41 protein-coding genes and 1 pseudogene (2 of these 42 only partly in view) are annotated in these 57671 nt (G+C 72.8%); 14 read left to right on the top strand and 28 right to left on the bottom strand.

Annotated features, from left to right (window positions below):
• On the bottom strand, positions 1 to 2385 hold the 5' portion of the coding sequence (locus MUY22_RS28435) for a glycoside hydrolase family 2 TIM barrel-domain containing protein (protein ID WP_247049539.1). 429 nt of this gene lie to the left of the window's left edge; only the first 2385 of its 2814 coding nucleotides appear in the window; the start codon lies at positions 2383 to 2385; its stop codon lies beyond the left edge, outside the window.
• Between the two features lie 172 nt (positions 2386 to 2557).
• Between MUY22_RS28435 and MUY22_RS28430 the strand changes: the two genes are divergently transcribed.
• From MUY22_RS28430 to MUY22_RS28420, 3 genes are all read left to right on the top strand, one after another.
• Positions 2558 to 4636 (top strand): PQQ-dependent sugar dehydrogenase, encoded by a 2079-nt coding sequence (locus tag MUY22_RS28430; RefSeq protein ID WP_247049537.1) that lies wholly within the window; start codon positions 2558 to 2560, stop codon positions 4634 to 4636.
• 73 nt (positions 4637 to 4709) lie between these two features.
• Positions 4710 to 5924, top strand: coding sequence for a cytochrome P450 (locus tag MUY22_RS28425; protein WP_247049536.1), 1215 nt, complete (start codon positions 4710 to 4712; stop codon positions 5922 to 5924).
• Between the two features lie 25 nt (positions 5925 to 5949).
• Positions 5950 to 6189, top strand: coding sequence for a hypothetical protein (locus MUY22_RS28420; protein ID WP_247049534.1), 240 nt, complete (start codon positions 5950 to 5952; stop codon positions 6187 to 6189).
• 71 nt (positions 6190 to 6260) lie between these two features.
• Here the strand turns inward: MUY22_RS28420 and MUY22_RS28415 are convergent, their stop codons facing one another.
• The 5 genes from MUY22_RS28415 to MUY22_RS28395 all read right to left on the bottom strand — a co-directional run bounded on the left by MUY22_RS28415 (position 6261) and on the right by MUY22_RS28395 (position 10312).
• Positions 6261 to 7520, bottom strand: coding sequence for a cytochrome P450 (locus MUY22_RS28415; RefSeq protein WP_247049532.1), 1260 nt, complete (start codon positions 7518 to 7520; stop codon positions 6261 to 6263).
• Positions 7517 to 8125 carry an ATP/GTP-binding protein gene (locus tag MUY22_RS28410; RefSeq protein ID WP_247049530.1) on the bottom strand — a complete coding sequence of 203 codons (609 nt, stop codon included), beginning with the start codon at positions 8123 to 8125 and terminating at the stop codon, positions 7517 to 7519. Before MUY22_RS28410 ends, MUY22_RS28415 begins: the two co-directional genes overlap by 4 nt.
• A complete protein-coding gene (locus MUY22_RS28405; protein WP_247049528.1) occupies positions 8106 to 8465 on the bottom strand; it encodes a DUF742 domain-containing protein in 360 nt (119 codons plus the stop codon). Before MUY22_RS28405 ends, MUY22_RS28410 begins: the two co-directional genes overlap by 20 nt.
• Entirely contained in the window at positions 8462 to 8881 is a 420-nt protein-coding gene (locus tag MUY22_RS28400) for a roadblock/LC7 domain-containing protein (protein ID WP_247049526.1), read from the bottom strand. The genes MUY22_RS28405 and MUY22_RS28400 overlap by 4 nt, the downstream gene beginning before the upstream one ends.
• A 75-nt stretch (positions 8882 to 8956) precedes the next feature.
• Positions 8957 to 10312 (bottom strand): sensor histidine kinase, encoded by a 1356-nt coding sequence (locus tag MUY22_RS28395; RefSeq protein WP_371827494.1) that lies wholly within the window; start codon positions 10310 to 10312, stop codon positions 8957 to 8959.
• A gap of 383 nt (positions 10313 to 10695) precedes the next feature.
• On the opposite strand from MUY22_RS28395, the gene MUY22_RS28390 reads away from it, so the two are divergent.
• Positions 10696 to 11832, top strand: coding sequence for an NAD(P)/FAD-dependent oxidoreductase (locus MUY22_RS28390; protein ID WP_247049524.1), 1137 nt, complete (start codon positions 10696 to 10698; stop codon positions 11830 to 11832).
• 258 nt (positions 11833 to 12090) lie between these two features.
• Complete coding sequence (locus MUY22_RS28385) at positions 12091 to 15177, top strand: BTAD domain-containing putative transcriptional regulator (protein WP_247049522.1); 3087 nt, start codon at positions 12091 to 12093, stop codon at positions 15175 to 15177.
• Positions 15178 to 15186: 9 nt separating this feature from the next.
• On the opposite strand, the gene MUY22_RS28380 is transcribed toward MUY22_RS28385, so the two are convergent.
• The 13 genes from MUY22_RS28380 to MUY22_RS28320 form a co-directional block, all read right to left on the bottom strand.
• On the bottom strand, positions 15187 to 16233 hold the full coding sequence (locus MUY22_RS28380) for a radical SAM protein (protein WP_247049521.1): 1047 nt from the start codon (positions 16231 to 16233) through the stop codon (positions 15187 to 15189).
• Positions 16234 to 16298: 65 nt separating this feature from the next.
• Positions 16299 to 16832 (bottom strand): flavin reductase family protein, encoded by a 534-nt coding sequence (locus MUY22_RS28375; protein ID WP_247049520.1) that lies wholly within the window; start codon positions 16830 to 16832, stop codon positions 16299 to 16301.
• A 51-nt stretch (positions 16833 to 16883) separates the two neighbouring features.
• Positions 16884 to 18239, bottom strand: a complete 1356-nt coding sequence (locus tag MUY22_RS28370; RefSeq protein WP_247049518.1) for an FAD-binding oxidoreductase — start codon at positions 18237 to 18239, stop codon at positions 16884 to 16886.
• Positions 18236 to 18592 (bottom strand): hypothetical protein, encoded by a 357-nt coding sequence (locus MUY22_RS28365; RefSeq protein WP_247049516.1) that lies wholly within the window; start codon positions 18590 to 18592, stop codon positions 18236 to 18238. Before MUY22_RS28365 ends, MUY22_RS28370 begins: the two co-directional genes overlap by 4 nt.
• Positions 18589 to 19890 carry an ATP-grasp domain-containing protein gene (locus MUY22_RS28360; protein WP_247049514.1) on the bottom strand — a complete coding sequence of 434 codons (1302 nt, stop codon included), beginning with the start codon at positions 19888 to 19890 and terminating at the stop codon, positions 18589 to 18591. The genes MUY22_RS28365 and MUY22_RS28360 overlap by 4 nt, the downstream gene beginning before the upstream one ends.
• A 57-nt stretch (positions 19891 to 19947) precedes the next feature.
• Positions 19948 to 21279 (bottom strand): FAD-binding oxidoreductase, encoded by a 1332-nt coding sequence (locus MUY22_RS28355; protein ID WP_247049512.1) that lies wholly within the window; start codon positions 21277 to 21279, stop codon positions 19948 to 19950.
• The gene (locus tag MUY22_RS28350; protein WP_247049510.1) at positions 21276 to 22823 is read right to left on the bottom strand and encodes a class I tRNA ligase family protein; all 1548 of its coding nucleotides are present in this window, start codon (positions 22821 to 22823) and stop codon (positions 21276 to 21278) included. Before MUY22_RS28350 ends, MUY22_RS28355 begins: the two co-directional genes overlap by 4 nt.
• Positions 22820 to 23191, bottom strand: a complete 372-nt coding sequence (locus MUY22_RS28345) for a cupin domain-containing protein (RefSeq protein ID WP_371827493.1) — start codon at positions 23189 to 23191, stop codon at positions 22820 to 22822. Before MUY22_RS28345 ends, MUY22_RS28350 begins: the two co-directional genes overlap by 4 nt.
• Positions 23188 to 24534: a SidA/IucD/PvdA family monooxygenase gene (locus MUY22_RS28340; protein WP_247049508.1), complete on the bottom strand. Its 1347-nt coding sequence runs from the start codon at positions 24532 to 24534 to the stop codon at positions 23188 to 23190. The genes MUY22_RS28345 and MUY22_RS28340 overlap by 4 nt, the downstream gene beginning before the upstream one ends.
• A gap of 60 nt (positions 24535 to 24594) precedes the next feature.
• Entirely contained in the window at positions 24595 to 26265 is a 1671-nt protein-coding gene (locus MUY22_RS28335) for an ABC transporter substrate-binding protein (protein WP_247049506.1), read from the bottom strand.
• A 47-nt stretch (positions 26266 to 26312) separates the two neighbouring features.
• A complete protein-coding gene (locus MUY22_RS28330; RefSeq protein ID WP_247049504.1) occupies positions 26313 to 27524 on the bottom strand; it encodes an acyl-CoA dehydrogenase family protein in 1212 nt (403 codons plus the stop codon).
• Between the two features lie 163 nt (positions 27525 to 27687).
• The gene (locus MUY22_RS28325; RefSeq protein WP_247049502.1) at positions 27688 to 28518 is read right to left on the bottom strand and encodes an isocitrate lyase/phosphoenolpyruvate mutase family protein; all 831 of its coding nucleotides are present in this window, start codon (positions 28516 to 28518) and stop codon (positions 27688 to 27690) included.
• Between the two features lie 36 nt (positions 28519 to 28554).
• Complete coding sequence (locus tag MUY22_RS28320; protein ID WP_247049500.1) at positions 28555 to 29937, bottom strand: AlkA N-terminal domain-containing protein; 1383 nt, start codon at positions 29935 to 29937, stop codon at positions 28555 to 28557.
• A gap of 192 nt (positions 29938 to 30129) precedes the next feature.
• Between MUY22_RS28320 and MUY22_RS28315 the strand changes: the two genes are divergently transcribed.
• From MUY22_RS28315 to MUY22_RS28285, 7 genes are all read left to right on the top strand, one after another.
• Positions 30130 to 30414 carry a putative quinol monooxygenase gene (locus MUY22_RS28315; RefSeq protein ID WP_247049498.1) on the top strand — a complete coding sequence of 95 codons (285 nt, stop codon included), beginning with the start codon at positions 30130 to 30132 and terminating at the stop codon, positions 30412 to 30414.
• Between the two features lie 242 nt (positions 30415 to 30656).
• Positions 30657 to 31886 carry an MFS transporter gene (locus MUY22_RS28310; protein WP_247049497.1) on the top strand — a complete coding sequence of 410 codons (1230 nt, stop codon included), beginning with the start codon at positions 30657 to 30659 and terminating at the stop codon, positions 31884 to 31886.
• A 204-nt stretch (positions 31887 to 32090) separates the two neighbouring features.
• Positions 32091 to 33419 (top strand): helix-turn-helix domain-containing protein, encoded by a 1329-nt coding sequence (locus tag MUY22_RS28305; RefSeq protein ID WP_247049495.1) that lies wholly within the window; start codon positions 32091 to 32093, stop codon positions 33417 to 33419.
• 495 nt (positions 33420 to 33914) lie between these two features.
• Positions 33915 to 34397, top strand: coding sequence for a hypothetical protein (locus tag MUY22_RS28300; RefSeq protein ID WP_247049493.1), 483 nt, complete (start codon positions 33915 to 33917; stop codon positions 34395 to 34397).
• Positions 34398 to 34593: 196 nt separating this feature from the next.
• Positions 34594 to 34734, top strand: coding sequence for a hypothetical protein (locus MUY22_RS28295; protein WP_247049491.1), 141 nt, complete (start codon positions 34594 to 34596; stop codon positions 34732 to 34734).
• A gap of 161 nt (positions 34735 to 34895) precedes the next feature.
• Positions 34896 to 35747 carry a dimethylarginine dimethylaminohydrolase family protein gene (locus tag MUY22_RS28290; protein WP_247049488.1) on the top strand — a complete coding sequence of 284 codons (852 nt, stop codon included), beginning with the start codon at positions 34896 to 34898 and terminating at the stop codon, positions 35745 to 35747.
• A gap of 245 nt (positions 35748 to 35992) precedes the next feature.
• Positions 35993 to 37366, top strand: coding sequence for an endo-1,4-beta-xylanase (locus MUY22_RS28285; protein ID WP_247049486.1), 1374 nt, complete (start codon positions 35993 to 35995; stop codon positions 37364 to 37366).
• Between the two features lie 67 nt (positions 37367 to 37433).
• On the opposite strand, the gene MUY22_RS28280 is transcribed toward MUY22_RS28285, so the two are convergent.
• From MUY22_RS28280 to MUY22_RS28260, 5 genes are all read right to left on the bottom strand, one after another.
• Complete coding sequence (locus tag MUY22_RS28280; protein WP_247049485.1) at positions 37434 to 38282, bottom strand: hypothetical protein; 849 nt, start codon at positions 38280 to 38282, stop codon at positions 37434 to 37436.
• Between the two features lie 66 nt (positions 38283 to 38348).
• On the bottom strand, positions 38349 to 38903 hold the full coding sequence (locus MUY22_RS28275; protein WP_247049483.1) for a GNAT family N-acetyltransferase: 555 nt from the start codon (positions 38901 to 38903) through the stop codon (positions 38349 to 38351).
• A gap of 43 nt (positions 38904 to 38946) precedes the next feature.
• The gene (locus MUY22_RS28270; RefSeq protein ID WP_247049481.1) at positions 38947 to 39663 is read right to left on the bottom strand and encodes a hypothetical protein; all 717 of its coding nucleotides are present in this window, start codon (positions 39661 to 39663) and stop codon (positions 38947 to 38949) included.
• On the bottom strand, positions 39656 to 42676 hold the full coding sequence (locus MUY22_RS28265; protein ID WP_247049479.1) for a DEAD/DEAH box helicase: 3021 nt from the start codon (positions 42674 to 42676) through the stop codon (positions 39656 to 39658). The genes MUY22_RS28270 and MUY22_RS28265 overlap by 8 nt, the downstream gene beginning before the upstream one ends.
• Before the next feature lie 99 nt (positions 42677 to 42775).
• On the bottom strand, positions 42776 to 43258 hold the full coding sequence (locus tag MUY22_RS28260; protein ID WP_247049477.1) for a MarR family winged helix-turn-helix transcriptional regulator: 483 nt from the start codon (positions 43256 to 43258) through the stop codon (positions 42776 to 42778).
• A gap of 145 nt (positions 43259 to 43403) precedes the next feature.
• Here MUY22_RS28260 and MUY22_RS28255 point away from each other — a divergent pair, with 145 nt between their 5' ends.
• Entirely contained in the window at positions 43404 to 43781 is a 378-nt protein-coding gene (locus MUY22_RS28255; protein WP_247049475.1) for a DoxX family protein, read from the top strand.
• Positions 43782 to 43920: 139 nt separating this feature from the next.
• Positions 43921 to 44829 (top strand): shikimate dehydrogenase, encoded by a 909-nt coding sequence (locus MUY22_RS28250; RefSeq protein WP_247049473.1) that lies wholly within the window; start codon positions 43921 to 43923, stop codon positions 44827 to 44829.
• Between the two features lie 9 nt (positions 44830 to 44838).
• Here the strand turns inward: MUY22_RS28250 and ccrA are convergent, their stop codons facing one another.
• From ccrA to MUY22_RS28230, 4 genes and pseudogenes are all read right to left on the bottom strand, one after another.
• Entirely contained in the window at positions 44839 to 46182 is a 1344-nt protein-coding gene (gene ccrA / locus MUY22_RS28245) for a crotonyl-CoA carboxylase/reductase (protein WP_247049471.1), read from the bottom strand.
• A 39-nt stretch (positions 46183 to 46221) separates the two neighbouring features.
• Complete coding sequence (locus MUY22_RS28240; RefSeq protein ID WP_247049469.1) at positions 46222 to 46749, bottom strand: hypothetical protein; 528 nt, start codon at positions 46747 to 46749, stop codon at positions 46222 to 46224.
• Positions 46746 to 47528, bottom strand: coding sequence for an arylamine N-acetyltransferase (locus MUY22_RS28235; protein ID WP_247049467.1), 783 nt, complete (start codon positions 47526 to 47528; stop codon positions 46746 to 46748). Before MUY22_RS28235 ends, MUY22_RS28240 begins: the two co-directional genes overlap by 4 nt.
• A gap of 19 nt (positions 47529 to 47547) precedes the next feature.
• Positions 47548 to 57671 (bottom strand): annotated as a pseudogene (locus tag MUY22_RS28230) (type I polyketide synthase); its annotated part runs 349 nt beyond the window's last position; the annotation flags it as partial.

The raw sequence follows: 57671 nt of genomic DNA, 5'->3' as shown, positions 1-57671 counted from the left end.
TCCCTCGGGGTAGTCGAAGTTCACGCCGAGGTGGTCGTGGTCGCCGGTGGCGCGGTAGCGGTACTCCAGCCGCAGCCAGCCGTTGGCGTCCAGCCGCCAGCGCACCGACGTCAGGTCGCCGGTGTAGTCGGCTTGGACGACCCACCCGGTGCCGTCGCGGAAGTGGCTGAACGCGGTCAGCGCGGCCGTCCCGCCGGCCGGGGCGGGACCGTTGCCGAGCGACACCGGTGCGCTGCCGCGGCGCACGCCGGTGAGCCGGCCGCTGGATTTGCCGACGGTGACCCGGGTGGCGCCGGCGACGAGCGTGACGTCGGTGGCGGTCTCGGCCGCGGTGACACTGCCGGTGGTCGCCGGCTTGACCAGGCGCGCGGCGAAGTCCGGCGCCTTGCGGATCCGCCACGTCCAGCCGGCGACGTCGCGGCCGGTCGCGTCGGTCACGCTCAGCCGCAGCGCGTCGGCGCCGGTCCAGTCGGCGGGCAGGCCGAGCGTCACCGCGCCGGTGGCGCCCGGGGCGACGTCCGGTGCGCCGGCCTGGCCCTGGGCGAGCACCTGATGACCGGGGCCCGCGCCGGGCGCGGGGAACGCGAGCAGCTGCCAGCCGAACCGGCACGTCCGGAGGTTCGTGAAGTCGTACCGGTTGACGAGCTTCACGGTCTTGTCGAACGACGCCGGGAACACCGTGTCGTAGTAGCCGGGACTGGCCAGCTGGACCGGCGACCAGATGTCCTTGATCGTGAAGAAGCTGCCTTCCTTCTCGCGGTACGGGCCGAGGATGCCGTCGGGGGCCCGGCTGCCGTTGGTGTCGAGGGCGCCGCCGCGGTCGTCGCGCGCGACGCTTTCGTCGACGAGCGCCCAGATGAACCCGCCCGCCGAGCGCTGGGCGCCGCCCATGAGCTTCCAGTAGTCGTTCAGCCCGGCGCCGGCGCCGCCGTCGTAGAGCCCGTGCAGGAACTCGGTCGGCATGAAGACCGTGGTGCCGGCGGCCTTGGTCGCGGTGCTGCTGTAGGTCTGGTAGTGGCTGGTGTCGACGCCGCTGAAGGTCGTCCACGGGTGCAGCACCGCCCGCCGCTGCGGGTCGTACTGGCCGAAGTCGTCGTCCAGCGCGGTGTTCCAGCCACCCTCGTTCCCGTTGTCCCAGAACAGGATCGACGGGTGGTTGACGTCGCGCCGCACCAGGGCCGCGACCAGCGGCGCGCCGACGCCCTCGTCGTAGTGGTGCTGCCAGCCGGTCAGCTCGTCCAGGACGTAGAGGCCGAGCTCGTCGCAGAGGTCGAGGAAGTACGCGTCCGGCGGGTAGTGCGACATCCGGACGGCGTTCATGTTCATGTCCTTCATCAGCCCGATGTCCAGCCGGGCGAGCCGGGGACTCGACGCACGGCCGGACGTCGGCCAGAAGGTGTGCCGGTTCGCTCCTTTGAGGACGATCCGCTTCCCGTTGACGTAGACGCCGTCGCCGGCGCGGACCTCGATCGTGCGGAACCCGAAGCGCTCGACGGTGCTGTGCCACGGCACCCCGGCGGAACTCGCGAGCGTCAGCTCGACCTGGTGCAGGTTCGGTGTCTCGGCCGTCCACAGTGCCGGCTGGGCCGCGGCGGTGGTCAGCGACGCGCCGGTCGCGCCGCTCGCCACGGCGACCGAAAAGGCGCCGCCGACGGCCGTGCCGTCGAGCCGGCGCAGCTGGGCCGACACCCGGCCCGCCGCGCTCACCCCGGCGAGCGTGACCTGGGCGGTGAAAGTCCCGTCGGCGCGGGCGTCGATCGCGACGCGATCGATCCGCGCGGCCGGGTAGGCCTGCAGCGACACCGGCCGGAAGAGCCCGCCGAAGTTCCAGAAGTCACCGCGGCGCTCGGCGTCGTTCACCGAGTTGTCGGCCGACTCCTTGCTGACGGTCACCTCGAGCAGGTTCGGCTCGCCGAGCCGCAGCAGGGCCGTCACGTCGTAGCGGAAGCGGTAGAAGCCGCCCTGGTGCACCGGTCCCGCCGAGACGCCGTTGACCCGCACGTCGGCGTCGGTCATGGCGGCCTCGAACACCAGGAAGATCCGGCGCCCGGCCCAGGACGCCGGCGGCGTGAACGAGTGCCGGTAGTGGCCCTTCTCCGCCGGGACGAGGTCTCCGCCGTAGTGGTAGCTGCCGAAGCCGTGGCACTCCCAGTTGGACGGCGTCGGGATCGTGGCCTGCTCCCCCGCGCGCCGGCCGGCCGTGACCTGGAAGTCCCAGTCGACGGTGTGGTCGGCGTCGCTGCCGGTCAGCAGCATCGTCTCGGTCACCGGGCCCGCGAGCGCCGCGCCGGTTCCGGTCGCCGACGCGGCTCCGGACGTCGGCAGTCCCGCGGCGGCCACACCGGCCGCGCTGATCGCCAGCGCGCGGCGACGGCTGAGTTCCACCAGGCCTCCCGAAGTCCGATCTGATATATGACACACCGTACAACGGTAACCACCGACCAAGCGGACAAGCCGCCGGACAAGTCTTGACGTCCGGTCGCGGGCGCACGACAGTGGTGCGGCACTCCGCACCCTCCCCGCGGTCTCCGGCCGATCCCCCGTGAAAGGTAGGAGAATGTTCTCCTCGAACGTCCGCAGGCGACTGCGCCTCGGTGTCCTGACCGCGGTGATCGCCGCCGCCGCGGTGGTCGCGCCCACCGCCACCACCGCGACCGCGGCCACCGGCTCGACCGTGGTCGGCGTGGCCTCCGGGCGCTGCCTGGACGTCGTCGGCAACAGCACCGCGGCGAAGACGCGCGTCAACATCTACGACTGCAACGGGCAGGCCAACCAGGGCTGGACGTTCACCTCGGCGGGCGAGCTGCGGGTCTACGACGGCACGATGTGCCTCGACGTCGCCGGCGCGAGCACCACCTCCCCGGCCGACGCGCAGATCTACACCTGCAACGGCGGCGCCAACCAGAAGTGGCGGATCGGCACCGACGGCACGATCACCGGCGTGCAGTCGGGCCTCTGCCTGGACGTCACCGCGGCGGGCACCGCGAACAGCACCCTGGTCGGGCTGTGGACCTGCAACAACGGCGGCAACCAGAAGTGGCGGACGTCGCTGGCCGCCGACACCCAGCCGCCGAGCGTGCCGGGCAGCCCGCGGGTGAGCGACCTGGTCTGCGACGCCGTGACGTTCTCGTGGAACGCGGCCACCGACAACGTGGGCGTCGCGTTCTACGACGTCTACCACGACGGCCAGCTGATGAAGTCGGTGAGCGGGAGCACCCTCTCGACCAGCCTCACCGTCGTCGGCGGCGTGACCTGGGGCCTGTACGTGAACGCCCGCGACGCCGCGGGCAACGTCTCGCAGGCCAGCACCACCGTGCCGATCACCCCGCCGCAGTGCCAGCCGGACACCCAGGCGCCGAGCGCGCCCACGAAGCTGACCGGTTCCGCGTCCGGCACGACGGTGACCCTGAACTGGACCGCGGCCACGGACAACATCGGCGTCCGGGCCTACGACGTCTACCGCGGCGGCGCCAAGGTCGGCACCGTCACCGGGACGGCCACCGCGCCGCCCGCGACCACCTTCGTCGACAGCGGGCTGGCGGCGAACACGAGCTACTCGTACTACGTCGTCGCGCGGGACGCCCAGGCGAACGTGTCGGCGCCCAGCGCGTCCACGACCGTCACCACCGGCGCGGCTTGCGGCGCGTCCGTGTGCACCGTGACGCAGATCGCCACCGACACCGACATCCCGTGGGGCCTGGTGACGCTGCCGGACGGCACGATCCTCTACACCCGGCGCGACGCGCACGACATCGTCCACCTGAACCCCGCCACCGGGGCCAAGACCACCGTGGGCACCGTCCCCGGCGTCGACAACACCGACGGCGAAGGCGGCCTGCTCGGCCTGGCCGTCGCGACCACGTTCGCCAGTGACCACTGGCTCTACATCATGCACACGTCGCCGTCCGACAACCGGATCGTGCGGATCAAGCTGGAGAACGACAAGCTCACCACCAGTTCGGAGCAGGTCCTGCTCAGCGGGTTGCTGCGCAACAAGTTCCACAACGGCGGCCGGCTGCGCTTCGGCCCCGACGGCAAGCTCTACGCCAGCACCGGCGACGCCCAGAACGGCGACAACGCGCAGAACAAGACCAGCCTCAACGGCAAGGTCCTGCGCTTCAACCCGGACGGCAGCGTGCCCTCGGACAACCCGTTCGGCAACCAGGTGTGGAGCTACGGCCACCGCAACCCGCAGGGGCTCGCGTTCGACTCCCAGGGCCGGTTGTGGGAGCAGGAGTTCGGCAACGCGATCATGGACGAGACCAACCTGATCACCAAGGGCGGCAACTACGGCTGGCCGGCGTGCGAGGGCACCTCCGGGACGTGCGGCACCGCGGGCTTCATCGCGCCGAAGCGCACGTACCCGACGGCGGACGGCTCCTGCTCCGGCATCGCCATCGTCCGCGACGTGCTCTACGTCGCCTGCGAACGCGGGACCCGGATGTACCGCGAGGTGATCAGCGGCAGCGACCTGACGAACGTCCAGGCATACTTCAACGGCACGTACGGGCGGTTGCGCACGGTGGAACCCGCACCCGGCGGCGGCCTGTGGCTGACGACGACGAACAACGGCGACAAGGACAGTATTCCCGACAACAGCGACGAGAAGATCTTCCACGTCGTTTTGGGTGAATAGCCCCGCCCGAACTCTTTCGCAATGGCAACTATCCCCGATAACCTGCTGACCGACCGTCGAGAAAAGGAGCCTCGTGACTTCAGCAGGGCACGCGCCGGACCTTCTGTCTCCGGAGTTCGCCGCCGATCCGTACGCCGCCTACGACGTCATGCTCGAGCATTCGCCGGTGATCTGGCACGAGGGAATGCAGAGTTACGTCATTTCGCGCTTCGAGGACGTGTCGCGCGCCTTCAAGGAAGGCGTGTTCACCACCGAGAACTACGGCTGGCAGCTGGAACCCGTGCACGGCCGGACCATCCTGCAGATGAGCGGCCGGGAGCACTCGATCCGGCGCGCCCTGGTGGCGCCGGCGTTCCGCGGCAACGAGCTGGAGCAGAAGTTCCGCCCGGTGATCGAACGCAACTCGACGCAGCTCATCGACGTCTTCCGCGGCCGCGGCTCGGCCGACATCGTGACGGACTACGCGCGGCACTTCCCGATCAACGTGATCGTCGACATGCTGGGTCTGGACCAGAGCGACCACGCCCGGTTCCAGCGGTGGTACAGCGCGATCATCGCCTTCCTCGGCAACCTCAGCCAGGACGAGGCCGTCACCGCGGCCGGCCTCGAGACCCACGACGAGCTCGCCGCGTACATGATCCCGATCATCCGCGACCGCCGCGAAAACCCCGGTGACGACCTGCTTTCCGCGCTCTGCGCCACGGAAGTCGACGGCACCACGATGAGCGACGAGGACATCAAGGCGTTCTGCAGCCTGCTGCTGGCCGCCGGCGGCGAGACCACGGACAAGGCGATCGCCAGCCTGTTCCGGAACCTCCTGGAGCACCCGGAGCAGCTCGACGCCGTGCGCGCGGACCGCGACCTGATCCCGAAGGCGTTCGCCGAAACCCTGCGCCACACCCCGCCGGTGCACATGATCATGCGCCAGCCCGCGGAAGACGTCGAGATCGGCGGCGAGAAGATCCCGGCCGGCAGCACGGTGACCTGCCTGATCGGCGCCGCCAACCGCGACCCGCGCCGCTTCGCGAACCCGGGCGCGTTCGACATCTTCCGCACGGACCTGCCGACCGAGACAGCGTTTTCCGCGGCGGCGAGCCACCTGTCGTTCGCACTGGGCCGGCACTTCTGCGTCGGTGCGCTGCTGGCGAAGACGGAGATCGAGGTGGGCGTCAACCAGCTGCTGGACGCGATGCCGGACGTCCGGCTCGCCGAGGGCGCGGAACCGGCCGAGCGAGGCGTCTTCACCCGGGGACCGGCGTCGGTGCCGGTGACGTTCACCCCGGCGTAGATCGCGGGCCGGTTAGCCTGCGGTGGTGACCGTTCCCGACCGCGAGCAGGTGACGCGCACCTGGACCGAGCTGATCTCCGGGGCCGTCACCAGGGCCGCCGCGCACGCCTGGGCCGTGCGGTGGGTGGAGGACGAGCCGGAGCGCGTCACCGATCCGATGACCGGGAGCGCGCTCCTGCACCTGCACGGCTTCGACCAGGCCTGCACCGCCCCGGCGGCGGCCAGTCGAGCCAGCCCGCCGCCCGCCGACCCCCGTTGTCCGTGAAGGCCTCCTTACCGGCCATAAGAGCCGGTAAGGAGGCCTTCACGGACTTGCGAGCAGGAGCGACGGCAGGGTCACCACGTCGCCGGGCCGGCGACGTGGACCGGGGTGAAGACCACCGGCAAGCTCTCCAGGCCGCGCATCCACACCGACGGCCGCCACACCAGTTGCTCGGCCGGGACGGCCAGTTCCAGGTCCGGGAGGCGGTCCAGCAGTACCTCGACCGTCGTGCGGGCGATGACCTCGGCCACTTCCGGTGCGGGGTAAGGACATCCGTGCTCGCCGTGGCCGAAGGACATGTGCGCGTGGTTGCCCAGTGCGCCCGATGCCGCGTCCGGGCGGGCGTGCGGGTCGGCGTTGCCCGCCGCCAGGCCGAGGACCACCAGGTCGCCCTGGCGGACGCGGACGCCGCTCAGCACCGTGTCGCGCGTGGCGAAGCGGCCGATGAAGTTCTGCGTGGGCGTGTCGTGCCACAGGACCTCGTTGAGGGCCTGGCCGACACTCCCCCGGCCGCCCGACAGCGTCATCGCGAAGCGGCTGTCGGTCAGCATCAGCCGGATGGTGTTGCCGATCCAGTTGGCCGTCGGCTGCTGGGCCGCCGCGGTCACCACCAGCAGGTCCTGGACGACCTCGTCGTCGGTCAGGTTCGCCGGGTCCTGCATCATGGCCGTGGGCACGTCCGCGCCCGGCTGCTGGTGCTTCACCGCCACCAGGCGCGCCATCGCCTCCTGGACCCGGCCGTACGCGGGCAGCGCCTCGGGGCCGACGTCCAGCGACAGGGCGACGTCCCGCACCAGCGCGGGCGCCTCCGAGTCGGGCATGCCGTACATCTTCGCGATCGCGAGCAGCGGCGCCTGCTGGGCGAACCGGGCGATCAGGTCGGCTTCGCCGGAACCCGCGAACTCGTCGATCAGCCGGTCCGCGATGCGCTCGCAGTGGGCGCTGAGGTCGAACTGGTCGACCGCCGACAACGCGTCGCCGATCGCGCCCGCCCGCCGACGGTGCTCCGCGGCCTCGGTGAACATCACCGACGGGTTGTGCATCACGTACGGCAGCAGCGGCCAGTCGTCGGGGACGTTGCCCCACTGGTTCCAGCGGCGGCTGTCGCGGGCGAACAGCTGCGAGTCCTGGCACACTTGGTGGATCTCGCGGTAGCCGGTCAGCAGCCAGGCCGGGATGTCGCCGTCGAGCAGGACCGGGACGACACCGCCGTACTGGCGCCGGATCCGGGCGTAGAGCGCGGCGGGATCCTTCTGGAACTCGGGCCCGTACAACCGGACGCGGTCCGCCGCGGGGATCGTGTCCGCCGGGGTGCTGGTCTGGAAACCGGTCACGATGCGCCCTCCCGGACTGTGGACAGGGTGTAGAGGTGGTCGACGAGCGAGATCAGCACCTGCTTGGCCGAGTCCCGGTCGCGGGCGTCGCAGTCGACGAGCGGCACCTCGTCGGGCAGGTCGAGCGCGGCGCGGACGTCGTCGAGGGTGTGCTTCGGCGGCCCGAAGTTGTTGCGCGCCACGATGAACGGCGTCCCGTGGTGCTCCAGCCGGTCGATCGCGTACCAGGACTCGGCCAGCCGGCGGGCGTCCACCAGGACGACGGCGCCGAGGGTGCCGGCGAAGAGGCTGTCCCAGAGGAACCAGAACCGTTCCTGCCCCGGCGCGCCGAACAGGTAGAGCACCAGCTGCTCGTCGAGGCTGATCCGGCCGAAGTCGAACGCCACCGTGGTCGTCGTCTTGGCCTGCACCCCGCGGGTGTGGTCGACGCCGATCCCGGCCTGCGTCATCGTCTCTTCGGTGCTCAGCGGCCGGATCTCGCTGACCGACCGGACCATGGTCGTCTTCCCGACGCCGAAGCCGCCGACGATGACGATCTTCAGGCCGTCGGTCGCGGTGTCGGCCAGGGGCAGCCGTTCGTCTTGTTCAGAGATTGCGGAGTCCAACGAGCACCTTCTTGAGGAATTCCGAGTCGGAGGTCCGTCCCGCGGCCTGGGCCGACGACGGATGTCGGGCGGACACCTTGCCCGTGGCCAGCAGGTCCGCGAGCAGAATCTTGATCACACTCACCGGTAGCGCCAGATCGGACGACAGCTCGACGACGGACGTCGGCTTCGCCGCGATCTCGAGGATCCTGACGTGCTCGGACTGCATGCCCGCCGACGGCTGCGACTCCCGGACGATCAACGTGACGAGATCGAGGTCGATGTCGTCCGCGCTGCTGCGCCCGCCCGTGACCGTGTAGAGCCGGTCCGGGTCCTCCCCGTCGAGCGCCGAACGCGTCACGAAGCCGGGTGGTCAGCCGCCGTGAAGCGCGGCGGGGCGGTGAAGACCGAGCCGATCTGTTCCACCAGCTCGTCCATGTTGTGGCCGATCAGGCCCACGTCGGCGTCCTCGGTGGCGATCACGGCCAGGTGCGAGCCGACACCCGCCTCCACGATGAAGAGGATCCCGCCGTGGAACTCGGTCATCGAGTTCCGCACGCCACCGGTGCCGTCGCCGAACTCGACCGACGCGCCGTGCGCCAGCGCCTGGACGCCGGCGGCGATCGCGGCCAGCTGGTCGGCGCGGTCGACGGTGAGGCCCTGGGTGTGGCAGAGCTTCAGGCCGTCACGGGACAACACGAGCGCGTGACACGCGCCGGCCGTGTTGCCGACGAGGTTCTCGAGGAGCCATTCGAGGCTCTTGTCCGAATCAGTCATCGAATCCGGGGACCGGGCTGGCGGGTCCCCACGCTCCAATCTGGCGGGGTGCGGGTGTTCGGGGAGAGCGACGGGTCACGCGTCTTCGCCGGTGTCCGCCGGGGCGGCGTGGCGCGACGGCGCGGCACTGCCGCTGCGCCGCTGCTGGAAGGCCCCGAACCGGGAACCGGTGTCCCGCTCGGCCCGGGCGGTGCTCGGCGTGGGCGACGGCGGCCGGCGCGACGCGGCGGTCAGCGTCTGCCCGCGCGAGCGCCGCGGCAGCTCGGACGGCTCGGCCAGGTCGCCGGTGATCTCGTGGCTCGTGTCGTCGGCGGGCCCGGGCCACGCGACGGCGGCGGAATCGTCGGCCTCCGGCACCGTTTCCGGCCGGGGCTGCGTGATCAGCTGCGTCGGAATGCGCATGACAACACCGATCCCCCCACGCGAAGACGGCCGGAAGAAGACGTGCAGCTGGTGCTTGCGGGCCAGGCAGCCCACGACCGCCAGGCCGAGGCGCGTGCCCGACATCGAGGTCAGGTCGAGCGGCTGGTCGAGCGACACCGCGCGCTCGGCGCGGACGAGGGCCTGCGCCTTCATCCCGAGGCCGCCGTCCTCGATGGTGATGACCGCGCCGTTGTGCAGATCTTCCACATAAACGTGCACTTCTTCGGACGGCGCCGAGAACTTCGTCGCGTTGTCCATGAGTTCGGCGAGCGCGTGCATGACGTCTTCCGCGGCGTAACCGACGACGGCCACCCCGCTCGCGGAATGCACCCGGACCCGCTGATAAGCGCCGATGCGGCCGAGTGCGCCGCGCAGGATGCTCTCCATCCGGATCGGTTTCGTCCAGCGGCGGCCCGAGCGCGCGCCGGTGAGCACGGCGATGCTGTCGGCCAGCCGGCCCGCCTGCGCCGTGCTGTGGTCCACTTTCAGGAGGTCGCCGAGCATCGCGTCGGACGACCGGTTCTCCATCTCCCGCAGGTCCCCGAGGGTGCTGGTCGCCAGCGCCTGCAGCCGGCCCGCGGCGTTCGCGCAGGCGGCGGTCGCGGCCGCGCGCCGGCGTTCCCCGACGGCGATCTCGTCGACCACCAGCCGCAGGACGCGCTGGTGGAGTTCGTCGGCCGGGCGCGGGACCTCGGCGAGCACGCTGTCCGCGGGCGCGCCGCCACGCAGCCGCCGGACCGCGTCGGGCACCGTCTGCTCCAGCAGCCGGGCCAGTTCACCGTCGCTGTACCGGACGAACTCGCGGGCCTGCTGGGCCTCGTCGAGCGCGGTCCGCGTCTGCCCCGCCGCGTGCGCGACCTGATCGGTGCGGCGCAGCGCGAAGAACACCGCGACGCACGCGACGATCCCGGTCAGCCCGCCCGCGATGGCGATGACAATCCCCTGACCACCGGAAACCGACAGGGATATCCACGTCCAGATCGCCGCCACGACGACCGCGGTGACCACTACCCCGATTACGGCCCGGCCGACTGACTCGCGTTCTTCCCGATGCTGTGCGGGCGGTCGTTCCGACATCGCTCCACTTCCTCGAGTCCGATTGGTGCCCGAACAGTACTCGGTTTGCCGACCGAGATCACGGGTCGGTTTCGGTGCGCCTACAACGGCGGCGACACTAACGCCGCCGTCGCGGGCCGGGCAGCGCGGGTCCCGATTTTTCCGGGCGATCCCCGGCCCTTACTCGAATTCCGCCGGATCCGCAAGGCTCGTGGCAGCCAATGCGTATCGGCGACTTCTCCGGGAAAGGCGTGTCGGCGTCGTGTCGGGGCCGTGTCGGTGGGACCGCGCACGCTCGGTGGCAATTCGCACCACCGTCACCGAAGGAGCACCCCATGCGCACTCCCGTCACGATCGTCGGCGCCGGACTCGGCGGCCTCATCCTGGCCCGGGTCCTGTCCCGGCACGGGATCCCGGCCACGGTCCACGAAGCGGAAGCGTCACCGACGGCCCGCGCCCAAGGCGGGATGCTCGACATCCACGACCACAACGGACAGCGCGCTCTCCGGGCGGCCGGCCTGATCGACGAATTCCGCGCCATCGTCCTGCCGGGCCGCGAAGCGATGCGGGTCGTCGAGACGGACGGGACCGTGCTGTACGACAAGGCCGACGACGGCACCGGCGGCAGTCCCGAAGCGCAGCGCGCCGCGTTGCGGCAGCTGCTGCTCGATTCGCTCCCGGCGGGCACCGTCCGGTGGGGCCACCGGGTCGACGGCGTGCGCGCCCTCGGCGAAGGCCGTCACGAACTCACCTTCGCCGACGGCACCACCGACGTGACGGACCTGCTCGTCGGCGCGGACGGCGCGTGGTCGCGGGTCCGGCCGCTGCTCACCGACGTCACGCCCGAATACGCCGGGAACGCGTCGATCGAGACTTTCCTGTTCGACGCCGACAACCGGCACCCGGGGGTCTCGAAAGCCGTCGGCGACGGGGCGTTGATGGTGTTCGACAAGAGCGCGAGCGGGAAGGTTTTCCTCGTGCACCGGGAAAGCGACGGGAACCTGCACGCTTACCTGTGGCTCGCCAGGTCGCTGGACTGGTTCGGCGAAATAGACTTCGCCGATCCCGCGGCGGCGACCGCGCGCATCGCGCGGGAAGTCGACGGCTGGGCCCCGAAACTGGCCGCGGTGATCACCGAAAGCGACACCGCCCCGGTCTACCGCCGCCACTACACGCTGCCGGTCGAGCACCGCTGGGACCGGGTACCGGGCGTGACACTGCTCGGCGACGCCGCCCACCTGCAGCCCCCGAACGGCGAAGGCGCCAACCTGGCCCTCCAGGACGGCGCCGAACTGGGCGCGGCCATCGCCGCCCACCCCGGCGACATCGAGGCCGCGCTGGCCGAGTACGAGGAGGCACTGTTCCCGCGCAGCGCCGCATCGGCGGCCCAGGGCGTGGCGGACAACGCGATCCTGCTGGGCGACAACGCGGCCCTGAACCTGATCAACCTGGCGGAGAGGTTCGCCGAGTAGCCACCCGGAGGGCGCGCGCGGCGGGTGGGTGCTGCGCCGGGTCGGCGAGGTCAACGGCTTCCGCCGACCGGCAACGCGGATTCGGCGAACCCGCGGCCCGAGCCGAAGCGCCTGGCACCCGCCCGCCCGCGACGCGGAGGCGCGGAGGCGCGGATCACCACACTCGGCCACGCGACAGCGGACAGCCACCGCGGCGCGGGGAGACCCGGCGAACCCGCGGCTCGGGCCCGGGCGCGGCGAATGGGTGATGATGGTGGTGTGCGGATCACGACTCTCGGCCCTCTGGCGGTGGACGGCCGGCCGGTGCGGGGTGATCGGCTGGCCGCCGTGATCCGGGAGCTGCTCGATGCCCGGGGCCGCACCGTTTCCACTACCGCGCTGGTCGATGCGGTCTGGCAAGGCACGCCTCCCGAGGACGCCACCGGTGCGGTGCAGGCCCTGGTCGGCCGGGTGCGGCGGCTCGGCGTGCCGGTGCGGACCGGGCCCGGCGGGTACCGGATCCCGGCCGACGAGGTGCAGCTCGACGCCGTCGCCGTCCGCGCGCTCGCCGATCGTGGCCGGCAGGCGCTGGCCGAGGGTGACGCCGAAAGCGCGCGGGACTGCGCCGACGAGGCGCGGGCGTTGTTCCCCGAGGTCCCGGAGCCGATCGGCGACCGGCTCTTCGGCGACGTCGTGACGCTGCGGGCGGAAGCCGCCCTGGCCGGCGGCGGGCCGGTCGACGAGGCCGACCTGCGGCGGCTGGCCACCCGCGTCCCGCCCGACGAGCCGGCCGCCGCGCTGCTCGTGCGGGTTCTCGCGGCCCAGGGCCGCGATGCCGAAGCCTTCGACGTGGTCGAGCGGGTGCGCGGCGAGCTCGTCGAGCGGTACGGCGCCGATCCGTCCCCGGTGCTCGCCGACGCGCACCTGGCTCTGCTGCGCGGGCAGCTGACGGCGCGGCCGCACCGGGCCGGCGGGCTGCCGGCCGCCTGGCGACGGGCGATGACGCCGCTGATCGGGCGCGAGCCGGATCTCGCCGCCGTCAGACAGGCGCTGCTGGTGGCGCCGGTGGTGACCGTCGTCGCCACCGGCGGGGCCGGGAAGACCCGGCTGGCCGCCGAGATCGCCCGTTCCGCCGAGCCCGTGCGGGTGGTCGAGCTGGCCGGCCTGCGCTCGCCCGCCGAGGTGCTGCCCGCCGTGCTCGCGGTACTGGGCGGCCCGGACACCCTCGCTCCGGACCGCCGTCCGCTCGGGCCCGGCGAGCGGCTGCGGGCCCTCGGCGCCGGGCTCGACGGGCTGCTCGTGCTCGACAACTGCGAGCACGTCCTCGACGCCGCCGCGCACGTCGTGGCCGAGCTGCTGGCCGTGGCGCCGCCCGGGTTCGGCGTGCTCGCCACCAGCCGGGCGCCGCTGGGCCTGCTCGGCGAGGTCGTCCACCGGCTTCCGGCGCTGCCCGACGACGAAGCGCTTGCCCTGCTCGAAGCCCGCGTGCGGGCCGGCGGCGCGACGCCGGCCTGGCCGCGGGACCGGGCGCTGGCCCTCGCGCACCGGCTCGACAACCTGCCCCTGGCGCTCGAACTGGCCGCCGCCCGGCTGCGGTCCATGCCGCTCGACGACGTCCTGACCGGGCTCGGCGACCGGTTCGCGCTGCTCGACGACGCCGTGCGCGGGCTGCCCGAACGCCACGCCGGCCTGGGGGCGCTGGTCGGCTGGAGCCGTGAGCTGCTCGAGCCCGGCGAACGGGAGCTGCTGGAACGGCTGGCCGTCATCCCGGCGCCGTTCACCGCGGACCTCGCCGAGGCCGTCGCGGGCCCCGGCGTCCGCCGGGGGCTGGCGATCCTGGTCGAGCAGTCGCTGCTGCGGCTGGAGGACGACCGCTACCGGATGCTGGAGACGGTCCGCGAACACGGCGAGGCCCGCCTCGACGCGGCCGGACGCGCGGAAGCCATGGCCGACCTGGTCGGCTGGGCCGTTCGGCGGGCCGTGTCGCTGGGGCCCGGCTTCATCGGTCCCGCCCAGATCGAGGCCCTGGACGCCTGCGCGGCCGACCAGGACAACTTCGTCGCCGCCCTGCGGTGGGCGTGCGACCACGACGACGAACCGGCCGCGGTCGACGTCGCCACGGCCCTGTTCCAGCTGTGGACGGTGCGTGGCCGGCACCTCGAGGCCGGCGCGTGGGCACGCAGGCTGCTGCACCTCGACGACCCCGCCGCGCGGGCGCGGTCGGCGATCACGCGCGGCCGGGCCAGTGCGCGTCCGCTGCCGCACGCCGACCGGCTCGCGTGGCTGTGCGTGCTGATCGGCGTCAACGCGGGCAACACCGGGCCCGTCCGCCTCACCGTGCTGGCCCGCCGCGCGCTGCGCACGCTGTTCGCGGAGCGCCCCGGCGACGTCTCACCCCGCACGGCCGCGCTGGCGGCGGCGATGCCGGGCCTGGAGCAGGCGGTCCCCGACAAGAGCCTGGCCGACGCCGCGATCCTCGTCGCGCACCCGGACCCGTACGTCCAGGGGATGGGCCACTTCATCCGGGCCGTCCTGGTCGAGGACGCCGGCACCCGGCGGTCCGGTGACGCCGAGCTGGCCTACCGCCGGTTCGAGGCGATCGGCGACCACTGGGGCATGGGGATGGCCGCTCACGCCGCCGGCCACACGACCGGGTCCGACGAGTGGCTGCGGCGCAGCGAGCGGCACCTGGCGCTGGTCGGCGCGGCCCAGGACGCCCGGTCGACGCGGGTGCTGCTCGACACGCAGCTGGCGCTGGCCGGCGACGCCGAGGCCGAGCACCGGCTGCGGGAGACCGCCGGTTCGGCCGGCCTCGACGTCCACCAGGCGCGGCTCGGCCTGGCCCAGCTGGCCTGGCGCCGCGGCCGGCCCGACGAGGCGACGTCCCACGCGGACGCGCTGCTGCGGGCCGGCCCGCCGGCCGTCTTCCGGATCGCGGTCGCCGTCCTCCACGTGTGGCTCGGCGCCGGCGCCCGGGCCGCCGACACGCTGCGTGCCGTGCGCGCCGAAGTCCTGACCGCCCACGACCGCCCGCTGCTGGGCGCCTGGGCGATGGGCGGCGCCGAGCTGGCCGCCACGACGACACTGCGCAAGTCCGTGAATGCCACATCGAGGGACGTAGTGTCCGTGAATGTGGCATTCACGGACTTCCGGGGTGACGCCGCGAGCGCCCGCGAGCTGTGGGCCTTGGGGACGCGGGTGGGCGCGAACGCCAGCCAGTTCGCCCCGCAAGGCCGTGGCGAACGCCTCGCGACGGCGTTGGGCGACCGGGAAAGCCGTGAACGGTTGCTGGCCGACGTCGGTGGGCTCACGGGGACCGCGTTGTACGGCCGCATCCGGGCGTTGATGGACGATTTGCTCGCCTGAGCCTGGTCCTCAGAAGAGGGACTGCTGTGCGGGTTCCTCCTCCGGTTGGCCCCGGCGGCCGTTGAGGGCGAACTTGTCCTCGATCGTCTCGTCCGGGTCCGGGAAGCCGTACTTCGCGATCAGCGGGCGGATCCGGGCCCCGATCTCGTGCCGGTAGGACGTCTCCGAACCGGCCGAGTACAACCGCGTGTACTCCGAGACCAGTTCCGGGTGCGCGCCGCGCAGCCAGGTGAAGAAGACTTCCTTCACCGCGGACGACAGGTAGAGCGGGTGGTACAGCACGCTCGTCGCGCCCGCTTCGGCCACCGCGGACACCAGTTCTTCCAGCTGCGCGGGCGAATCCGTGAGGTGCGGGAGGATCGGCGACAGGAACACCGCGCACTCGAGGCCCGCGTCGCGGATGGCGCGGACCGTCGCCAGGCGCGCCGTCGTGGTCGCCGTGCCGAACTCCACCGACTGCTGCAGCTGCTCGTCCAGGATCGACAGCGAGACGCCCAGGTGCACCGTCGTCGCGCGGCTCGCCTTGGCCAGGAGGTCCAGGTCGCGGCGGATCATCGTGCCCTTGGTCAGGATCGAGAACGGGACGCGGTGGCCCGTCAGCGCGTCGATGATCCCGGGCATCAGCGCGTAGCGGCCCTCGGCGCGCTGGTAGACGTCGGTGTTGGTGCCGAAAGCCACGCGTGGCGGGAGTTTCCGCTTGCGGGCCAGCTCGCCCCGCAGCACCTCGACGATGTTCGTCTTGACGATGATCTCGTTGTCGAAGTCACCGGCGACGTCCAGCCCGAGCCGCGTGTGCGTGGGACGCGCGAAGCAGTACTGGCACGCGTGCGTGCAGCCGCGGTACGGGTTCATCGTGTACTCGCCCGGCAGCATGCGCGCGTCCGCCGGCACGTGGTTCAACGCGCTCTTCGCGAGCACCTCGTGGAACGTCACGCCCCGGAACTCCGGGGTCCGGACGCTGCGCACGAACCCGGTCAGCCGGGCCAGGCCCGGCAGCGTCCCCGCGTCGACGCGGTCGGTGCGCTGGCCGTTCCAGCGCATCGAATCTTCGTTCACCGTCTCAGTTCTCCTCTTGCCGGGCGCTCAGCATGCCCGACCGCGCCGAGCCGGGCCAGGGCGCCTCACCCCACCGCCTCACCCCACTGGCCCGGCCCGGAGACCTGCCGCGGATCGGTGACGGAGTGGTAGGTGCCGTGCACGAAGACGAGCGCGGGCGCCTGCCGGTCGTGGCCGGTGGCCAGGACTTCCCCGACGACGAGCGTGTGGTCGCCGAGGTCGATCGGCTGCCGCAGCGCGCACTCCAGCCAGCTCGCGCCGTCGAGCACGAGCGCCCCGGTCCGCTCCCCCGGAGTCGCTTCGAGAACCGCAATTTCGGAGACCCGCGCGGACCGCGGGCCGGCGAGGCGCCCGGCCAGCTCCCGCGCGCTCGCGGGCAGGATCGACACGACCCAGCGGCCGGTGTCGAGCAGGTCGGCGAGGAACACCGACTCCTTGCGGAAGGAGAGGGAGATCAACGGCGGGTCGAGGGAGATCGAGCCCAGTGAGTTGACGGTGACGGCGTCGTGGCGACGGCCGCCGGGGGTGTCGCGGTAGGTGGTGGCGACGCACACGCCGGTGGCGAAGGTGCGCATCACGCCACGCAGGTCGGGGGACATTCGGCTGCTCCCGGGGTTCGGGCCGGCCCGCCGGAGCGGGCCGGCCGGTGGTCAGACTCCTTGCGGGGACCGGAAGAACCGGTCGGGGTCGTACCGCTGCTTGACCTCGGCGAGCCGGGCGGCGTTCGGCCCGTAGTAGGCGCCGCGCCAGTCCTCGAGGTCCGGATCGGTGAAGTTGACGTAGGACGCGTCCGGCGCGAACTCCCCGGCCTCGGCGTGCAGGGCGTGGAGCCAGTCCAGGTTCGCCTGGACGACGCCCGGCGCGTCGTCCTCGGCCCACGACGTGTCGAGGCTGAGCAGGAACCGGGTGTCCCGGTGCGGGAACGCGGTGTCCCCCACCGGGACGCGGCCGATCGCGCCGCCCCAGGCGAACAGCGCGGCGCCCGCGCCGTCGGGGTTGCCGCTGCCCGGCCACTTGTCGACGGCCCGGACGAGCGCCTCGACGCCGTCGTCGCCGATCGCGTGCGGCGTGCAGCGGGTCCGGGCCGCGAACGCCCCGCCCTCGCTGGCGTGGTGCAGGTACGTCGCGGCTTCCCAGAAGTCCCGGTCCTCGATATCGGCGCGGTCGGGGGCCGCGACGGCGAAGACCGGCGCCAGCAGCTCACGCAGTTCCGCCGCCGGACCGAGGTGGTGACCCACCACGGACACGACGCCGTCGCCGCCCGGCGAGCGGGCGATGCCGATCCGCGCCGAGAACGCTTCGGGCGCGGCCAGCATGATCTCCTGCATCGTGGCCAGCACCTCGACCGCGTGCGGCCACGACCAGAGCAGCAGGCAGGTCGAGCCGGCCGGGGCCGGGCGCGCCTGGAACGTGAAGCTCGTGTTGACGCCGAAGTTGCCGCCCCCGCCGCCGCGGCAGGCCCAGAACAGGTCCGGGTTCTCGGTCGCCGAAGCCGTGACGACCGTGCCGTCGGCGAGGACGACGTCGGTCGAGACCAGCGCGTCGCAGGTGGTGCCGTGCGCGCGGGAGATCGTCGTGACGCCGCCGCCGAGGGTCAGGCCGCCGATGCCGACGGTGTCGGAGTTGCCGAGCGGGAAGGTCAGGTCCCACGGCCGCAACCCGGCGTAGAGCGCCTTCATCTGCGTCCCGCCGCCGACGGTGACCCGCCCGGTGCCGCGGTCGACGCGGATCCCGGACAGCCGCCGCAGGTCGAGCACCAGCCCGGTGTTCGCGGAGAAGCCGGCGTAGCTGTGGCCGCCGCCGCGGGCCACCAGCGGAACCGACTCCGCCCGGGCCCACTCGATCGCGCGGGCGACGTCGCCCGCGTGGGCGGCCGAGAGCACCGCCGCGGGGCGGGTGGCGGCGAACCGCCGGTTCACCGGCGCCGTGGCTTCACCGAAGCCGCGGTCGCCGGGGAGCCGGAGTTCGCCGTCCACCAGGCCGCGCAGGGTGTCCCACGCGGTCATCGCGCCGCTCCCGCGAGCTCGAGCTCGGCCGCGAGGACCTCCTCGAGGTAGGACACGCCCTTGGCGGCGTTGTCCCCGTGGCGTTCCCAGACTTCCCGCAGCACCAGGTGGCCGCCGTGCCACTGCGGGGTGTTGACGCTGTTGCCGGCGATCACCTCGCCGGTCACCAGGACCATCGTGTAGGCCAGCCGCAGCACGCCGGTCGGGCCGCAGACGCCGGTGACGGTGCCGCGCCGGACGTGGCCGCCCTCGAACGTGGCCCAGACCAGGTCGCCGTGCTGGTGGTACTCGGCGTACGTGCCGTCGCCGCCGCCCAGCGCGCGGAACCGGCGGCCGTGGTAGTCGACGCTCATTCGTCCACGTCCAGGAGTCCGGCCGGCATCGCCAGCGTGGTGCCGACGGGCGGGGGCTCGATGTCCTCGGAACTCACCTCGACGAGCGAGGCCGCGTGCGCGAGCCGCTGCTCGCACGTGTCGCGGTCGGGTGCCTGGCACACGACGAACGAGTGCCGGGCGATGTAGCCGCCCGGCGGCAGCCGCAGCGTGGTGCCCGGCTCCGCCATCGGGGACGCGGTGACCAGCCCGGGCGCCTCCGTCGGGACGGAGATCGAGTGCAGGACGCAGTCGTGGTCCGGGTAGCCGAACCGGATGCCGGCGACGCCCTCGCGGCTGTGCGAGACGTCCGGGCGCTGCCCGGTGGCGACGTCGAACAGCACGCTGCCCGGGTCGATGCCGGTCGCGGTCTTGCCGAGGAACGGGATGAGGTCGCCGCCGAGCCGGCCGTTGACCTCGATGATCACCGGGCCGGAGCGGGTCAGGCGGACCTCGGTGTGGGTGATCCCGTTCTCGATGCCGAGCACGTGGTGGGCCTTGGCCAGCACGCCCAGCAGTTCCTCGTCCTTCAGCAGCGGGTCGGCGGAGTCGACGACGTGGCCGGTCTCCTCGAAGAACGGCGGCATGCCGGTGCTCTTGCGGGCGATGAACATCGGCAGGTACTCGCCCTTGTGGACGGCGCCGTCGATGCTGATCTCCGGGCCGTCGGCGTAGCCCTCGATGATCGCGCCGCCGCGGTAGGGCTCGTCGCCGACGAGGCTGGCCTCGTGGGCGACGCGGTAGGCGGCGTCGAACTCGGCGTCGTCCCGGGCGAGGGAGACGCCCATGCTGGCGCCGAGCGCCCGCGGCTTGACGACCACCGGGAAGCCGATGCGGGCGACCGCCGCGCGGGCGTCGTCGAGGTCGGCGGCCAGGTGGAAGCCGGGCTGCGGCAGGCCGGCGGCGGTGAGCCGGACGCGGCAGCTGTGCTTGTCGCGGCAGCCGTGCACACCGGGGATGCTCAGGCCCGGCACGCCGAACTCGGCCGCCAGCTCGGCCGCGGGCATCACCAGCGGCTCGTCCCAGCACAGCACGCCGGTGATCGTGTACTCGGCCGCCAGCTTGCGGGCGGTTTCGGCGAGCAGCGCGTGGTCGAAGACGTTGACGACGGTGATGTCGTCGAAGTACTCGTGCTGCCAGGTCGGGTTGAGGTTGTTGATCAGCACCAGTCGCAGCCCGTTTTCACGGGCCCGGTCGGACACGCTGCGGACGAGGTATTCGCGGTAGAGCTTGAGCCCGCTGCCGATGACGAGCAGCGCACCCGGGGCGGTCGAGGTCATGGAAGACGTTCCTCCGGTCGGAAGGTGTGCAGGGGAAGGGGGTTGAGACGACGGCGTTCAGGCGAGCGTGCCGACGGCGGTGGCCCGGCCGGCCAGCTGCGCGACGACGGCGTCCGCGGCCAGCGGTGCCGTGCGGAAGCCGTCACCGCCGCTGGCCGGTCGGGCCCACACCGCGGGCCCGACCCGGACGAAGCCGGTGTTGCCGTCGGCGGCCGTGGCGTAGTGGCAGTGCTTGACCCGCACCACGTCGTATCCGTCCACATCGGACACGACGCCGGCGGCGAGCACCCGCGCGGCCCAGCCCGCGTCGTCGTCGGGCCCGGACAGGGTGGTCACCTCGCGCCGCACGGCGTCGGTGCTCACCTTGAGCAGGGTGCCCGCCACCGAGGGCAGCAGCCACGCCCGCCCGTCGGTGCCGATCCCGCCCACCGTGGGCGTCGCCGCCCACGCGTGGGCGAGCGCGGCGGGCGGGCGCAGGTACACCATCGTCTGGCGGTGCAACGCCACCGGCCGGTCGACCAGCGCCCCGGTCCACGGGCCGGCGGCGACGAGCACGACGTCACCGGTCACCGTGGTGCCGTCGGCGAGCCGGACGCGGGCGCGGTCCGGGTCGATGCCGACGGCTTCCCGGCCGGGCCGCAGCTCGGCGTCGGGGTGGTGGCGCAGCCAGCGCGCCGCCGCGTGCAGCATCCGGTCGGCCAGCAGCGTCCCGGCGTGCGGTTCGAGCACCGCGCCGCTGCCCCGCGGGAACCCGACGAGCGGGTACGCCGACGGGTGCACGATCCGGATCGGCACGCCCGCGGCCGACGCCGTGGCGACCGCCGCGGGCACCTGCCCGGGGGGCAGGGCCTGGAGGACCCCGACCCGCCGGTAGAGGCCGGCACCCGGCAGGTGGTCGCACAGCAGCGCGTCCAGCTCGCGCCAGTGGCGGTGCAGCTCCGCCGCCTGGCGCGTGGCGGCCGTGTCGCCGACGACGAGGGCCCGCAGCGCCCGGTGCTGGTCGAACGACGTGGCGCCCGGGTGCGGCACCGGGCCGCGCTCGAGCAGCACCACGCGGTGCCCGTCCAGGACGCACCGGATCGCGGTGAGCAGCCCGGAGATGCCGCCGCCGACCACCACGACCCGCAGGCCGCCGCGCCGGGAGCCACCGGTCCACGCCCAGTCGCCGCCCGGCGTGGCCGCGGCCACGCCGGGCCGGCCGGCGGAGCTCGCCGTCCGGCCCGCACCGGGCCGGACGACCTCCGCGACGTCCGGCACCACACCGGTCGCCGCCGGGCTCCCGCCCAGCAGCACCGCCGTGCCGCCGTCCCGGCCACCGCCGGTCGCCGCCGGGCTCTCGCCCAGGACGACCGCGCTGCTCAGCCCACCCTGCCGGGTGCCGGCGCTCATCGCCCGGCCTCCGCCGGGCGCAGGCGGGGCAGGGCGGCCGGCGTGAACGAGTCCACGTCGGCCGGGGCCGCCCCGGCGTCCTCGCCGAGGACCGCCGCCGCCAGGTCGATCAGGATCGGCGCGGCGGCGCGCAGCAGCCGGTCGACCTCGAAGCAGAAGTCACCGGCGTCGGCGCCGGTCACCTCCCGGCGGTCGAGCCGGGCCAGCTGGTCGGTGATCGTCTCCGCCGCCCGGTTCAGGCTGAACCCGGCCAGCTCGTACGACGCCGCGAAGCGCTCGGCCATCCGGGCCGCGCCGCGGCGCGAGCGTTCCGACACCGCCAGCGGGCCGAGCCCGACCCACCGGTTCACCTTGTCGGCGACGCGGTTCCACGGTTCGACCAGCCGGGTGCCGGTGACCCGCGCGAGCGCGTCCCGGCTGAAGCTGGTGCGCTGGTGCTCGGGGCTGGTCGCGGCCAGGTGGAACCGGATCAGGTCCCGCGGCACCTCGGCGGCCAGCTCCCGGCTCCACACCACGTGCCCGCGGCTGGTGGAGAACTTCCGGTGGTCCAGCTCGTAGAACTCGTTGGTGAGGTAGCGCGTCGGCAGGTCGTACTGGCCGTCGAAGGCCAGCAGCATCGCCGGGCCGGCGATCGCGAACGGGTAGATGTTGTCGAACCCGAGGAAGTACACGATCTCCGAACCGGCCCCGGCGAGCCACAGCGCGTCCTCGGTGCCGGCCGCGACGCCCCGCTGCTCGGCCGCGAGCGCCGAGCAGTGCATGCTCCACGCCATCGGCTCGGCGTTGGGGTTGACGACCTGCCCCGCGACCTCCGGGAAGGGCACCTTGATGCCCCAGGAGATCGGGTAGGTCACCGGGAAGTCCGGCAGCGGCCGCGACAGCATCTGCGCCATCGCCTGCGCCATGTGCGGCCGCATCCCGGCGGCGTTCGCCGCGAAGTGCGCCCGCAGCTGTTCGCGGTAGCGCTCGACCGGCAGCACGAGAACGTCGGCCTCGCGCAGCACCACGGGGTCCTCGGGGTCCAAAGTGGACCGGACGCCGAGGAGCTCCCCCGCCGCCACCAGGGCCCCGCAGCTCTCGCAGAGCCCCGCGCAGCTTTCGGCGAGGCACTCCGGGCAGCCGCCGGCCGCGAAGCCGTCCAGCAGGAACTCGCCGGTCCGCTCGGAGTACGGGAACTTCATCGTGCGCAGTTCCAGCTTGCCCGCCGAGTGGAGCCGGCCGACGAAGTCGACGACCCACTTGGTGAACCGGTCGTCGTCGCCGGTGTAGCCGTCGACGCCGATGCCCAGCGCGGCCAGGCTGGCCTCGATCTGCGCGGCCGAGGTGGCCACCAGCTCCGCCGGGGTGACGCCGCGGTGGTGCGCGGTCGTCACGACGAACGTCGAGGTGTCCTGGAAACCGGTGCCCAGCAGGACTTCCCGGCCCTGGGCCCGGGCGTAGCGGGTGTGCACGTCCGCGGCCAGGAACGGGCCGGCGATGTGGCCGAGGTGCAGGTCCCCGTTCGCCGTCGGCGCCGGGGAGATGACCACGGTCCGCGTGGTCATGACACGCTCGCTTCGTGGCGGGCCGCGAACTGGGCCGTCATCTCGGCGTCCCACCAGACGCCGTAGTACTCGAAGTCCGCGTCGCCCTCGTTGGTGACGCAGTGGGTCGAGCCGGGCGGCAGCCGGACGATGTCGCCGGCGGTGAACGGGTGCGGCTCGCCGTCGACGACCAGGGTGGCCGCGCCGTGGACGGCGATGAAGATCTCGTACTCGTGGTGGGCGTGCGGGGTGGAGGTGGTGCCGGGGCGCAGGACGCACCAGGCGCCTTCGAACGGCGCGTTGAGCTCCGGCCAGGGCAGCAGCCGCTGCGAGTCGAGCCCGTACGCGCGCTCCAGGTGCTCGCGGTCGAGCCGGCGGACGTCGATCATGCCGCCACCACCACGGACTCGCCGGAGGTGCGACGGCCACCGTCGGGACCCGTGCCCGTTTCGCGGCGGTCGACGATGTCCCGGACGATGTCGGCCGAGCGCTGGGCGAGCACGCTGATCAGCGAGTCGGAGATGCCGTGCGTGGCCTCGTTGACGCCCTGCAGGTACAGCGCGCCGTGGGCCTCCCGGCCGAGCTCGGCGCGGTACTGCCGGTTGACGGAGACGGTGTCCAGGCCGATCGAGTCGGCCAGGCCGCGGACCATCGCGGGCATCCGCGAGTCGAAGCCGGTGCCCAGGAACACCGCGTCGCAGCGGATCTGCTCGATGCCGCCGTGCTTGAGGTCGCGGACGTCGAGCACGACCTCTTCGCCGCCGCCCTCGATCTCCGCCGCGCGGGCCCCGACGACCTCGCTGAGCGCGCGGATCGTGGAGACCGGCAGGCCCTGCATCTTCTGCCGGTAGATCATCGTGTACAGCTCTTCGAGGAACGGCGCCGCGAGGCCGGCGTAGTTGGTCAGGTGCATCTCCTCCAGCACCCGCGCCCGCGCCTCGTCGGTCATGGTGAAGAACTCGTCCACGAAGGACGGGAAGAACAGCTCGTTGACGAACTTGCTGGTCTGGTAGTCCTTGAGGCCGATCGCGCGGACCAGCATCGTCGGGGACGAGCCCTTCGCGTGCTCGTGCAGGGCCATGAACATCTCGGCCGCGCTCTGCGCCCCGCCGACCACGACCGGCCGCAGCGCCTTGCCCGGGCGGGCCAGCCCCGCCGTGGCGGCGACGCGGGTGCTGTACTCGGTGCTGTGCACCACGCGCTCGGCCGGCAGCCCGCGGAAGACCTCCGGGACGTGGGCGTCGCGGCCGCCGCCGACGATCAGGTCGCGGCAGAGGACCGTGTCGCCGTCGGACAGCGGGACGGTGAAGCCGAGCACCGCGCCCGACTCGGAGTGGATCGGCAGGATCCGCTCGGCGCGGGCGTTGTAGCGCACCCGGACGCGCTCGAGCGAGTCGGCGACCCACTGCAGATACGCCGAGACCTGCCAGCGGAACGGGTTGAAGGTGCCGAGGTTGACGAACTCGTCGAGCTCACCGCGCTCGTGCATGAAGTTGAGGAACGAGAACCGGCTGCGCGGGTTGCGCAGGGTGACCAGGTCCTTCACGTAGGACACCTGGCTGCGGGCCCACGGCAGCATCAGGTTGCGCTGCCACTTCACGTCCTCGTGCTGCTCCAGGATCATGGCGCCGCCGGCCAGATCGGACCGGCCGCACTCCTCGATGGCCACGGCCAGCGCGAGGTTCGCCGGGCCGGCCCCGATCATCAGGACATCCACCTCGTGGACGGTCATAACGTGCCTGCTTTCCATCTCGGGGTGCGGCGCGCCGGGTCCCGGCGCGCCGCACGGGGACTACTTGCTGACGGTCACGCTGAAGAGGTCGAGCTCGCGGAACTGGGTGGGCTGGACGTCGTGGAGGCGCGACGACCAGGCCGCGGTGCCGGACTGCCACCAGATCGGGATGGTCGGCATGTCCTGCAGGACCAGCTTTTCGGCCTGCTGGTACAGCGCCTGGCCCTGCTGCTGCGACGGCGCGGCGTCGGCTTCCTTGAGCAGCTCGTCGACCTTCGGGTTCGAGTACTGGCCGACGTTCGAGGCGGCACCGGTGCGGAACAGCGGGTTGAGGAAGTTCTCGATCGACGGGTAGTCCGCGACCCACGCCGAGCGGTAGATGCCGGTGACGCTGCGGTCGTTCAGCTTCGAGCGGAAGTCGCCGAGGGTGGTCTGCGGGGTGAACTTGCAGGTGCGGCCCAGCGAAGCCTGGATCTGCTTGCAGATGACCTCCATCCACTCCTGGTTGCCGGAGTCGATGTTGGACGTCAGCTCGATGTCACCCTGGAACCCGGACGCGTCGAACAGCTGCTTGGCCTTCTGCGGCTCGTAGGTGCACAGCTCGCCGCACTGGTTGTCGAGGTGGCCCTGGACGTTCGGGGCGACCAGGCCGTCGGCCGGGGTGCGGCCGCCGTTGAAGACCTGCTGGATCAGGGCCTTCCGGTCGATGGCCATGGAGATCGCCTGGCGGAACTGCGGGCTGTCGTAGCGCTTGTCGAACAGCGGGAACGCGATGGCCTGGTAGCCGAGGTAGGTGTAGGTCTTGCGCCGGTTGTCGGGCAGGTCCTTCTTGATCTTGCCGCCCTGGGTGGAGGTCCACGGCGTGAACGAGAGGAAGTCGAGCTTGTTGGCCAGGACGTCGGCGTAGGCCTTGTCGAGGTCGGTGTAGAAGCGGAAGTCGATGCCGCCGATGTTCACCTTCTGCGTGCCGGCGAAGCCGTCGAACCGCTTGACGACGAGGTCCTTGCCGGGCGTGTACGACTCGAACGCGAACGGCCCGTCACCGATCGGGTGGGCTTCGAAACCCTTGCGGTCGGCGAAGAAGCTCGCGGGCAGCGGGAAGAACGCCGCGTAGCCGAGCTGGACGCCGAACTCCGAGAACGGCGCGTCGAGGGCGACGGTGAACGTGCTGTCGTCGACCAGCTTCAGGCCCGAGAGCTCCTTGCTCGCCGGCAGGGCGGCCGGCTGCTTGCCGTCCGCGGTGGCGTTGTTGACCTGCGCGAAGCCCTGGACGTGGGAGAAGTAGCTGGCGCCCGCCATCAGGTTCGGCGAATAGGCGGTGTAGTTCCACGCGTCGACGAAGCTCTTCGCGGTGACGGGGGTGCCGTCGTGGAACGTCCAGCCCGACTTGAGCTTGATCGTCCAGGTCTTCGAGTCGGTGGTGCTGATCGAGTCGGCCACGGCGTTGTGCGGGGCGGCCGTCTTGGCGTCGTACTCGATGAGGCCGCGGAACAGCGTGCCCAGCACGCTGATCCCGCCGACCTCGGTGGTGTTGCCGGGCACGAGCGGGTTGGCCGGCTCGGTCTCGCTGTAGCTGACGACCGCGTCGCGGTCGATGTTCGCGGCGGCGGCCGCGGGGGCGGCGGCCCCGTCGGGGGTGCTGGCGGCGGTCGTGCCGCCCGGGGTGCTGCACGCGGAGAGCGTGACAGCCAGTGCGGCGGCCGCGCACACGGCGACCTTGAGCTTGCGCATCGGTTTCTTCCTTAGGTGGAGGGCGGATCGGGGTGGTTCGGGGTGGGTCAGCGCCGGCTGGAGGTGATCCCGAGGGCCAGCGGGAACGCGGGCCGGCCACCGAGCAGGTGGGCGCCGGCGGTCTGCAGGATCCGGTCCTGCGCCACGATGTGCTGGCACATCGTGGTGGTGTCGCGCAGCCAGCGGTCCAGCGGCGAGGGCCGGTAGATCGCACTCGTCTGCACCAGGTCGTAGAGCCGGGTGACGATCGAGCGGGCGGTGCGGAACGCGTGCCGCCGCGACAGCGGGAGCGCGGCGCGCTCGGACGGCGTGAGGTCGTCCAGGGTGCCGCCCGCGGACAGGACTTCGTGCTGCCGGCGAAGGGCGCCGTAGACGCCTTCGCGAGTGGCGTTGAAGTCGGCTTCGCAGTCGGCCAGGGTGACCTGCGTGCGGTAGTCCTCCGCGCGGCCGGCGGCGACGGAGAGGTCACGGGCGTGGTCCAGCGCGGCGCGGGCGACACCGAGCGCGACGCCCGGCATGTTCCGCATGTGCACCTCGGGCTGGGCCAGCGGGCCCGTCCCGCTGCGGACGTCCGAGAAGACCAGCGTGTGCTCGGCGGGCACGAACACGTCGGTGATCGTGTAGTCGCAGCTGCCGCTGCCCGCGAGACCGGTGGTGTGCCAGGTGTCGATCACCTCGACCTGCGCCTTCGGCACCATGAGCAGGATCGAGTCGTGCGGGGCCCCGTCGGCGCCGGGCTCGGGGGCGCCGTCGCGGTAGAGGAAGGCACCCGAGACGACCCAGTCGGCGTGGGTGACGCCGCTGCCGAACTGCCAGCGGCCGGTGAGGCGGTAGCCGCCGGGGACGATCTCCGCGCGGCCGTTGGGGAACAGCAGGCCCGCGGTCGCCATGTCCGGGCTGGGGAACATCTCGTCGGCGACGGCGCGGTCGAGGAAGGACGCGTAGAGACCGGTGTCGGACCCGATCATCGCGCACCACCCGGCGCCGGCGTCACCGTAGGCGATGGCCTCGATCACCGCGGTCTGCTCGGCCGAGGTAAGCTCAGGACCGCCACGGTCCTTGGCGAACCCCATCCGGAAGACGCCGGTGGCACGCAGCAGTTCCACGACGTCGGCGGGCAGCCGCCGGGCCCGCTCGATCTCCTCGGCGCGCTCCCGGAGCACCGGCGCCAGTGCCTGGGCACGGGCGAGGACCTCCGCGGCGGTATCGGGCGGCCTGACGTCACCTTCGGGCACGGACAGCGGCTCGACAACGGTCATCTCATCACTTCCTCGGGGCTCCAACTGCAGGTCGCGGACTCGGTCCGGCCGCGTTGGAAGTGATTCAAGGCTTCCGTTTAATTGATGGAAACCATTGGCCACCAAGGAAAATCAATACCGTGTGATTTGAGGTAGACGAGTGGGTAACGACGGCGGGCCGAGCTCAGCCGGTGACGGCGCTGTTCACGGCGCCGAAGTCGAGCCCGCCCTCGAGCGCGCTGTAGGTGCCGTGCCCGAGCAGCTCGACCGCGGCGTTGCGGGCGACGGCGTAGGCCGCCTGGGCGATCGCGGTGCCGACGCTGATCCGGCGGACGCCGACGGCTTCCAGCTCCGCGACGCTCGGGGCGCCCGGCCACACCATCACGTTGACCGGCAGCGGGCTCTCCTTGACCAGGAGGCCGAGGGTCTCCAGGTCGATCAGGCCCGGCACGAACAGGCTGTCGGCGCCGGCCGCGGCGTAGGCGCCCGCCCGGGTCAGGACGTCGTCGAGGCGTCCCTCGGCCTCGCCGATGCCGAAGAGGTAGACGTCGGTGCGGATGTTGATCCACAGCTCGGGCAGCCCGGCCGCGGTCGCCGCGTCGCGGGCCGCGCGGACCCGGCCGACCTGGGCGGGGACGTCGAACAGCGGCCCGCCGGGTGCGGTCGAGTCCTCCAGGTTGATCCCGACGGCGCCGGCCTCGACGATCGCGCGCACGGTCGCGGCGACGTCGTCGTCGGACGGGCCGTAGCCGCCTTCGATGTCGGCCGTCACCGGGACGTCGACGACCTGCACGATCCGGGCGACCAGGGCGGCCATCTCGGCGCGCGTCAGGCCGTGCCCGTCCGGCCGGCCAGCCGACCAGGCGACCCCGCCGCTGGTGGTGGCGATCGCCGGGGCCCCTGCCTGCGCGATGAGGGCCGCGCTGGCGGCGTCCCAGGCGTTCGGCAGCACCAGCGTGCGGTCGTGGTGCAGGGCACGCAGTGTTTCGGCGAGCCCTCGCTGGACGCTGTCCATGGACATTCTCCTCGTTCCTTCGGTTACTTCGGTGGGTCAGGCCGCCAGCGTGGGGACGCCGGCGGCGATCAGGTGGGTCGCGGCGAACGCGCGCCACGGGTGCCAGGCCTTCGCCAGGCCCTCGCTGTCGTCGAGGATGTCGTTCGCCAGCAGCGTGGTGCAGAGCGTCCGGTCGGCGGCGGGGAAGGCGTCGGCGTAGCCCAGCCGCAGCGCGATCTGGTGGGCGGCGCACTCCCCCACCCCCGGCACGGCCGTCAGCGCGGCGGTGAAGTCGGCCAGGCTCGTGCCGCCGTCCAGCAGGGTCTCGTCGGCGGCGACCGCGGCGGCGAACCCGCGCACCGTCTTGGCGGTGGCCGCGGGCAGCACGCCCGCCAGGTCCGCGTGCGCGAGCGTCTCGGCCGAGGGGAAGAGGTGGGTCAGCCCGTCCTCCAGGCCGGGGACCGCGGTGCCGGCCGCCTCGACCAGCGCGGCCAGCTGCCGCCGGACCAGCGGCCGCGCGCTGCGTTGGCTCAGCACCGCCTCCACCCCGATCTCGAAGAACCCCCAGGCCCCGGGGACGCGCAGGCCGGGACGCGCGCGCAGCAGCGGGGCCAGCACCGGGTCGTCGCGCAGCGCGGCCTCGGCCGGGGCGGTGTCGGCGTCGACGCCGAACATCCGCCCGACGCGGTCGACGACGTGGATGATGCCCTCCCAGAACGGCATGTGCGCGATCAGCAGCAGGTGGTCGTCACCGCCGCGGCGCACCTCGACGACGCCCGCCTCGCCGTCGATGCTGATCGTGCGCCGGTAGACGCCGTCGAGCACCGACTCGACGCCCGGGACCGCGCGCTCGCCGAGGAACGTGCTCAGCGCCTCCCAGTGCAGGGGCGGCGCGAACGGCAGCCGCATGGCCAGGCCGCCGTCCGCGGCGAGCCGGTCGGCGCGCCGGCGCCGGTTGCGCAGCTCGACCGGGGACGCGCGGAAGACCAGCTTCATGTCGCGGTTGAACTGGCGGAGGCTGCCGAACCCGGAGGCGAAGGCCACGTCGGCGACCGTCAGGTCGGAGTCGTCGAGCAGGCGGCGGGCGAAGTGCGCCCGCCGGGAGCGGGCGAGCTGGTCGGGCGTCACGCCGAGGTGGTCGTGGAAGAGCCGGCGCAGGTGCCGCGGGGACACCGCCAGACGCTCGCCGAGAGCCGCTTCCGTCCCGGTGTCCAGCGCGCCGGCGATGATCAGCTGGACCGCACGGCAGACGAGCTCAGGCGCCTCGGCGCCGACCGGGCCCGCCACCCGGTACGGGCGGCAGCGCAGGCACGCGCGGAACCCCGCGGCCTCGGCCTCGGCCGCCAGCTCGAACGTCTTCACGTTCTCCGCGAGCGGCTTCGCGCCGCAGCCCGGGCGGCAGTAGATGCCGGTGGTGACCACGGCCGAAAAAGTCGTCATGACACAGGTGTAGGGGATGCGCGGGCGCGAAGCTAGCCACATCCGGACATGCCGCACGGGGGCGTATCCGGGCCGCGGAGATCGTGTCCGGATCTGACCAGACTCGGCCGCTCGCGCCCGGCAGAGTCTTCCTCAACGGCGGCGCGCCGGACGCGCACCGCACTAGAGAGAGGCACTCCGATGCTGGCGAAGGTGTTCCCCATCCCCCTCAAGCCGGGCAAGCAGGACGAAGCGGAGAAGCTCGTGCACGAGTTCGCGCCGCTGGGTCCCGGGCAGGAGGACGGCACCCTGTCATTCCGCGTCTACCGCGACCCCGCCAAGCCGGACTACCTGCTGTTCGTCGAACACTTCGCCGACCAGGCCGCCTACGACGCCCACACCGGGTCGGCCGCCTACCAGAAGCTGATCGCCGGCCAGTTCGCCGACCTCATCCTGGAATTCGTCGAAATCGATCACGAGCAGATCGTCGGGCTCTGATTTTCCCGCACCGGCCGGATGCAGCAATCGCTGCGTCCGGCCGGACGCTTGTGTGGTGAATTGCGCGACCGACAGGTCACGCTCCGAATTCCCCGCACCGCGGATCGCCCCCGAGTTGATTTTCCGGAGGAGACAACTCTGCCGGTCAACTCGCCCGGCGGCTGGAATGTGTACGCCGCTCCTCGGCCCGAGGCCGATTCCGGTGCGGCGCACCCGTTCGCAAGCCACCAGGAGGCTCCACCGTGACCCCGATCACCGACAAACCCACCGGCGTGCTGGCCGTCCTGCGCCGGACTCCGACGCCGGTGCGGTACCTGCTCGGCGGCGTGCTCGTCAACCAGCTCGGCGCGTTCGTCCAGACGTTCATGGTGCTGTACCTGGTTTTCCGCGGCTTCTCCGCGGGCCAGGCCGGCCTCGCCATCGCCGCGTACAGCATCGGTTCGGTCCTCGGCGGGCTGGCCGGCGGGGAGCTGGTGCACCGCATCGGCCCGCGCGCCACCATCTTCGCCGCGATGCTCGGTTCGGCCGTGGTCCTCGCCGTCGTGCCCCTGTTCGCCAGTCCCGGGATGTTCGTGGCACTGCTCGTCGCGCTGCTGCTGGCCGGCCTCGCGACCCAGAGCTACCGGCCCGCGGCGGCGGTCCTGCTGAGCGAGCTGATGCCCGCAGACGATCGGGTGATGGGCTTCTCGATGATGCGCACCGCCCTCAACCTCGGCGCGTCGCTCAGCCCGCTGATCGCCGCCGGGCTGATCCTGCTGGACTGGAACCTGCTGCTGTGGTTCGACTCGGCCACCGCGGTGCTCTACGCGTTCCTGGCGATCCGGCTGCTGCCCGACCACCGCGTCGAGCGCGAGGCACCGTCGGAGCGGGCCGATACCGGCACCCGGGCGGCCTACGCGACTTTGCTGCGGGACGGGCGTTTCTGGTTCTTCCTGGCGTCGGTGCTGATCGGCTCGATCGTCTACGTCCAGTACACCGTCGCGCTGCCGCTCAAGATCAACTCCGAAGGCCACCCGACGTGGCTCTACAGCGTCGTGCTCGTGACCGCGTCGGCCGTGCTCATCCTGTGCGAGCTGAAGATCACGTCGTTCGTCACGCGCTGGCCGGGGCGCGTCGCCGCCACCGCCGGCACCGCGCTGATGGGACTCGGGGTCGCCGGCTTCGGCATCAGCGGCGGCTCGGCCGTCGCGCTGATCGTGTGTACGGTGGTGTTCGTCTTCGGCATCATGATCAACGGCCCGACCATGTTCGCCTACCCCTCGTCCTTCCCGTCGGCCGTCAAGGCGCGCTACATCAGTGCCCACCAAGCGACTTTCGGCCTCGGGATGGCGCTCGGTCCGCTGTTCGGCGTCGCCACGTGGGTCGCGCTGGGCAACGGGGTCTGGTGGCTGTGCGGCGCGCTCGGCCTGGTGGCGGCGCTGTGCGCCCTGCTCGGCATGACCGCTCCCCGCGCACGCGTCGCCGTAGCCTGACCACACAGCAGCGCCCCGGCCGCCCGCACCGCGCGGGCGGCCGTCGAGCGTTCGCACAATTCACGCGATGGATGTAAAAAATCACCGGAATTCACCGGAAAATCAGACACACATTACACGAACGGGCCAACGACACCGCCATGCAGCGGAAGAGATACCAGCCGCCGTCAGCGACGCTGAGTGAGTAAGGGGAAGGGGATTCACATGGGCAGACCGGAAAAGCCCGTCAACACGTCCGGCGGCGTCGCCACCCAGTTCGCTCGGGAATTGCGCGAACTGCGAGCACGGGCCGGAAATCCGACATACCGGGAAATGGCCCGGTCGGCGATGTTCTCGTCGTCCGTGCTCTCGAGCGCGGCGAGCGGCAACAGGATGCCGTCGCTGCAGGTGACCCTCGCGTTCGTCGCCGCGTGCGGCGGCGACGACGAGGCGTGGCGGCGGCACTGGCACGTCGCCACCGGTGGCTATACGCAGCCCTCGATCGGGGGGCGCACCAGAAGACCGGCACTGTTCCAGCGGCGCGGCGGGGTTCCGTCGCACCCGGCTCAACTACCCCAGCGGCCGCGGGGGTTCACCGGCCGCACGACCGAGCTGGCGTGGCTGCGCTCACCCGGGGACACGCCCATGGTGATCAGCGGCCCGGCCGGGGTCGGCAAGAGCGACCTCGCGCTGTACTACGCCCATTCGGCCGCGGCGGACCTGCCCGACGGGCAGCTCTACGCCGACCTCGGCGGCCTGCGCCACGGCCTGGCCGGCGCACCGGCCGCACCGGAGGCCGGTGACGTCCTCGACGGCTTCCTGCGGGCCCTCGGCGTCGAGGACCTCTCCGGCAGCTTCGACCACCGCGCCGGCGTCTACCGCACGCTCCTGGCCGATCGCCGGCTCCTGGTGCTGCTGGACAACGTGCAGGACGAGCAGCAGGTGCGCCCGCTGCTCGCCGAGACCACCACGAGCACCACGCTGCTGGTCAGCCGCAAGCGGCTGCTGGGCCTGCGCGACGTCGACCGGTTGCAGCTGACCCCGTTGTCGCGCGGCGACTCGATCGCGATGATCACCGCCGCGCTGCCGCACCTCGCCGTCACCGCCGGGCAGGACTGCGCACGGCTGGCCGAGCTGTGCGGGGACCTGCCGCTCGCGCTCGACCTGGCCATCCGCAAGATCGCCTCGCGGCCGCACCTGACCCTGCGCCGCGTCGTCGAAGAGTGGCGCCTGAACGACAACACCGTCGACTGGCTGAGTGTCGGGGACCTGTCCATGCGGTACTCCCTCGAGTCCGCCTACCGCACGCTCAGCCCGCCCGCACGGGAATTGCTGCACCAGCTCGCCCGGACCCCGGCCGGCACGCCGGGGTCCCTGCCTCCGGGCGAAGACGAGCTGGCCGAGGAAATCGCCGACGCCGGTCTGCTCTCCCACGCCGACCCGTACCTCGACGGCCGTGGGCTGCCGCAGCCCATGCGCGCCTTCGTGCTCAGCACGATCGAGCAGCAGCACGGCCACGAATACCGGGCCATGGCGGGGCCCGTGTCCGCCTGACGCGCCACCGGACGGCCCGGCAACGTCGCCCGCCGTCCCGTGACGCACCATTTCCCCTCGATTCCGGGGCGGCCATCCGGGTGCGGTCAATCGCACCCTCACGTCGGCATTCGCCGTACCTGTACCACTTTGTCCCCTCCCGCGCGTCCTCGGGAAGAGCCGATTGATTGTCCTTTCCGGACAACGCTCCCAGCCAAGTCCGCCATGGCCTGTAATCAGCAGGGAACCGGCGTGCGTTCCGCACGCCGACGCCGGCAGGACCTCGTATCCGGCCCCCGCCCCCTTCACGGCCTCGCCGGCCGTTTTCCGGAAGGACAGGACATGCTCGACAACGGCATCCCCGTAAGGATTCCGGAGCCCGACGGGGCCGGCCGGGCCGCCGAGCGCCACCGCCCGGCCGGCACCCCGATCCGCCCGCGTCTCGCGCCGGCGGAAGAGCTGCCGCCCAGGGTGGTGCGGCCGACCGATTTCCGACACTACAGGCCCTATCTCGCGATGGCTGCTTCGATCATGCTGCTCGTCGCCGCGATCTGGGTTTCCTCGGTGGCGCACCCGAACGCGGCGTGGCACACCATCGCGTTGTTCGCCCACCTCGCCTCCCTCGTCCTGGGTCTCGGCGCGGTGCTGGTGGCCGACTACTTCTTCGCGTTGTGGGTGCTCGGCCGCTCGACGTTCGCCGAAGCCGTCCGCAGCACCTCCCGGCTGCACCTGCTGGTGTGGGCCGGGTTGACGGGCCTGGTCGGCAGCGGCGCGCTGCTCGAGCCGAACCTGCACGCGGCCGCCACGGTGGTGAAACTGGCGCTGGTGGCCGTGCTCACCGTCAACGGCGTCCAGGTCATGGAGCTGGGCAAGCGGATGGCCGTCGTGGCCGGACCCGTTCCCCGGCGCCTGCTCGTGCGCGGCGGCCTCACCACGGCGGTCTCGCAGCTGTGCTGGTGGGGCGCCGTCGTGATCGGGTTCCTGAACGCCAACCGCTGATTCCCCTGCCGTTCCCGCGCCCGGCGCGGTTAATCGACCAAGATCGGGAACCTCCACGTGCTTTCACCCATTGTCGCCGCCGAAGCGGCGAAGCTGTCCGGATCTGGCCAGACCTCCGGCCACGCTCCCGGGCACTCTGATGACCCCGGGCCGGAGATCGGAAACCCGGCCGGGGAAAGAATCGAATGGAGATGTGATGATCACCAAACTGGTGCGCGCGGTGTCCTCGGCGATGCGGCCGGCGACCTCGGCCACGACGATCGCCCAGCGCCTCGACGCGGCGCGGGCGCAGCACCTCATGACGATCGAGCTGTTCCGCCTCCGCGGCCTGGGCTGACCCGGGCCGCTCGATTCGCCGGGCCCCACCGGCCGCCTTCGGACGTCCACCGTCGTACGTCCGGACGCGGCGAACCCGCGGTACAGCACCGATCCGGCCGGGCGCCCCCACTCGAGGGCGCCCCGCCAGCCCGTACCGCCCGCCCGACGAAACGAGTGACCATGACCAGCACCGTCCCGCGTGTCTCCCCGGCCACCACCGAGGAAGCCCCGGTCTCCCACCGCAGGTTGCTGATGTGCGCCGCGGACTACTTCCGGATCGACTACGAGATCAACCCGTATATGCACGTCGGCGTCCAGCCCGACGTCGCGGCCGCGGTCGCCGAGCACGACCGCATCGTCGCCGCGCACCTGGCCGCCGGCCGCAAGGTGGAGTTCGTCGACGCCGACCCCGGCTGCCCCGACATGACTTACACGGCCAACGCGGCGGTCGTCCGCGGCGACCGCGCGGTGCTGGCCACGCTCCCGCCGGAGCGGGCCGCGGAAACGCCGCACCACCGGGCCTGGCTGGAGGAAAACGGCTTCGACGTCGCGGAGACGCCGTACGCGTTCAGCGGCCAGGGTGACGCGCTGGCCTGCGGCGACCTGCTGCTCAGCGCCCACGGCCAGCGCACGGACTTCCGCGCGCTCGACACGCTGTCGCGGCACCTCGGCTACGAGGTCGTGGCCCTCCGGACGACGAGCCCGCAGTGGTACGACCTGGACCTGGCGGTCGCGGTGATCCACCCCGGCCGCGTGCTGGCGTACAACCCGCAGGCGCTGGACGCGCCGAGCCTGCGCACGCTGCGCGGGCTCGGCATGGACCTGATCGAGGTGGCCCCGGACGAGGCGGCGGCGTTCGCGCTGAACCTGATCAGCGACGGCCGCACGGTGACCATGACCAGCGGCGCGCCCCGCCTGGCCGCGGACCTGCGGTCCCTGGGCCTGACGGTGGTGCAGCTGGACACCACCGAGCTGCGCAAGGGCGGCGGCGGCATCCGCTGCACGGCCCTGACGCTGGACAACCCGGCCTGACGCCCCGTGCCTGGCGAGCCTCGCGCTCGCCAGGCACGCCGTCGCCGCTCGCGCGGGTGCCCCGAAACTCGACCGAAACTCTTTGCCCGGCCACGGCGCCGCGTGCTCTCCTGATCGCGGACAGTGAACATCGTCGATTTTCGTCCAGGTCACCGACGACTTGGTTCCCAGCCCCGGAAAGCGCCGGCGGGGACTCGACCCCGAGGTGGACAGCTCCTGGGCGGGAACCCGGAAGGAGATCTCGGATGGCGGGAAGTTCGTCAGGCCTGCGCGGCAACCGGTGGTGGCGGTCCTCGGTCGGCCGGGTACTGGCCGGAGTCACCACCGTGACCGCCGTGGCCGCCGTCCTGGTGGCCGCTCCGGGCGCCGACGCCGCGGCAAGCACCCTGGGCGCCGCGGCCGCGCAGTCCGGCCGGTACTTCGGCACGGCGATCGCCGCCGGCAAGCTGAGCAACTCGGCCTACACCACGCTCGCGGCGCGCGAGTTCACCATGGTCACGCCCGAGAACGAGATGAAGCCGGACGCGACCGAGCCGAACCAGAACCAGTTCAATTTTTCGGCGGGCGACCAGGTCTACAACTGGGCGATCAGCCACGGCTCCCAGGTCCGCGGGCACACCCTCGCCTGGCACTCGCAGCAGCCGGGCTGGATGCAGAGCATGAGCGGCACCACGCTGCGCAACGCGATGATCAACCACATCCAGAAGGTGATGGCCCACTACCAAGGGAAACTCGCGTACTGGGACGTCGTCAACGAGGCCTTCAACGAAGACGGCAGCCGCCGGTCGTCCAACCTGCAGAGCACCGGCAACGACTGGATCGAGGTCGCGTTCAGGACCGCCCGCGCGGCCGACCCGTCGACCAAGCTCTGCTACAACGACTACAACATCGACAACTGGAGCTACGGCAAGACCCAGGGCGTCTACAACATGGTGCGGGACTTCAAGTCCCGCGGCGTGCCGATCGACTGCGTCGGCCTGCAGGCCCACTTCACCGGCGGCAGCTCGGTTCCGGGCAACCTCCAGACGACGATCGCCGGCTTCGCGGCGCTCGGCGTCGACGTGGCGCTGACGGAGGTCGACGTCACGAACGCGTCGACGTCGCAGTACGCGGCGCTGACCCAGGCGTGCGTGAACGTCGCGCGCTGCGTCGGCATCACGGTGTGGGGCGTGCGGGACAGCGACTCCTGGCGCTCCGGCGAGAGCCCGCTCCTGTTCGACGGCAACGGAAACAAGAAGGCCGCCTACAACTCGGTGCTGAACGTCCTCAACTCCGGAGGCACGACCACCACGCCGACGACGACCCCGACGGGCACCACCACCCCGACGACCCCGACCACGACCCCGGGCGGCGGCAGCTGCAGCGCTTCGCTGTCGGCCGGCCAGTCCTGGAGCGACCGGTACAACCTCAACGTCTCGGTCAGCGGCGCCAGCTCGTGGACGGTGACCATGACGGTGCCGGGCCCCGCGAAGATCATCGCCACCTGGAACGTCAACGCCACCTGGCCGAGCAGTCAGGTCATGACGGCGACACCCAACGGCAGCGGCAACAACTTCGGGGTGACCATCCAGCACAACGGGAACCGGAACTGGCCGAGCGTCAGCTGCAGCACCTCCTGAGGGGGCGGTGGGTGACTCGTCCGCGAAGGCAGGACTTCGCGGACGAGTCATTCACGCAGCGCCGCGGCTACTGCCTCGCGAGCGCCCACGGCATGAGCTTCTCGGCGAGGGCCCGGCTGAACGGGCTCACCAGTGCCTGCAGTTCGGCGCAGGCGGGCTCGCCGATGTGGGCGTAGGGCACGACGCTGTTCTCGTCGGTCGTCTTCTCGATCTCCGCCCGGCGGGCGGCGCCGCCGGGGGTGAACGTCAGGTCGGCGTCGTCGGTGAGCCAGTCGCGCTCGCGGAGGCCGGTGACGGCCCGGTTCCAGTCGTCCTCGGACCAGCCCCGGGACGTGCGCAGGGTTTCGGCGGGAACGGCACCGGAGGCGGCGTGGGTGATGAGGGCTTCGACGCCGCGCAGGCCGGCCGTCAGCAGGGCGGCCACGTGCGCGTCGCCGCGGTACTCGCGGAGCAGGGTCTGCGCGTGCCACAGGACCAGGTGGGGCTCGGTCGGCCACGGCAGGGCCGAGTGGGCGGCGAAGAGCGGGCGGCCGGTGACGTCGCCGGTGACCGTCTCGGCGGCTTCGCGCAGGAGCACGGCGGCCCGGCGCATCTCGGGTGAGCCGATCGCGTCGCCCAGGACGCCGCGCAGGGCCTGGTCGGCCGCGGCGTAGCGGGCGGCGAGGACCGCGGCCGGTTCGCTGGCGGACCAGGCGGTGCTGATCGACGCCGTGACGAGGGCCGGGTTGAAGTTGAAGAAGGTCGCGACCACGACCGGCGCCGGGACCGCGCCGAACGCCGCCGACCGCGACGCGAAGTAGCCGGCGCGGCCGGTGATGCCGAGCTCCGCGTACGCGGCAGCGGCTTCCGGCGCGAAGTAGATCATCCCGTGGTAAGGCTCCAGGAATCGCCAGGTCCGGCGCGCCGTTTCGATCACCGCGCCAACATACCACCCGGTCGGTACGGCGCCGGGCTTCCTGCTTCCGGGCACGGCCGAAGGCGGCTACGGCCGCAGCCGCTTGCGCATGATCGGCCGGCTCGGGAACGTCCGGCCGATCTCGGTGAACCCCGCCCGGGTGAACATGGCGACCGTGCCGGTGAACACCGCGGCGGGCGACGGGACCGCCGCCGGCGCGGCGACGTCGACCGGGTGTCCGTCCACAACGGACCCCCCGTGCTCCCGCGCCCACTCGACCGCGGCGCCCAGCAGGGAAACGCCGGCACCGTGACCCCGGTGCCCGCGCCGGACGACGAAACACGTGACCCACCACGCCGCCGGATCGTCCTCGAGCAGCCGGCGCACCGCGCGGTTCCCGGTCACGCCCGGCAGCAGGGCGCGCGGCTGCACCCGGGTCCAGCCCACCGGTTCGTCGTCGACGTACCCGACGAGCCCCACCGGCACCGCGACGGTGTCGACCTCGCGACGCAGCGCGGCGCGGTTGTCCGGCTGGTCGTGCCGCCGGAACCGCTGGCACCAGCAGCTGCCGCCCCGGCCCGCGAACACCCGTTCCAGGTCCGGCCACGAGGCCGGATCCAGGGGCTGCGACCGGAACGTCATGCCGGACAGTGTCGCAGCCGGGTCGTGGCCACCGCCTGCCGAGCTAAGCGCCGGGCTCTTCCGCGAGTGCGCGGTAAGCCGGCCGGAGCAGCTCGGTGACGTCTTCGCCGCCCGACGTGATCGCGAACGGCGGGGCCTGGTCCAGGAGCGCGTCGACCGGCGTTCGCGGTCCGTGCAACGGTGCCGGGGCCTGGCCGCAGGCGAAGAAGGTGTCCATGACCTCGGTCAGGGCCGGCGACCGGTCGTCGGGGTCGAGCGGTTCGGCGGAGATGAGCCGATTCTTCAGCTCCTCCAGCAGCGTTTCGCGGTTCCGGCCGCGTAGGGCGAGGACGGTGAACGGGTCGTCGGCGACCCGGGCCACGAGCGCGGCGAACACGGCGTTCAGGTGGCCGCACGGCACTTCGGCGTCCGGGCAGGTGCAGTCCAGCGACACCTCCCGCGCCGACGACGGGAACAGCGGCAGCCGGACCGCTTTGCAGATCTGTTCGACGTCGCGGGGCAGCTCGCCGCTGAGCAGCAGGACGGTGGCCGACGCCTTCGCGGCGAGGGCGTAGGTGATCGCCGCCCAGTCCGCCTTCCCGAACGCCGTCAGCCCGATCCGCACCTGGTACGGACGGCCGTCCTCCACCTCGGCGTCGACGCGCCCGGCGCCGACCTCCAGGGATACGACGCGGCCCCGGCCGGGTGCGGGCAGGAGGACGCCGATCGCCGTCAGCGCCCGGAGGAACCGGGTCGGCCACCACGGGAGCGGTTCAGTCATCGATCGCGTCCTCCCCCAGGGTGAGCACCCCGCGCAGCGCGTCCGTGGACAGCTCGGTGAGCCGGCTTTCGCCCTCGCCGACGACCAGGCCCGCGAGCGCGCGCTTCCGGGTGATCAGCGTGTCGATGCGGTCCTCGATGGTGCCCGGGCAGACGAACTTCCGGACCTGGACGGTGCGGCCCTGCCCGATCCGGAACGCCCGGTCGGTGGCCTGGTTCTCCACGGCCGGGTTCCACCAGCGGTCCAGGTGCAGGACCTGGCTGGCGGCGGTCAGCGTGAGCCCGGACCCACCCGCTTTGAGCGACAGCAAGAGGATCCGCGGCCCGTCGCCGGCCTGGAAGCGCTCCACGATCGCGTCTCGCGCGCCTTTGGCCAGGCTGCCGTGCAGAAAGGCGACTTCGACGCCGAGCCGGTCGGTCAGGTGGGGCACGAGCATGTGGCCGAATTCGGTGTACTGCGTGAAGCACAGCACCCGATCGCCCGACGCGAGGATTTCCGCCAGGACCTCTTCGAGGCGAACGACTTTGCCGGAGCGGCGCCCGATCGGGGAGCCGTCGTGCAGCAGGTGCGCGGGGTGGTTGCAGACCTGCTTGAGCTTCGTGATCGCGGCGAGGACGTTGCCGCGGCGCTTGATGCCCTGGCTGTTCTCGATCTTCTTCATCATCTCGTCGACGATCGCGCAGTACAGCGTGCCCTGTTCGCGGGTGAGCCGGTACTCCTGCCGGATTTCCAGCTTTTCCGGGAGCTCGGGGACGATTGCGGGGTCCGTCTTCACCCGGCGCAGCAGGTACGGCCGCGTGAGCCGGCGCAGCTCGGCGGCCACGTCGGTGTCGCCCCGCCGCTCGATCGGGACGGCGAAGTGCCGCCGGAACTCGAACCTGCTGCCGAGCAGCCCGGGGTTGAGCAGGTCCAGCACCGACCACAGGTCCGCCAGCCGGTTCTCCACCGGGGTGCCGGTCAGCGCGAGCCGGTGCCCGGCCGTGAACCGCCGCACCGCCTTGGCCGTCGCGGTGTCGGCGTTCTTGATGGCGTGCGCTTCGTCGAGCACCAGGCGCCGCCAGGTGACCTTCTCGAGTTCGCCGGCGTCGCGGGCGGCGGTGGCGTAGGTCGTGACGACGAGGTCGGCCGCGGCGACCTGCTCGGCGAGCGCGTCGCCGTGCGCGCGGGCGCTGCCGTGGTGGGCGTGGACCCGCAGGCCGGGGGTGAAGGTCGCCGCCTCCCGCTGCCACATGCCGACCAGCGACATCGGGCACAGCACCAGCGTCGGCCGGTGCTCGCCCGCGGCCCGCTCCAGCGCCTCGAGCGCCAGCGTCTGGACGGTCTTGCCGAGGCCCATGTCGTCGGCCAGGCACGCCCCGAGCCCCAGCTCCGCCATGAACGCCAGCCAGGCGACACCCCGCTGCTGGTAGGGGCGCAGCGTGGCCCGGAACGACGGCGGCAGCCCGACCGGCCGCAGGGCCTGCTCGACCCGCCCGGCCAAGACGTCCCCGACCCAGCCGTCGGCGCTGACGGCGGTGACCGGGAGCGGCGCCTCCCGCGCGAGGTGCACCAGCTCCAGCAGCTCGGCCCCGGTCGGTGGCTCGGTGTACCGCTGCGGGTCGCGGCGCAGGAACTCGAGTCCGGCGCGCAGGCGATCGGCGTCGACGCTGATCCACCGGCCCCGCAGCCGCACCAGCGGGGTCTTCGCCGCGACGAGGGTGGCCAGTTCTTCCCGGCCGATCTCGACGTCGCCCACCGCGATCGACCAGCGGAACGTGGCCAGCTCGTCGCGGCCCACCCGGTTGCGGGTGACGACCTGCTCGGACGGCGTGCTGCGGACCGACAGCCGCAGCCCGAGCCGGCGCCTGCCGTCCCAGGAGGCCGGGAGCTGCACTTCGAACCCGGCCTCGATCAGCCGGGTCGCGCCCGAGGTGAGGAACCGTTCGGCTTCTTCGACGGTCAGGTCGTACTCGGCCGGCTGCGTCCGGCGCAACGCCGGCGCCAGCATCGGTTCGACCAGCGCGGCCCGGCCCAGCTCGGCGACGAGCAGCCCCTTCGGGTCCCGGACCAGCCCGTGCGCTTCGCCCGACCAGATCTGCCCCGCCGAGAGCAGCAGGCTCGGATCGGCCGTCGCGCGCAGGAGGAACCGCAGCTGCCACTTGGTGCCGTCGCCGGTCTGGTCGTCGGGATCGGCGTCGGCCGGCCGGCGCAGGGTGGCGGCTTCGGTCAGCCGGAAACACGCCCGGCCGTCGACGACGTCGGTGTCGGCGACCTCGTCCCACTTCGCGACGGCCTCGGCCAGCACCCCGAGCTCGCCCAGCGGCAGCTCGACGCGGGGACCGCCGCCCTGCAACGCGGCCAGCCACACCCCGGCCGCGCCCCGGCCCCCGCGCAGGTCGACGGGCGGCTCCGCGCGCGCCAGCCGGTCCCGGACCGCCGTGTCGGCCAGGGTGTGGAGGGCGTCGGTGACGAGCGCGCGCGGCGAGGCCCCGGTGAGCGGCGCGACCTGCTCGGCCCGCCCGACCGGCGGCATGGCCGCGACCAGCGCGTCGAACGCGACGAAGTCCACGCCTTGCAGCACCGGGCGCCACCGGGCCTCGGCCGCGTCGCCCTGGCGGAGCAGCGTCGGCAGCACCCGCCCGCGCCGCACCAGATCCGCGGCCAGGCGGGCCACCGCGCGCAGGTAGGTGACGGATTCGCCGTACGAGGCGGCGTCGTCGAGGTCGTCCAGCTCGGTCGCGTCGACGATCAACGCCGGCACCGACCACGCCCGCAACGACGGCGCCGGGCCACGTCGCCGGCCACCCGCCGCCTCGCTGGAGGCGAGCGGCCGGCTCGCCCGCGACGGCAGCAGCAGCGTCGCCGACGTGGGTTTGCCGGGGTGCAGCGCGGTCAGCTGCGCACTGGAGACCGCGAACGGGTGCGGCAACGCGATCCGCGCCGACCGGCTCGACGTACCGGCCGGGCCCCGGTCGTGCTCCGCCCACAGCAGCAGCCCCCGGCCCGGCGACCACAGGGCGTGCACCACAGGCAAGGTCCGAGGCTCCTTAGTCCGATCCGGGTTCCCCCCAGATCGTCGCACGCCGGACGCGGCGGCCGTCGGCGGTGCGGGAGGATGAGACGAAGAGGGCCGCTACTCCCCGCTGCCGGCTTCGTCCACGACGGACGCTTCACCGATGCGACGGCTGATCTCCTGGAGCTGCCGGCGCTGCGCTTTGCTCAACGGGTCGAAGACCAGCCTGCGCACCTCGGCGACGTGCCCCGGCGCGGCCTCGACGAGCTTCTCCCAGCCCGCGTCCGCGAGCGTCGCCAAGGTGTAGCGGCCGTCCTCGGGATCAGGCCGCCGCTTCACCCAGCCGGCTTCCTCCATGCGTTTCACCACGTGCGACAGCCGGGACAACGACCCGTCGGCGAGCACGGCCAGCCTGCTCATCCGCAGCGTCCGGTCCGGCGCCTCGGAAAGCCCGGCCAGCACCTGGTATTCGAAGAAGCTGACCCCGGAGTCCCGCTGCAGCTGCGTGTGCAGCGCCGACGGTACGCGGATCAGCAGGCTCGCGAGCGCAATCCAGATCTCTCGCTCCCGTTCGTCGAGCCAACGAGCTTCGTACGCTGTCATGACCTCATCCCGAATAGCCGTGCGACACCGGCGAACCGTAGCACGAGGCACTTGACGCTTCAAGTCAGATCACTTGACGCTTCAAGTCCTCGGCTGCTAACTTCCGGCGAGTTCCCCACCATCAACATCGGAGACGTCGAAGATCATGAATGTCGCACTGTGGATCATCGCGGGCCTCCTGGCCCTCGCATTCCTCGCAGCGGGCGCGATGAAGCTGCTGCAGCCCAAGGAAAAGCTCGCCGCCGCCGGCATGGCGTGGACCGAGGACTACTCCGGCGGCTCCGTCAAGGGGATCGGCGCGATCGAGATCGTCGGCGCGATCGGCCTGATCCTGCCCGCGCTCCTGGTCATCGTTCCGATCCTGACGCCGATCGCGGCCACCGGCCTGGCGATCACGATGCTCGCCGCGATCGTCGTGCACGTCCGCCGCAAGGAGAACCAGGCGCTCGCCGCCCCGGTCGTGCTGCTCATCCTGTCCGCCGTGCTCGCCTGGGGCCGGTTCGGTCCGTACGCGATCAGCTGACGCGGCCGCGCCGCAGTCCACAGTGGACGATGATGCAGACCCACTGTCCGTCGGCACAGCCGCTCCGGTCCCCCACGGGACGCGGGCCGCGATCCCTGACGTCGATGCCGGGCGTCGACGTCAGGGGCACGGGCAGCGGATGAGCACCACCCCGCGGCCGCCCGCCGGCTCGTACCACGCCGGGCTCCTGGGTGCGGGAATCCGTGGTTCGTTCTCCCCCGCCCTGCACGAGCACGAGGCGGCGGCGCTGGGCATCCCCGGGCGGTACGAGCTGCTCGACCTCGACGAGCTCGCAGCGGGCCCGGCCGACCTGGGAGCACTGATCGCCGGCGCGCGAGCGGCCGGCTGGCAGGGGCTCTACGTCACCCACCCCTGCAAGCAGGCGGTCATCCCCCACCTGGACGCGCTCGCGCCCGACGCGGCGGCCATCGGCGCCGTGAACACCATCGTCTTCGGCCCGGACCTCGCCGTCGGCCACAACACCGACTGGTCCGGGTTCGCCCGTGGTCTGGACGTCGGCTTTCCCCGCGGCCTCGACGAGCAGGACCTCGCGGAGGTCGTCCTGCTCGGCGCCGGCGGCGCCGGCTCCGCCGTGGGGCATGCCCTGCTCACGCGCGGGGTGCGCCGGCTCCACGTCGTCGACCGGCTCGACGAGCGGTCGGCCGGCCTGACGCGGACGCTGGCCGCCCGGTTCCCGGGCCGCGCGGTCGAGCACGCCGGTCTCGGTGCGCTCGCGGACCTGCTGCCACGCGCGACCGGGCTCGTCCAGGCCACCCCGGTCGGGATGACCGGGCACCCCGGTACGCCGGTCCCCGCGCGGCTGCTCCACGCCGGCCTGTGGGTGGCCGACGTCGTCAACCGTCCACTGCGGACAGAGCTGCTCGCCGCCGCGCGGGCCCTCGGCTGCCGGACGCTCGACGGCGGGCCGATGCTCGTCCTCCAGGCCGCCGACGGGATCGCCTTGCTCACCGGCCACCGCCCGGACGACGACCGGATGCTCGCCGACTTCCACCGCATCGTCGCCGCGGGTGATCGGCACGGCGGCTGACCGGCGCGGTCACCGCCGGAACGCGTTGATCCCTTCGAGGTGCTTCGCGCGCTTCTCCTCATCCCGGACGCCGAGGCCTTCCTGCGGCGCGAGCGCGAGCACGCCGACCTTGCCCTGGTGCGCGTTGCGGTGCACGTCCAGCGCGGCCTGCCCCGTCTCCTCCAACGCATACGTCTTCGACAAGGTCGGGTGGATCAGACCCTTCGCGATCAGTCGGTTCGCCTCCCACGACTCACGGTAGTTCGCGAAATGGGAGCCGACGATCCGCTTCAAGTTCATCCACAGGTACCGGTTGTCGTACTGGTGCATGTATCCCGAGGTCGACGCGCACGTCACGATCGTCCCGCCCTTGCGCGCCGCGTAGACCGACGCGCCGAACGTCTCCCGGCCCGGGTGCTCGAACACGATGTCCGGGTCCTCACCACCGGTCAGCTCCCGGATCTTCGCCCCGAAACGCTGCCACTCCTTCGGGTCCTGCTCGGTGTCGCTCTTCCAGAACTTGTAGGCCTCGGCGCTGCGGTCGATGATCAGCTCCGCGCCGAGCTTCCGGCAGATCGCGGCCTTCTCCGGGCTGGACACCACACACACCGGGATCGCGCCGCCGTTCAGCGCGTACTGCGTCGCGTAGGAGCCGAGCCCACCCGAGGCGCCCCAGATCAGGACGACGTCACCCTGCTTCATGTCCGCACCGTTGCGCGAGACCAGCTGCCGGTAGGCGGTGGAGTTGACCAGCCCGGGGGAGGCGGCTTCCTCCCAGGTGAGGTGATCCGGCTTCGGCATCAGCTGGTTCGCCTTGACCAACGCGACCTCGGCCAGGCCGCCGAAGTTCGTCTCGAAGCCCCAGATCCGCTGCTCGGTGTCGAGCATCGTGTCGTTGTGCCCGTCCGGGCTCTCCAGCTCGACGTTCAGGCAGTGCGCGACCACCTCGTCGCCGGGCTTCCAGGTGTGCACCCCGACCCCGGTCCGCAGCACGACACCGGACAGGTCCGACCCGACCACGTGATAGGGCAGGTCATGCCGCTTCGCCAGCGGCGAGAGCTTCCCGTACTTCTTCAGGAACTTGAACGTCGGGATCGGCTCGAAGATCGACGTCCACACGGTGTTGTAGTTGATCGCACTCGCCATCACCGCGACCAGCGCCTCACCAGGGCCCAGCTCCGGCGTCGGGACCGCCTCGATGTGCAGGGACTTGCGCGGGTCCTTGTCCTGGCCGGCCATGCCCGCGAACATGTCGACCTCGTCGGCGTGCACCGTCACGCCGCGGTAGTGCTCCGGTACCGGCAGCGCGGCCACGCCGCCGGAGTCACCGGCCAGGATCGCCTGCCGGATGTCGTCGAGTCTTCCGTTCGGCACGGATGTCCTTTCATCGAAGGTGCTGGTCCACCGCGCGGATCACGGGAGGAAGCCCGCGTCGAGCCCGTCGTCCGCGGTGTCTGTGCGCCACAGGCGCTTCCCGGCCGGCGTCGCCTTGTCCGCCGCGGAGTCCAGGAAGTTCCGGCCGGGGCTGGTCAGCCACTCGCGCAGCGCGTCCGCCCACCACGCGGTGTCGACGACCCACTTGCGCCCGGACTCCGGCGCCGTCCGCTCGGCCGCCAGTTCCGCGGCCCAGCCGTCGACCGCGCCCGCGAACACGGCCTCCGCGTCGGGTACACCGAGCGTCTCGCCGATCGCCGGCCAGGTCAGCCCTTCCGCCCGCGCGGACACCACGGCGCGTTCGAGGTAGCCGGAGGCCAGCTCGGTCAGGGCCCGGGCGGCGCGCAGCTCGGCCCGGTCCAGCTCGTGCGGCCAGTGGTGTTCGGGCACCACGGCGTGCCGCGCGCAGACGGCGATCTCCCACGCCGCCTTCGCCGCGGCCACCTTGGCGTGCAGGGCGGGCGGGAAGGCGCCGGGATCCGGCGCGTCCCCGGGCCCGGACGTCACCGGTCACCGGCCAGGATGGTGTCCAGCGCCTCGGCGAAGTCCCCGGGGTCGACCAGGGAGGTCGACTTCTCGTAGCCGTCCGCCACCGTGAGGTACCGCTTGCCGACGAGCAGCATGTGCCCGTCGCCGGACGAGCGGGCCCGGATGACGGCGTTCGCGAGCACCGTTCCCTCCGTGAACTCCTGCATCCGCTTGGCGAACCCCTGCCAGTCCTCGACGCGGCGCCCGTCCGGGGTGAAGCGGTAGACCGCGCGCCACTGACCGGTGCGGCTCCGGCGGTGCAGCGTCTGCAGGCCCGCCTGCTCGACCACCTTGTACCGGCAGCCGTACTGGTGCTGCACCTCGGAGTTCAGCCGCAGCGGGTCCAGGTAGGACGGACCGGAGAAGCCGACGTCCGCCAGCCACAGGTCCTCGTGCTCCCCCATCGAGACCCCGGTGAACAGGTGGGACAGGTCCGGCGAGAAGGTCCCGTCTTCCTGGCGCACCCCGGCCGAGATGATCCTGGTCCCGAAGCCGAGCTCGCGCAGCAGCCGGCTGAACAGCGGGTTCAGCTCGAAGCAGATGCCCCCGTTGCCGTCGCGCACGATCTTGTCGAAGGTCGCGTCGAGGTCCACCTCCGCGATGTTGGCGGGCAGCTCGCCGTCGGCCGTGCCGAACTTCGTGTTGTCGTAGGGAATCGTCATCAGGTGGAGCTTGTGCAGCTGCTGCAGCGTCTCCGGAGTGGCTGTCCGCGGACCCGGGTAGCCGAGGCGATCCAGGTACACCTCAGTGTCGAACATGCTTACGCCCTTCGTGGGTTCAGGCCGTCAGGGCCCGGAGGCGTTCGGTGACGCGGGCCCGCGCGGCCGCGTCGGGGATCGCCGCGATGCTCGCTTCCAGCTTGTCGATCTCCTCTAGCAGGAGCATCGGCTCGGTTTCGGAGCCGGCCCGGGGCTCGGCGAGGGCCTCGGGCCGCAGGCCCGCGATGAGGTGGTCGGTGAGCGCCGCCGGCGTCGGGTGGTCGAACACGACGGCGGCGGTGAGCCGCACCTCGGTGGCCGCGCCCAGCCGGTTGCGCAGTTCCACGGCGGTCAGCGAGTCGAAGCCCATCTCCCAGAGGTCCTGCTCGGGATCGAGGGCGCTCGCGCCCGCGTGGCCGAGCACCGCCGCCGACGCCTCCAGCACCAGGTCGAGGACGATCTTCCGCTGCTCGCCCGCCGAGCGCCCGGCCAGCTTCCGGGTGAGCGGCTCGGCGTTCACGGCCGCGCTTTCCGCGCCCCGCCGCACCGGCCGGACCAGCGCCCGCAGCAGCGGTGGCACCGCGTCGCCCGCCGGCGGGGTGAGGTGCATCGGGACCAGCACGGCGTCCGGCGACCGCAACCCGGCGTCGAACAGCGCCAGGCCGTCCACCTCGGAGAGCGCACGGAAACCCTTGCGCGCCAAGCGCTCCCGATCCGCGTCGCCGAGGCGGTCCGCCATCCCGCCGGCCTGGTGCCACGCACCCCACGCCAGGGACACCGCCGGCAGCCCGTGCGCGCGCCGCAGGTGCGCGACCCCGTCGAGGAACGCGTTCGCGGCGGCGTAGCCGGCCTGGCCCGGACTGCCCACGATGCCCGCGGCGGAGGAGAAGAGCGCGAACGCCGCCAGGTCCAGGTCCTCGGTCAGCTCGTGCAGGTGCCACGCCGCGTCGGCCTTGGGCCGGAAGACGGTCTCGATCCGGGGCGCGCTCAACGCGGGGACGACGCCGTCGTCGAGGACACCGGCGGTGTGCACCACCGCCGTCAGCGGGTGCTCGGCGGGGATCAGCGTGAGCAGCTTCCCGAGCGCGTCCCGGTCGGAGACGTCGCACGACACGACGGTCACCCGCGTGCCGTGTGTTTCCAGGTCGGCCGTCAGCTCGGCCGCGCCGTCGGCGTCCGGTCCCCGCCTGCTGACCAGCAGGAGGTGCCGGACGCCGTGCTCGGCCACCAGGTGGCGGGCGACGAGAGCGCCGAGGCCGCCGGTGCCACCGGTGACGAGCACCGTGCCCTCGGGGTCCAGCGGCCGGGCCGGGTGCTCGGCAGCCGCGGGACGACGGACCAGCCGGGGCACCGTCACCGCTCCGGCGCGCACCGCGGCCTGGGGTTCGCCCGCCGCCACCACGGCGGCGAGCGCGGCTCGCGAGGAGCCCGCGTCGTCGAGGTCCACGACCACGATCCGGTCCGGGTTCTCCGACTGCGCGGACCGGAGCAGCCCCCACACCGCGGCGGCGGCCGGGTCGGTCAGCTCGGCGCTGTCGGCCACGGCGACCGCACCGCTGGTCAGCACCACGAACCGGGCCGCGTCCGCCTGGGGCTCGTCGAGCCAGTCCTGCAGCTGTTCGAGCGTCGTGGCCACGAGGGTGCGCGCCGCGGCCGGGTCCGTTGTGCGCCCGGTGAGGTCGAGGACCGTCCATTGTGCTGGGTCGGTGACCGGCTCCGGCAGGGTGACGGGCGCCCAGTCGACCCGGTGCACCAGGTCTTCGACGCCCCGGCCGGCCGGACGCAGGTGACCGGGGTCGAGCGGCCGGAGGGTGAGGGTGTCGACGGTGACGACCGGGCGGCCGGCGGTGTCGGTGGCGTGGAGGGTGAGGGTGGTGGGGCTCGTCGGGGTGAGGCGGACCCTCAGCGTGGTCGCGCCCGTGGCGTGCAGGGTGACGCCGTTCCAGGCGAAGGGCAGGTGCGGGGTGGCCGGGTCCGGCGGCGCCGGGGTGAAGGCGTTCGTGTGCAGGGCGGCGTCGAGCAGGGCCGGGTGGATCCCGAACCCGCCGTCACGGCGGTCCCCACCGGCCGCGGGGAGGGTGATCTCGGCGTAGACGCGGTCGTCGTCGGTCCAGGCGGCGGTCAAGCCCCGGAAGGCCGGGCCGTAGTGGTAACCACCCTCGGCGAGGGTGTCGTAGAAGCCTTCCACCGCCACCGGCCGGGCGCCCGCCGGCGGCCACACGGAGGTGTCGCCGACCGGCGCCGGGGGCCGCGCGGCGTCGAGGGTGCCGGACGCGTGCCGGGTCCAGCCGGGACCGTCGTCCGGCTGCCCGGTGTCGGGGCGGGCGTGGACGGTGACGCGGCGGCGTCCCGTGTCGTCGGGTTCGGCGACCCGCAGCTGGATCCGCACCGCGTCCGCCCCGGACAGGACCAGGGGCCGCTCGAGGACGAGCTCCTCGACGACGAGGCAGCCGACCTCGTCGCCGGCCCGGACGGCCAGCTCCACGAACAGTGTTCCCGGCACCAGCACCACGCCGGCCACCACGTGATCGGCGAGCCAGGGGTGGGTCCGCACCGACAACCGGCCGGTCAGCACCACGTCACCGCCTTCGGCCATCAGCAGCGCGGCCCCCAGCAGCGGGTGTCCCGGTGGCACCAGTCCCGCCGCCGAGACGTCGCCCGACCGCGGCGGGACGTCCAGCCAGAACCGCTCGTGCTGGAAGGCGTACGTCGGCAGCTCGACCGGCTCACCGCCGCCGAAGTGCGCGGCCCAGTCCACCGGCACACCACGGACGTGCAACTCGGCCAGCGCGGTCAGCACACCCCGGGTCTCCGACACTTTCTTGCGGCCGGTGGCCACGAACCCGATCCGGGTCTCCGGCGGCAGCGCGTCCGGCCCCATCCCGGTCAGCACGCCACCCGGGCCCGCTTCCAGGACCGTGGACACACCCAGCCCGGCCAGCGCCGCGAGCCCGTCGGCGAACCGCACCGTGGCCCGCACGTGCTCCACCCAGTACGCCGGGTCCGACACCTGCCCCGGCTCGGCCACCGCGCCAGTCACGTTCGACACCAGCTTGAGCACCGGCTCCCGCAGCGTGATCTGCTCGACCACCGCGCGGAACTCGTCCAGCATCGGCTCCATCAACGCCGAGTGGAACGCGTGCGAGACCCGCAGCCGCCGCACCCGGCAGCCCGCCTCCCGCAGCTCGTCCGTCACCGCGGTGAGCGCGTCCTGCTCGCCGGACAGCACCACGGACTCGGGGCCGTTGACCGCCGCCACCGACACCACGGCACCGGCCTGTTCCAGCACCTCCCGCACGCGCTGCTCGGTCGCACCGGCGACCGAGGCCATCGCCCCGCCCGCCGGCAACCGCTGCATCAACCCGGCCCGGGCCGCCACCAGCCGCGCCGCCCCGGCCAGGTCGAGCACGCCCGCGACGAACGCCGCGGTCACCTCGCCCACCGAATGCCCGCCGACCACGTCGACGCGCACGCCCCACGACTGCAGCAACCGGAACAACGCCACCTCGAACACGAACAGCCCCGGCTGCGCCCAGCCCGTGTCGTCCAGGAACCCGCCGCCGGTGTCCCCGGTTTCCCCGGTGAACATCACCGAACGCAAGGCGGCCGCGTCCAGCCACCGATCCAGCTCGGCGCACACTTCGTCCACCGACGCCCGGAACACCGGGAACCGCTCGTACAGCTCGTGTCCCATCCCGGCGCGTTGGCTGCCCTGGCCGGAGAACATCACCGCGACGCCGCCCGGACCGGCCACCCCCGAGACGACGCCGGGTGCGCCCTCGGCCAGCGCGCGCAACCCCGCGACGGCCTCGTCGCGGTCGGCGGCCAGGACCACACCGCGGTCCGGCAGCAGCGCCCGCGTCGTCACCAAGGACGTCGCCACGTCCGCCAGCGACACGTCGTCGTTGTCCACAAAGGACGCCAACCGGGCCGCCTGACCCCGCAGTCCCGCCGCACCGCGGCCCGACACCACCAACGGCACCACACCGCCCGGCGCCGGTTCCCGAGCAGGAACCTCGACCTCGGGTGCCTGTTCGAGAATCACGTGGGCGTTGGTGCCGCTGATCCCGAACGACGACACCCCCGCCCGCCGCGGACGGCGTGCCTCCGGCCACTCCCGCGACTCCGTCAGCAACCGCACTTCACCGGCGGACCAGTCCACCTTCGGGGTCGGCTCGTCCACGTGCAACGTCTGCGGCAGCACACCCCGGCGCATGGCCTGGACCATCTTGATCACACCCGCGACACCCGCAGCACCTTGGGTGTGACCGATGTTGGACTTCACCGAACCCAGCCACAACGGCTCGACCCGATCCTGACCGTAGGTAGCCAGCAACGCCTGCGCCTCGATCGGGTCACCCAAAGACGTGCCCGTACCGTGCGCCTCAACAGCGTCCACATCGGACACCGACAGGCCCGCGCTCGCCAGCGCAGCCCGGATCACGCGCTGCTGCGACGGACCGTTCGGCGCCGTCAAACCGTTCGACGCACCGTCTTGGTTCACCGCCGAGCCGCGCACCACGCCCAGCACCCGGTGCCCCGCCGCACTAGCCACCGAGAGTCGCTCCAGCAGCACCAACCCGACACCCTCACTGAAACTGGTGCCGTCCGCCGCACCCGCAAAGGCCTTACACCGCGCGTCGACAGCCAAACCACGCTGACGCGAGAAGTCCACGAACAGACTCGGCGTCGCCATCACCGTCACACCACCGGCCAGAGCCATCGAACACTCACCACGACGCAACGCCTGCGCCGCAAGGTGAATCGCCACCAGCGACGACGAACACGCCGTGTCCACCGTCAACGCCGGACCCTCGAACCCCAGCGAATACGACACCCGGCCGGACACGACACTGCCGGAGTTGCCGGTTCCGAGGTAGCCCTCGATCTCCTCCGGCACCAGCCCGGCTTCCGGCAGGTAGCCCTGGTACATCACGCCGGCGAACACGCCGACGTCGCGGCCCCGCAGGGAAACGGGGTCGATACCCGCCCGCTCGAAGGTTTCCCACGACGTCTCCAGCAGCACCCGCTGCTGCGGGTCCATGGCGAGGGCCTCGCGCGGGCTGATCCCGAAGAACCCCGGGTCGAAGCCCGCCGCGTCGTCGAGGAAGCCGCCTTCGCGGACGTAGCTCGTCCCGCGGTGCTCGACGTCGGGGTCGAACAGGCGCTCCACGTCCCAGCCGCGGTCGCCGGGGAAGCCGCCGATCGCGTCGCCCCGGCCGGACACCAGGTCCCACAGGTCCTCCGGCGACGCCACGCCGCCTGGGAAGCGGCACGCCATCCCCACGATCGCGATGGGGTCGTCCGTGGCGGCGACGGGCGCCACCGGCGTGGTGGCCGCGCGCCGGCCCGACAGCTCGTCCTTCAGGTACGCGGCCACCGCCAGCGGCGTCGGGTAGTCGAACAGCAGGGTCGCCGGGAGGCGCACCCCGCTCGCCGCGGTCAGCCGATTGCGCAGCTCCACCGACGTCAGCGAGTCGTAGCCGATGTCGCTGAACGCGCGATCGGGCTCGATCATGTCCGTGGTGGCGTGCCGGAGCACGACGGCGGCCTCGGCGCGGACCAGCTCCACCAGCGCCCGGCTCCGTTCCTTCTCCGGCAGGCCGGCCAGCCGCTGCAGCAGGGAGCCGGCGTCGGCCGCGACGTCCAGTACCGAGCGCCGTCCCGGCCGCCCGGTCAGGGCCCGCAGCAGCGCGGGCACCGGGCCTTGGCGCGCGCGGATCGCCGCGAAGTCGAGGTGCATGGGTACCAGCAAGGCCTCGGCCGAACGCAACCCCGCGTCGAACAGCGCCATCCCCTCCGCGGAGGTCAGCGCGCGCAGGCCGCCGCTCGCCAGCCGGCCGTGATCGGCCCGCTCCAGGTTGCGGGTCAGCCCGGTGACCTGCTCCCACAGTCCCCACGCCAGCGACACCGCGGGCAGGCCGAGCGCGCGGCGCCGCTGCGCCAGCGCGTCGAGGAACGCGTTCGCGGCGGCGTAGTTCGCCTGGCCCGGATTGCCCAGCACGCCGGCGCCGGAGGAGAAGAGCACGAACGCGGCGAGATCGAGGCCCGCGGTCAGTTCGTGCAGGTTGACGGCCGCGTCGATCTTGGGCCGGAACACGGTGTCGAGGCGCTCGGGCGTCAGGGCGGACACCACGCCGTCGTCGAGGACCGCCGCGGCGTGGACCACCGCGGTCAGCGGCCGGTCCGCCGGGATGCTCGCCAGCAGCGCGGCCAGCTCGGCCCGCTCCGCCGCGTCGCACGCGACGACGCGGACCTGCGCGCCGAGGCCGGCCAGCTCGGCTTCGAGGGCCGGCGCCCCCGCCGCGTCCGGGCCGCTCCGGCTGAGCAGCACCAGGTGCCGGATCCCGTGCCCGGTCACCAGGTGCCGGGCCACCACCGCGCCCAGGGTCCCGGTGCCGCCGGTGATCAGGACGGTGCCGCCGGGGTTCAGGGGCGTGCCCCGCTGCTCGCCGGCGACGGTCCGCGCCAGGCGGGGCACCGAGACGACGCCCGCGCGGATCGCCGCCTGCGGTTCACCGGACGCGACGACCGCGGGCACCGCGGCCCGTGACCGCTCGTCGTCGTCGAGATCGAGCACCACGATCCGGTCCGGGTTCTCCGACTGGGCGGACCGGACGAGTCCCCAGACGGCGGCGGCCGCCGGGTCACCGGCCTCGTCCGGGCCGGGCACCGCGACCGCGTGCCGCGTGACGACGACGAGACGCGCGGTTTCCGGCTGGTCCTGGGCGAGCCAGGTCCGCACCGCCTCGAGCACCTGGCCGGCCGCGGCCCGGGCCGCGGCGGGGTCACCCGGACCGGCCGGGACCTCGACGACGTCCCAGGTCGTCTCCCCGGTGTCCGGCGGCGCCGCGAGCCCCGCCGCGGTCCAGTCGACGCGGAACAGGGAGTTCGCCAAGAGGGAGTTCGACGCGGTGGTGACCGGGCCGGTGGCGACCGGGCGCAGGGTCAGCGACCCGATGGCGGCGACCGGCGCGCCGGTCTGGTCGGCCACGGCGAGGGACACGGTGTCCGCGCCGAGGTGCGTCGCCCGCACTCGCAGCGTCGTGGCGCCGGAGGCGTAGAGGGTGACGTCGTTCCAGGCGAACGGCAGCAGCGTCCGGCCCGCCACCGTCTCGGCCAGCGACGTGAAGTTCATGCTGTGCAGGGCGGCGTCGAGGAGCGCGGGGTGGATCCCGAACCCGGCCGCCTTCGTGGTCTCCGGCGGCGCGGTGATCTCGGCGTAGACGTCCGCGCCGCGGGTCCACACCTTCCCCAGGCCCCGGAACGCCGGTCCGTACTCGTATCCGGCCTCGGCGAGGGAGTCGTAGAAGCCCGTGACGTCCACCGGCTCCGCGTCGGCCGGCGGCCACTCCGCCAGCTCGAAGCCGGCCGCGGGTTCGGTGGCGGTCAGCGTCCCGGCGGCGTGCCGGGTCCACGCACCGTCGTCCTGGGCGTCGTCGCGGCTGTACACGGACACCGAGCGGCGCCCGGTCCCGTCCGGGTCCCCGACCACGACCTGGAGCGCGACCGCGTCGGTCCCCGGCAGCACCAGCGGCGCCTCGATGATCAGCTCTTCGACGACCGGGCAGCCGGCCTCGTCGCCGCCCCGGATCGCCAGCTCCACGAACAGCGTCCCCGGCACCAGCACCACACCGGACACCGCGTGATCGGCCAGCCAGGGGTGCGACCGCACCGACAACCGGCCGGTGAACAACACGCCGTCACCGCCGGCCAAGCCCGTTCTCGCGCCCAGCAAGGGATGCTCCGGCGACCTCAGCCCAGCGCCCGACACGTCCCCCGACACCGGCGGCACGTCCAGCCAGTACCGCTCGCGCTGGAACGCGTACGTCGGCAGTTCCACCCGCCGGGCCCCGTTCCCGGCGAAGCACCCCGGCCAATCCACCGCGACCCCACGCACGAACAGCCCCGCCGCGCCCGTCAGCAACCGCGTAAGCCCGCCGTCGTCGCGACGCAGCGAGCCCGTCACCACGGCCGGCACGCCGTCGTGCCCGTCGAGGACGTCCTGGACGCTGGTGGTCAGCACCGGATGCGGGCTCACCTCGACGAACGCGCGGTGCCCCTGCTCCAGCAACGCCTCGATCGCGGGCGCGAACCCGACCTGGTGCCGGACGTTCCGGTACCAGTACCCGGCGTCCATGTCCGCGCCGTCCACCCAGTCCCGGGTGACGGTCGAGAACATCGGCACCTGCCCGGCGACGCCCTTGACACCGGCCAGCGCCTCAAGCAGCTCGTCCCGGATGGGTTCCACGTGCGCGGTGTGGGACGCCACGCCGGCCTTGACGAGCCGGGCCCGGACGCCGTCGGCGTCGCACCGCGCCTTCAGCTCCGCCAGCGCGTCCAGGTCCCCGCCCACCACCACCGACGCCGGACCGTTGACGGCGGCGATCTCGGCCCGCCCGGCCCACGGCTCCAGCAGCTCGGCGGCCTGTTCGGCCGCGAGGGCGATCGACATGATCCCGCCCCGGCCGGTCATCCGGCGCGCCATCACCCGGCTGCGCAGGACCGCGACGCGGGCCGCGTCCTCCAGCGACAGCACCCCCGCCACGCAGGCCGCGGCGATCTCACCCTGGGAGTGCCCGACGACCGCGTCCGGCGTCACCCCGAACGACCGCCAGACCTCGGCCAGGGCCACCGACACCGCGAACAGCACCGGCTGCACGACCTCCAGCTGATCCAGTCCGGGCGCTCCGGGCGCGCCGCGCAGCACGTCGGTCAGCGACCAGTCCACCAGCGGTTCCAGCGCCCGGGCGCAGTCGGCGAACCGGGCGGCGAACGCCGGCGAGGTGTCCAGCAGGTCCAGCCCCATCCCCGGCCACTGCCCCCCTTGCCCGGGGAACACGAAGACCCGCTTGCCTTCGACGTCGGCCACGCCCGAGGTCACGCCGACCCCCGCCGCGCCGTCCGCGAGCGCCCGCAACCCCGCCACCGCCTCGGCGCGATCGGCCGCCAGGACCACCGCGCGATCGGAAAGCGTCGCGCGGGTCGTCACCAGCGAGTGCCCCACGTCGGCGAGCGACACACCCTCTTGGTCCACAAAGGACACCAGTCGCGCCGCTTGCCCCCGCAGGGCCGCCGCCCCGCGGCCCGACACCACCAGCGGCACCACGCCGGACCGGCTCACGACCCCGGGCTCGGCGCCGGAGCCGTCGTCGGCGGTCGTCGCCGGCTCGAACTCGGGCGCCTGCTCGAGGATCAGGTGCGAGTTCGTGCCGCTCAGCCCGAACGAGGACACCCCGGCCCGGCGCGGCCGGTCCGCCTCCGGCCACTCCCGCGCTTCGGTCAGCAACCGCACCCCGCCGGCGGACCAGTCCACCTTCGGCGTCGGCTCGTCCACGTGGAGCGTCGCGGGCAGCACACCGCGGCGCATGGCCTCCACCATCTTGATCACGCCGGCCACGCCCGCGGCGGTCTGGGTGTGCCCGATGTTCGACTTCACCGACCCGAGCCACAACGGCCGGTCCGGCGACCGGCCCTGACCGTACGTCGCGATGAGCGCGTCGGCCTCGATCGGGTCACCCAGCATCGTGCCCGTGCCGTGGGCCTCGACGGCGTCCACATCGGACGCGGCGACCCCGGCACCGGCCAGCGCGGCCCGGATCACCCGCTGCTGCGACGGACCGTTCGGCGCCGTCAGCCCGTTCGACGCGCCGTCCTGGTTCACCGCCGAACCACGCACCACGGCCAGCACCCGGTGCCCCGCCGCGCGGGCCACCGAAAGCCGCTCCAGCAACACCAGCCCGACACCCTCGCTGAAGCTGGTGCCGTCCGCCGCGCCCGCGAACGCCTTGCAGCGGCCGTCGGGCGCCAAGCCGCGTTGCCTGCTGAAGTCGACGAACGCGCCCGGCAGCACCATCACCGCGACCCCGCCGGCCAGCGCCATCGAGCACTCACCGCGTCGCAGCGCCTGCACGGCGAGGTGAATCGCCACCAGCGACGACGAACACGCCGTGTCCACCGTCAACGCCGGACCCTCGAACCCCAGCGAATACGACACCCGGCCCGACGCCACGCTCCCGGCGGTCCCGGTCCCCATGTAGCCCTGGCCCGCGCCCGGCACCTTGCCGAGGAACTCCGCGTACTCGTGGTAGAACAGGCCGGCGAAGACGCCGACGTCGCTGCCCCGCAGCGAAACCGGGTCGATGCCCGCGTTTTCGAACGTCTTCCACGACGTCTCCAGCAGCAACCGCTGCTGGGGGTCCA

Origin of the sequence: Amycolatopsis sp. WQ 127309 (assembly GCF_023023025.1) — a bacterium.
Lineage (GTDB): Bacteria > Actinomycetota > Actinomycetes > Mycobacteriales > Pseudonocardiaceae > Amycolatopsis.
This window is presented reverse-complemented; position numbering and strand designations above follow the sequence as displayed.

Coding starts and splice junctions, on each gene's coding strand:
- MUY22_RS28400 (WP_247049526.1), bottom strand. CDS start 8,881: ATGACTGATTCGGACAAGAGCCTCGAATGGCTCCTCGAGAACCTCGTC.
- MUY22_RS28375 (WP_247049520.1), bottom strand. CDS start 16,832: ATGTCCCCCGACCTGCGTGGCGTGATGCGCACCTTCGCCACCGGCGTG.
- MUY22_RS28260 (WP_247049477.1), bottom strand. CDS start 43,258: ATGACAGCGTACGAAGCTCGTTGGCTCGACGAACGGGAGCGAGAGATC.
- MUY22_RS28350 (WP_247049510.1), bottom strand. CDS start 22,823: ATGACCACGCGGACCGTGGTCATCTCCCCGGCGCCGACGGCGAACGGG.
- MUY22_RS28305 (WP_247049495.1), top strand. CDS start 32,091: ATGGGCAGACCGGAAAAGCCCGTCAACACGTCCGGCGGCGTCGCCACC.
- MUY22_RS28325 (WP_247049502.1), bottom strand. CDS start 28,518: ATGGACAGCGTCCAGCGAGGGCTCGCCGAAACACTGCGTGCCCTGCAC.
- MUY22_RS28285 (WP_247049486.1), top strand. CDS start 35,993: ATGGCGGGAAGTTCGTCAGGCCTGCGCGGCAACCGGTGGTGGCGGTCC.
- MUY22_RS28390 (WP_247049524.1), top strand. CDS start 10,696: ATGCGCACTCCCGTCACGATCGTCGGCGCCGGACTCGGCGGCCTCATC.
- MUY22_RS28345 (WP_371827493.1), bottom strand. CDS start 23,191: ATGATCGACGTCCGCCGGCTCGACCGCGAGCACCTGGAGCGCGCGTAC.
- MUY22_RS28370 (WP_247049518.1), bottom strand. CDS start 18,239: ATGACCGCGTGGGACACCCTGCGCGGCCTGGTGGACGGCGAACTCCGG.
- MUY22_RS28300 (WP_247049493.1), top strand. CDS start 33,915: ATGGCTGCTTCGATCATGCTGCTCGTCGCCGCGATCTGGGTTTCCTCG.
- MUY22_RS28320 (WP_247049500.1), bottom strand. CDS start 29,937: ATGACGACTTTTTCGGCCGTGGTCACCACCGGCATCTACTGCCGCCCG.
- MUY22_RS28340 (WP_247049508.1), bottom strand. CDS start 24,534: ATGACCGTCCACGAGGTGGATGTCCTGATGATCGGGGCCGGCCCGGCG.
- MUY22_RS28355 (WP_247049512.1), bottom strand. CDS start 21,279: ATGAGCGCCGGCACCCGGCAGGGTGGGCTGAGCAGCGCGGTCGTCCTG.
- MUY22_RS28360 (WP_247049514.1), bottom strand. CDS start 19,890: ATGACCTCGACCGCCCCGGGTGCGCTGCTCGTCATCGGCAGCGGGCTC.
- MUY22_RS28255 (WP_247049475.1), top strand. CDS start 43,404: ATGAATGTCGCACTGTGGATCATCGCGGGCCTCCTGGCCCTCGCATTC.
- MUY22_RS28290 (WP_247049488.1), top strand. CDS start 34,896: ATGACCAGCACCGTCCCGCGTGTCTCCCCGGCCACCACCGAGGAAGCC.
- MUY22_RS28275 (WP_247049483.1), bottom strand. CDS start 38,903: ATGACGTTCCGGTCGCAGCCCCTGGATCCGGCCTCGTGGCCGGACCTG.
- MUY22_RS28430 (WP_247049537.1), top strand. CDS start 2,558: ATGTTCTCCTCGAACGTCCGCAGGCGACTGCGCCTCGGTGTCCTGACC.
- MUY22_RS28270 (WP_247049481.1), bottom strand. CDS start 39,663: ATGACTGAACCGCTCCCGTGGTGGCCGACCCGGTTCCTCCGGGCGCTG.
- MUY22_RS28365 (WP_247049516.1), bottom strand. CDS start 18,592: ATGAGCGTCGACTACCACGGCCGCCGGTTCCGCGCGCTGGGCGGCGGC.
- MUY22_RS28295 (WP_247049491.1), top strand. CDS start 34,594: ATGATCACCAAACTGGTGCGCGCGGTGTCCTCGGCGATGCGGCCGGCG.
- MUY22_RS28235 (WP_247049467.1), bottom strand. CDS start 47,528: ATGTTCGACACTGAGGTGTACCTGGATCGCCTCGGCTACCCGGGTCCG.
- MUY22_RS28250 (WP_247049473.1), top strand. CDS start 43,921: ATGAGCACCACCCCGCGGCCGCCCGCCGGCTCGTACCACGCCGGGCTC.
- MUY22_RS28335 (WP_247049506.1), bottom strand. CDS start 26,265: ATGCGCAAGCTCAAGGTCGCCGTGTGCGCGGCCGCCGCACTGGCTGTC.
- MUY22_RS28330 (WP_247049504.1), bottom strand. CDS start 27,524: ATGACCGTTGTCGAGCCGCTGTCCGTGCCCGAAGGTGACGTCAGGCCG.